Origin of the sequence: Streptomyces venezuelae (assembly GCF_008642375.1) — a bacterium.
GTDB lineage: Bacteria > Actinomycetota > Actinomycetes > Streptomycetales > Streptomycetaceae > Streptomyces > Streptomyces venezuelae_G.
The window spans coordinates 618814-676348 of sequence record NZ_CP029194.1 but is presented as its reverse complement, the minus strand read 5'-3'; the positions used below and the strand labels follow the sequence as shown (position 1 = coordinate 676348).

Genomic DNA, 57535 nt, shown 5'->3' with positions numbered 1-57535 from the left:
CTCAAGTCCGCCACCGGAACCCTCGGCAACCTGAACGGCGGGACGGTACGCCTGGAGGTGTGGAGCGCGATCGGCAACGCCGACTCACGCGTCCAGACCGGCACGGACCGGTCCGTGGTCGTCATCCCGTACGACTGACCCGACACCCCACGCGGAACCCGAGGACAACGGGGGCGGCGGGCCCGGAGCACTCTCCGGTCCCGCCGCCCCTCCTTCGTGTCAGGCCGAGTCGCGGCGTACGAGCGACGTCGGGGTGATCACGGAGCCGGGAGCCGCGCCGTCGGTCCCGTCGAGCAGCCGCATCAGCAGCTTGACCATCAGCCGGCCCATGCCCTCGATGTCCTGGCGGATCGTGGTCAGCGCCGGCGAGGTCCGGTCGATCACCGAGGCCATGTCGTCGAAGCCCACGACCGCCACGTCCTCGGGCACCCGCACCCCGCGCTCCCGCAGGGTGCGCAGCGCGCCCGTCGCCATCAGGTCGTTCGCGACGAAGACGCCGTCGACGTCCGGCCGCCGGTCGAGGAGCTCGGCCATGGCGCGGGCACCGCTCTCCTCGGTGAACGAGCCCTGGCACAGCAGCTCCGGATCGGCGTCCGGCAGGACGTCGTGGTAGCCGCGCAGCCGGTCGACGGCGGACGTCTGGTCGCGGGGCCCGGCGATGTGGGCGACCGTCCGGCGTCCCAGACCCACCAGATGACCCACGGCCTCCCGCGCGCCGCCGCGGTTGTCGCAGTCGACGAAGGGCACGGCCGGGTCGGTGCCCGGAGCGGGGCGCCCGCCGAACACCACGGGGATCCGGGCCCGGTCGATGAGGGCGGGCAGCGCGTCGTCACTGTGCAGGGAGAAGGCGAGCGCCCCGTCGACGTGCCCGCCGCCCAGATAGCGCGCGATCCGCTCGTGGTCGCCCGGACCCTCCACCCACAGCAGCACCAGCTGGGAGTCGTGCGCCGTCAACTCCCGGCTGATGCCGCGCACCTGCTGCTCGAAGAACGGATCGGAGAAGATCCGGAACTCCGGCTCCTCGATGATCACGGCCACCGCGCCGTTGCGCCGGGTGACCAGGGTGCGCGCCGCGTGGTTCGGGACGTAGCCGAGCTCCTCGACCGCCCTGTTCACCTTCTCGACCAGTGGAGCGCGCACGCCCGCACCCCCGTTGACGACGCGGGAGGCCGTGGCGCGGGACACCCCCGCGCGCGCGGCGACGGCTTCCAGCGTGGGGCGGGACCCCGTGGTCTGATCGGGCAAGGCGGTCGCTCCTCGTCTGGCGTCTGCTGAGCTGCGGTCCGGCACCGACCAGGATATCCGCAGCCCCTCCCGCTTGAGAGCGCTCCCAGAGGGGAGGGGGGTGGAGATCAGGCGAGGAACTCGCCGTTGCGGGCCACCACGGCTCCGCCGTGCACGACCATGTCCCGCTGGGGCATGTCGACGACGACCTGCGGCAGGCACTCGGCCCGCACGAGGACGAAGTCGGCCGGGGCGCCGGGCGTGAGGTCGGCGTGGGCGAGGCCCATGACGTCCGCACCGCCGTGGGCCGCCACGCGGTAGCAGTCCTCCAGCTCCTCGTCGAGGCGCACGTCCCGGACCCAGCCGAGCAGCTGCGCGCGGTGCAGCATGTCCGCGTTGCCGAACGGGCTCCACGAGTCGCGCACGCCGTCGGAACCGAGCCCGACCCGCACCCCGTGCTCACGCAGCCGCGCGATCGGCAGGACCAGGGCGTCGGAGGGTGCGACGGTGGTGAGAGCGATGTCCTGGGCGCCCAGGTCGGCGGCGAGGGAGCCGAGTTCGCGGTCCGGCAGGCCCGGCAGGCAGAACACGTGGCTGACGGTGACCTTGCCGGCGAGCGACAGGGCCCGCGTGCGGTCGATGATGCCGCGCATCGCCTTGAGGCCCTTCTCCCCCCGGTCGTGGAGGTGGATGTCGACGCCGACGCCGTGGCGGTCCGCGATGCCGAAGACGGCGTCGAGCTGTTCGTCGAGGGCCTGGTCGAAGCCGATCGGGTCGATGCCGCCGATCATGTCGATCGTGCCCTCGCGCGCCGCCCGCTCCAGGAGCGCCACCGTGCCCGGCGTACGGACGACTCCGTGCTGCGGGAAGGCCACGATCTGGACGTCGAGCGCGTGGCGCAGCTGCTCGCGGGCCTCCGCGAGCCCCTCCACCCCGGCCAGACCGTAGGCCGGGGCGACATCGGCGTGGGCGCGCATCGCCCGCGTGCCCCGGGTGACGGCGTGGGCCATCAGCCCGTACGCGCGTTCCGCGACGGGGCGGCGCTGGGCCCGGAACAGCTCGACGTCCTGGGCGACGTAGTCGGCGATGGTGCTCGCCGGGCGCCGTGACACCCACGAGCCGCCCCAGGTCGTCTTGTCGGGGTGGATGTGCGCGTCCACGAGCGAGGGCAGCGCGATCCGGCCGCCGCCCTCGACGACCTTCGCGCCCCGCGGCGCGGGGCCGCTCGCGACGCGCCCGTCGACGACCACGAGGTCGGTGGGCTTCGCCACGCCGAAGGGGCGGACGTTCCGGAAGACCACGGCCTTGACGCGGCGGCCGGCGGCGCCGGACACGGCGGCCTCGGAGTGCGAGGGGGCCGTGGCCTGGGCGGAGCTCGCGGTGGCGGCCATGGCGGCCGTCGTCCCGGCGAGGGCAGCGGCCCCGGCGAGCATGGTGCGGCGGGAGAGGGCGACGGAGGCGGACGAGGAGGGCTGCACGGGGACTCCTTGGGGTGGGGCCGGTGGCTCCACGTTTTTGTATACCAAGGCGATGAGGTGGGACAAGGGTGCGATCGAGAGCCCACGAAATCCGCACTTCACGACGCTCACGCGCGTCGAGGGGTGATGTGGAGTCTTGTCTTGGTATACAAATACTCTCAGGCGTCGCCGAAGAGGGAGCGCAGCGCGACGGCCCTGCTGTCCCGCACGTGCAGCAGCGTGCTGGCCGCCGCGGCCTCCGCGTCCCCGGCGGCGATGTGCCGGAACATCTCCGCGTGCTGGGCCCGCATGTGCGCCGGCTCCTCGCGCAGACCGAACAGCAGCCGCAGCTGCCAGCTCAGCTGCTCCATGGTGCGGGCGAGCAGCGGATTGCCCGCCAGCTCCACGACGCCCTCGTGGAACGCCGTGTGGGCGGCCACCTCCCGCGCCCCCTCGCCCGCCGCGGCCGCCGACTCGGCCTGCCGCAGGGCCGCCTCAAGACCGGCGAGCCTCTCGGCGCCGTCCGCCGCCAGGGCCCGCGCCGCGAGCCGCGAGGCCTGGACCGCCAGCGGTTCCCACACCTCGTACAGATGCTCCACGTCGGCCCGCTCCAGCCGGCGGACGCGCACCCCGCTGTGCGGGAGCAGTTCGAGCAGCCCCTCGGCGACGAGCGCGCGCAGCGCCTCGCGCACCGGGACACGGGACATGCCGAGCTCCTCGGCGACCTCGCGCTCGACGAGCCGGGCCCCCTGCGCGTACCGCCGGTCGACGATGCGCTGCAGCACGGCCTCACGCGCCCGCGCGCTGAGCGAGGCCGCCCCGGTCCTCCCGGTCTCCGCCACTGGCCGTGTCCCTTTCCGGTCGGCGCCCTTACCGGGCCGCGGGGCCCGTCGACGCGCGGATGACGAGCTCCGGGTCGAAGAGGAGCTCGCCCGTGGGGACCTCGCGGTTGCTGACCAGGGCCAGGACGCTGCGGCCGACCTCCAGGGCGAGCCGGTCCGCGGGCTGGCGGACCGTGGTCAGGGCCGGATCGGTGAACTCCGTGACCGTCGAGCCGTCGTAGCCCACCACCGAGACGTCGTCCGGCACGGACAGGCCCTGGCGGCGGATCCCGCGCACGGCGCCCAGTGCCATGAAGTCGCTGGCCGCGACGATGCCCGTGGCGCCGAGGCCGACCAGCGTGGAGGCCGCGGCCTGCCCGCCCTCCACGCTGTACGACTGGCGGACGACCCACTCCTCGGCGTCGGCGATCCCGCGCCGGCCCATGGCCTCGACGAAGCCCCGCACGCGCCGGTCGGCGGGCCGGTTCCCCGCCGGGCCCGAGGCCATGCCGATGCGCCGGTGGCCGAGGCGGTGCAGATGGTCCACGGCCAGCTCGGCCGCGAGCGCGTCGTCGGTGGAGAAGACCGGGGCCGGCACACCGTCCGCGAACTCGCCGTTGATCCCCACGTACGGCACGCGGCGCTGCCGCAGCAGCTCGTAGCTGTCCGTGTCCGCGCCCTCCACGGTGTTGGACGCGGAGAGGAAGACGACGGCCGCGACGCCCTTGTCGACGAGGGAGGTGAGGAAGTCCAACTCCTGCACGCCGCCGGGGAAGACGGGGCAGAGCACGGTCTTGAGGCCGTGCGGGGCGAGCGCCGACTCGATCCGCTCGGCGACGTCCGCGAAGAACGGGTTGGAGACGAACTCCGTCACCACCGCGACCAGTTGCCCCTGCGTGACCCGCTCGTAGCCGAGCTCGGCCATCGCCTGCTCGACCGCCTCGCGGGTCTTCCTCGACACGCCCTGCCGCCGGTTGATCACCCGGCTGACGGTGGCCTCGCTGACCTGTGCGTGGGCTGCGACGTCGGTGATCCCGACCTTCATCGCGGTCCTTCCGTGAGTACGAGCGACACCAGACCGCCACGCGGGACGGCCAGCGGGCGGGGCCCTTCCGGCAGGAGCGCCAGCGGATCATCCATCATACGGCCGTCCGGCCCGTGGACGCGGGCGGCCACCCGGCCGCCGCCCCCGGTGACGTCCACCATCACCCGGTCCCGGTCCGAGCCGTTGACCAGATGGAAGCGGCGGTACGCGGCGAAGTCCAGCTCCACCACCCGGTCGCCGTGCACGCTCACCAGGCACTCGTCGCCCCGCGCCGCCACCACCAGCGGGTACAGCTCGTCCGGCCGCCCCGGCTCCACGAGACCGTCCAGCAGCAGCTCCCGGTGCCGGCGCCAGCGCCCGAGCCAGAACCGGACGGCGGCCAGGTGCTCCGGCGGCGCCTCGTCCAGCCGCACGGAGAGCTGCGGGACCGCGTGCAGCGAGCCGATCAGCTGGCGGGCCACCGCCTCGACCGACGCGGAGCGGGACCACATCAGCATGTCGGAGTGGACGGCCCCGCCCACGGCGAGCAGCGAGGTGTCGAGGGTCCGCACCCGGTTGGCGGTCGCGTCCGCCGGGCAGTCGAAGGAGCGCAGCATGTTCCCGAACGGTGCCATGCCCGGGCCGACGTACGGCTGGCGCAGTTCGAGCAGCAGCCCGGGCCGTACGGCCTCCAGGGCCCGGCGCACGTCCGTGAGCAGCCCGGTCATCGCGAGGCCGACGTCCCCGGCGCCGTCGCCCGCGTAGACCGCCGCCTCGTCGAGGAAGTCCAGCTTGAGCCCGTCGACGCCGTACTCGCGCACGAGCGAGACGCACAGTTCGACGACGTGCCGGCGGACGTCGGGCAGGCGCGGGTCGAGCACGAAGGCGCCGGGCACGGTGGCCCGCGCGGGCGCCGAGGACGCCCAGCGGTGGTGGCAGTCGGCCTCGGGACCGAGCAGCAGCGGCGCCGTCCAGAGGAGATAGCGCAGCCCCCGCTCGCGCACCCGGGCCACATGCCCGGCCAGGTCGGGGAACTTGGCGGGGTCCGGCTGCCAGTCGCCGCAGCCGGCGTAGCCCCGGCCGTTGCCGAAGAGCTGCCAGCCGTCGTCCAGGATGAGCACCCCGCAGCCCAGCTCGGCGGCCGGCCCCGCCTGCGCCTCGACGGCGTCGGCGGTGACGTCCTGGTTGAAGGCGTACCAGGTGGAGTACACGGGGAGGCGGGCCGCGTCCGGCACCGGCATCGGCGGGAAGGCGGCGGCGAACCACCTGCGCAGCGGCCGCATGGCGGCGGCGACGGACGGCGCGCGGGGGACGAGCAGGAGGCGGTGCGGCCCGTCGGAGGCGGGGAGGCTCAGATGGACGACGTGCGTGTCGTTCTCCTCCGACACGCCGAAGCGGACCGTGGCCTCGGGGACCGGGTCGGCCGCGGCGAACGCGAGGAGGGTGGCCCCCGAGTGCTCGTACAGGCAGCCGACGGCCGGCCCGTCGACCAGGCAGACCCGGCTGAGACCCTCCCAGTCGGCCACCAGCGTCCGCCGCCAGCCGCCCTGCGGATGCCAGAAGCCCGCCGCGTCGCCGAGCGGCACCGAGAGCCGGATCTCCACGGGAACCCCGTCGGCCCGCACGGAGAGCATCCTGGGTCCGCCCGGCAGGGAGGTGAGCTCCCAGTGGGGGCGGACCTCCGGGCGGCCGGGGGCGAGGACGGCGATCGACACGTCGTCGAGCAGCGGCTCGGTGGGGGCGGGGGCCGCGTGCGCGGTGGTCACGGTCTCTTTCACGGGGATGCTCACGGAAGTACTCATTCCTTCACCGCGCCCGCGAGGAGCCCGGAAACGAAGTGGCGCTGGAGCGCGAGGAAGACGATCGCCATCGGTACGGCGGCGATGGCGGTGCCGGCCAGGATGGCGCCGTAGTCGGTCTCGTCCAGTCCCTGGAGGGAGGCGAGCGCCACCGGGATGGTGAACGTGCTGTCGTCGCGCAGCACGATCAGCGGCCAGATGAAGTCGTTCCACTGGTAGAGGAAGAGGAACAGTGCGAGGGCCGCGAGCGCCGGGCGCAGCGGGGGGAGGGCGACCCGCAGGAACAGCCGGAACTCTCCGCAGCCGTCCATCCGGCCCGAGTCGAGCAGCTCCTTGGGCAGGGCCGCCATCGACTGGCGCATCAGGAAGATGCCGAAGGGCAGGGCCAGATTGGGGGCGATGACGGCCTGGTAGGTGTTGAGCCAGTGCAGCTCGGCCATCATCTTGAAGAGGGGGACGAGGGTGATCTGCGCGGGCACCACCAGGCCGAGCATGAGGAGCCCGAACAGCGCCTCGCGGCCGCGGAAGCGGTACGTGGCGAAGCCGTAGCCGGCGAGGGTGCACACGGCGCCCGCGAGGAGTGTGTAGACGCTCGCGATGCCCAGGGAGTTGAGCACGACCCGGCCGAAGTCGGCCGTCTCCTGGAGGGTGGCGAGGTTCTTCCCGAGGTGGCCGCCGGGCAGCAGGGGCGGCGGGCTGTCGAAGATGTCCTGCGAGCTGTGGGTGGCGCCGACGGCGAGCCAGTAGAAGGGGACCGCGACGGCGGCCAGGGCGATGGCGAGCCCGGAGGTGAGCAGGATGCTCCGGCCGGGGTGGCGGGTGCGGGCGGCGGTCACGACTTCTCCCCGAGCAGGCGGAACTGGATCATGCCGAGGACTCCGACGAGGACCGTGAGGGCGTAGGCGACGGCGGAGGCGTAGCCGAAGTCGAAGTACTTGAAGGCGTTCTGGTAGAGGTACACGCCGATGGTCAGGGTCGCGTTGTCGGGCCCGCCTCCGGTGAGGACGTACGGCTCGTCGAAGAGCTGGAGCGTGCCGATCGTGGACAGGACCGTCGTGAGCAGCAGCGCCGGCCGCAGCCCGGGCAGCGTGACGTGCCGGAAGGCGCCGAGTGCCCCGGCGCCGTCGACTGCGGCGGCGTCGTACAGCTCGCGCGGGATCGTCTGCAGCCGGGCGAGCAGGATCACGGCGTTGTAGCCGGTGTAGTGCCAGGTCAGCGCGAGGCCCAGGGAGATCCGGGCCCACAGCCCCTCGGTCAGCCAGGGCACCGGGTCGATGCCGACGAGGCCGAGCAGCCAGTTGACGAGCCCGTACTCCTCGTTGAGGAGGACGGAGAAGACGATGCCGTACGCGACGAGGCCGGTGACCATCGGCAGGAAGAAGCCGAGCCGGAAGACGGGCCGCCCGCGCAGCAGGGTGGAGTCGAGGGCGACCGCGAGCCCGGTGGCGAGCGCCAGCATCAGCGGCACCTGCACGACGAGGATCACGCCGGTGTTGCGCAGCGCGGTCCAGAACAGCGGGTCGTCGGCGAGGCGCAGGTAGTTGTCGGCGCCCACGAAGGTCTCGGTGCCGCCCACCGTGCGGTGCAGGCTGAGAAGGAACGACCAGGCGATGGGGTAGAGCTTGAACCCGGCGAAGAGCAGCACCGCGGGCAGGACGAAGAGGTACGGGGCGGCCGTGCCCCACCGCCCGCGCCGGCGCGCGGAGCGGCGGGGTGCGGCGGGGCGGGACACGGCCGCCGCGGGCGTGCTCGGTGTCATCGCACGTTCTTCCGGCCGGTCTGGCGGGCCAGCTCGCTCGCCGCCTCGCCGAGGACCTTCGCCGGGTCGGCGCCCTTCAGCAGGACCTTCGACTGGGCGTCGGTGACGAGCTTCAGGGCGCGGGCGTAGTCGGCGGTGTAGTTCACGGCGGAGCCGGGCGCCCTGAGCGCGCCGAGGAAGATCTCGCCCTTGCGCTGCCCGCCGAAGAAGGCCGACGGCTCGTGGAAGACCGAGTCGTCGTACGCCTTGAGGAGCGCGGGCGCGATGCCCTTGCCCCGGTAGATCCGCACCTGGGAGGCGGGGCGGGTCAGCGCGAACTCGACGAAGGACCAGGCCGCCGCCTGCTGCTTGCTGCTCCCGGCGACCGCGAGGTGCGTGGAGTTCACCGTGGCCGCGGTGGGGCCGCCGCGGCGCACGGCCGGGGGCAGCCGGACCTTCCACTTGCCGGCCTCCTCGGGCACCTGCTCCTCGATGATCCCGCCGAACCAGGTGGGCCAGGGCAGGACGGCGGCGGTGCCCTTCTTCAGGGAGCTCATCAGGGCGTTCCAGCCGCCGGCCAGATTGCTGACGAGCCCGGCGTCGTTCATGGTCTTGATGAGCGTCATCGCCCGGACGGCCTCCGGCGAGTCCAGGGTGATGCGGCCCTCCAGGTCGAAGTAGAAGGCGCCCTGGAGCTGGAGGAGCATCTGGAAGAAGTTGGCGGCGTCGGGCTGCGAGGCCGGCTTGTCGATGCCGAGGAGGTGGGCGCCCGTGCGGGCCTTGAGCTGCTTGCCTGCCTCGATCGTCTCGTCCCAGGTCTGGAGCGCCCCGACGTCGACCCCGGCGCGTTCGAAGAGGTCGGACCGGTAGTAGAAGCCCGCCGAATTGGCTTCCCACGGAAGGGCGTTCACCCGCTTGCCATCGGGGGAGACGGTCTGCCAGAGACCGGCGGCGAAGGCGTCCTTGTGGGCGGTGGCGCCCAGTGGGGCGAGGTCGGCGAGGCCGCCGGGGAAGCGCTCGACATAGCCGGGCAGGTAGTCGACGCCGATGTGCAGGACGTCGGCGAGGCCTTGGCCGCCGGCGGCGAGGCCGGTCGTGATCTTGTCCCAGATCGCGGGGTTGCCGATGTCCTCGACGGTCACCTGGATGTCCGGGTGGGACTTGTTGAAGTCCGGTATCAGGGCCTTGAGTTCGGCCGCCGGGCCCTGCCAGGACCAGACCGTGATCTTCCCCTTGCGCGGATCGCCGGCGCCGCCCGAGCCGCCCGCGCCGGTGTCGCCGCTGCCCGAGCAGCCGGTGAGCGCCGTCAGGCCGGTGAGGCCGAGTCCGGCCGCCGCCAGGGCGCTGCCCCCGCGCAGTACCTGCCGGCGTCCCGGCTGTCTTCCACTCTGCTGGTCCGTCATGGCGGATCCCCTCGCTCGCTTCGTCGCGGTCGTGACGGAGCCGGACATTACAAGGCGGCCCGTTCAACTTGCAATGCTTCAATGAAAACTTTCAGCTCGACCAACTGTTGATTGATGTCGAGATCATTGCAATCCTTCGCCGACTGTTGCTAGCGTGCCGCGCGCCCCGACCTGACCCGATCCGGGAGAGACCCTCATGACGCGTTCCCGCCTGTCGTTGCTGTCCGCCGTCGCCCTGCTCGCCTCCCTCGCCGCGGGCGGCTCCCCGGCGATGGCCGGCCCGCCCGTCTCCGATGACTCGCCCGCCGCCGCCCCCGCCCCCGCCGTGCTGGCCGTGGCCGATCCCGGCTTCGAACAGGGCGGTACGGGGTGGGAGTTCACCTCCGGAACGGGGGTCGGGAGCAACTACCCGCACGCCGGGAGCCGGCAGGCCTACCTCGACGCCGGCAGCGGCATGAAGGTCTCCCAGACCGTGACGGCCACCGGCCACGGCGGCTACCTCGTCTCCGCGTGGATCGCCACCGGCGGCGCCGGCGGTCGGTACGTCCTGCGGGTCAACGGCGCCACCGTCGCCGAGCGGACCCTGCCCGCCGCCGCCAACTACCGCCGCCACACGCTCGGCAGGATCGCGCTCACCCCCGGGGACCGGCTGGAGATCGCCTTCGAGTCCGGTCAGGGCTGGGTCAACGTCGACGACGTGATGGTCTCCCCGGCCGCTCCCGCCGACCCCCGCGTCTCCTCCAGCGACCCCGAGATCGTCGAGATCTTCGACTGGGCCAAGAGCAAGGCCAACAGCTGGGTCCACCTGCCCGGCACCGAAGGCCCCCTCGACGCCGACGAGCGCCAGACCGGGGGCACCGGGACCGGCGTCTACGCCCCCTCCTACTGGGCGGGCTACGCCAACCGCAGCGGCTACTACTCCCGCGACATGGCCCACCAGCTCTCCGGCGCCGGTGTCCTGGGCCTGCACACCGAGAACAGGGAGATGCTCCGCGCCTTCGCGGCCTCCGCGACCGCCGAGCACGCCTACTACCCCGTGTGGGCCCTCAACTTCGACAACCGCTCCTACCTCTCCATCGACTACCGCGACCCGAACCTCTTCGTCCGGGAGGTGCCCGCCCCCTTCGAACTGGTCCAGAAGGCCGAGGAGGCCTACCGCTGGAGCGGCGACCCCGCCTACCTCGACGACCCCGCCCTGTGGGAGTTCTACCGCCACGCCACCGACGAGTTCGTCACCCTCCACGACGGGCAGAAGGACAACGGCCGGGTGAGCGTGGCCGAGGGCACCGGCAGGGGCATCTTCCGTGGCGTCGCGAGCTACAACGAGCAGAGCGACGAACCGCTCGCCGAGGCCGGCGACGCCATCGGCTCGCAGTACCAGGCCTACCGGGCAATGGCCTCGCTCGCCCGCGCCAAGGGCGACCACCCGCTCGCCGCCCGCTTCGAGCGCAAGGCCCGCGACCTCAAGGCCTACTTCAACTCCACCTGGAGCGGCACGGGTTCGGGCGCCGACATGGTGCGCGGATACACCACCGACGGACGAGCCCTGACCGGCTGGGGCAAGGAGAACAGCTGGTTCATGCCGATGAAGCAGATCCTCGCCCCCGGGGACCGGCGCGAGGCGTACCTCGACTACATCGACCGGCAGGCCGAAGGCGAAGGACGCCCCGGCAACATCGAGGCCCTGACCTACCTCCCCGACACCTTCCTCACCAACAACCGCGCCGACACCGCCTGGAAGTGGATGCGCCACATCTACGCCCAGAAGGATGTCCAGCACGTCAACACCCGCCAGGGCACCAACGGCGACTACCCCGAGGTCTCCTTCACTCTCGTCGGACAGACCGTCCAGGGCCTGATGGGCGTCGCCCCGGACGCCCCCGCCCGCACCCTCGCCACCCGGTCGCGCCTGCCCTCCGGCATGGACTGGCTGAGCATCGAGGACCTGCGCGTCGGCGACTCGGCCTTCACTCTCCGCCACGACACGGACCGCCGCTCGACCCTCACCCACACCTCGGGCAGCGCCCCGTACACCTGGGTGGCCCGCTTCCCCGGCGCCCACGCCGCCGTCTCCGTCGACGGCGTGGTCACGAAGGGGCGCACCGAGGTGATCGACGGGGCGACCTACACCGTCGTCCGTACGCGCGTGGCCCCCGGCCGTACCGTCACCGCCGAGGTCCGATGACCACGTCCGGCGCGGCCGCCCGGGACGTCCAGGACCCCAGGAGAGGCGAATTCCCCGGCGGGGCGGAACTGTTCCGGCTCGACCCGGCGGTGGCCCATCTCAACCACGGCTCCTTCGGCGCCGTGCCCCTGCCGGTCGCCGAGGCCCAACGGCGGCTGGCGGAGGAGGCGATGGCCGACCCCGACGCCTTCTTCGTCGGCGTCCCCGACCGCATCGCCGCGGCCCGGGCGCGCGTCGCGGCCCACCTGGGCGCCGACCCCGACGGGATCGCCTTCGTCGCCAACGCCACCGAGGCCGCCAACCTCGCCCTCGACGCCCTGCGCCTGAACCCCGGCGACGAGATCCTGGTCACCGACCACGGCTACGGCACGGTCGTCGCGGCGGCCGCCCGCCGCGCCAGGACCGCTGTCGTCAGCCTCGACCCCGGGCTGCCGGACGAGGACGCGGTGACCGAGGCGGTGCTCGCCGCGCTCACCCCTCGTACGCGAGTCGCCCTGCTCGACCGGATCAGCTCGCCCACCGCCCGGCCGCTCGCCACCCCCCGGCTGCTCGCCGCGCTCCGCGAGCGCGGGATCACCACCGTCGTCGACGGCGCCCACGCCCCGGGCATGCTCGCCGAACCGCTCGCGGGAGAACCCGACCTCTGGTTCGGCAACCTGCACAAGTGGGCCTACGCCCCGGCGGGCAGCGCCGTCCTCGCGGTGGCCCCCGCCCACCGGGCCCGGGTCGCCCCACCCGTGCCCTCCTGGGAGGACGACCGGGGCTTCCCACGCGCGGTCGAGTTCCGCGCCACCGTCGACTACACCGGCTGGCTCGCCGCACCCGAGGGCCTCGACCTCATCGCGGGCCTCGGTGCGGCCCGCGTCCGCGCGCACAACGCGGAACTGGTGTGCCACGGAGCGGAGTTGCTCGAAGAGATCCCGGGCGTGACAGCGCTTCCGTACGGCGAGGGCCTGGCGATGCGATCGCTGCGCCTGCCCGCCGGCCTGGCCCGCACGAAGCAGGAGGCGACCGCGCTGCGCGAGGAGATCGCCGCCCGGTTCGGCTGCCGGGTGCTCATCTGGAACCGGTCCGGGGGCGGCGGCATCCGGATCTCCGGGCAGATCTACAACAGGCCCGAGGAGTACGCACGCCTCACGGCCGGCCTGCGCGACCTGCTGGCCCGCGGCTGACCCGAGCTGCTCAGCGGGTCAGGGCGGGAAAAGGGGTACGGCGAGCCGGGCGGTCAAGGGGGTACGGCGAGCCGGGCGGCGCGTTTCAGCGCCTGGCTCGCCGTCGCATGGAAAGGAACATTCCGAGCAGGATGCCCACGAGCAGCGTGACCGTGAGCACGACCCACAGGGGCAGGGTGACGGTGGGAATCCACAGCCGGATGCTGACCGATCCCGTGTTGACCGCGATGAACCAGATGGCGAGACCCGCGAGCACGAGGAATCCGAGGGTACGGAGCCGCATGTCCCGGCCTTTGACGGTCAGCGTCGGGGGGCCGTGGCGTGGAGGTGCGTTCTGTGCCATGTCCTCCATTGTCTTCCCAAAGCGCCAGGCCCTCGACCGGAGGAGGCCGCTCGGCCACCGCCGGGGGCCGCGGCCGGGCCACGCAACGTCCGCCGCCGCGCCTCGTTGATCACGCCATGAACCAGACCACCGCCCCGCGGAAGCTCCGCGTCCTGACCACCGCCGTCGCCGCCCTGATGCTGGGGATCGCGGGCACGCAGAGCACGTACGCGAGCCCCGGCGGGCAGGCCTGCCCCACCGCGGCGGAGCTCTTCGCCACCGACAACACCGCGATCATCACGGATCCCGGGGACCCCCGGCTCGACACCCGCCTGACACGCTTCGGCCACGAGGTGCGCGCGATCATCCTGGCCCACGGAGCCAGGCCCGGTGCCTCGGAGCTCCTGGACGGCGTCTTCTGGTCCACCGACCTGCAGCAGGCCACGTACGAGCGGTCCCGCGAGTTCGACGTGAACCGGGTCGGACGCGACGGACTCCACCACATCGCGGGTGTCATCGCCAAGGAGTACGACCAGGAGGCCGTGCTCACCTTCCGCTGCCTGCCGCGGACGTCGCCGGAGACCGACGCCGTGGAGATCGAGGTCCCGGGAGTCACACCGGGGGACCTGCGCGCCGCGCTCCTCGCGGACGCCGAGGCCCGCGAGAAGCTCGGCGGCGGCTCGGTCACCCTCGACGGCCGGCTGATCCTCATCGCCCCGGTCGCCGACCTGCCGCTGGCCAGGAGGTTCACGGCCGCGCTCGGCGCCGACTGGGACGAGGCCCAGGTGCGCTACGGCGACCGGGAGTTCGTGAGCTGAGCCGGCACATGGAGCTGCCCGCCGGGCCCTGGTGGACCGGGGCCCGGCGGGCGTCGGGACGGTGCCGTTATCCGGCGTACGTCTCGAACTCGGCGACCTGAGGCGTCGCCGACGAGCCGGTGATCTCGAAGGTGATCTTGCTCAGGGTGGTCCGGGTGAACGTGACGGCCCCCGCGCCGCTCCCGGAGGAGAGGACGGCGCCGGTGTCGGCATTGAGGAGCCGCCAGGAACCGATCCGGCCCGTGGCGCCGGCCGCCTCCTTGACGACGACCCCGGACACGGCGGTGGGGGCGCCCCACTTGATCGAGACGTAGCCGGTGGTTCCGGCGGGCGACCAGTAGGTGGCCGTGTCACCGTCCCGCACGTTGCCGTAACTCGTCCCGTCGGCCTTCCCGGAGCCGTCGGAACCGGCCCCGATGCTGAGGTTCGTGCCGCTGGGCGCGGAGGTCGACGGGGCCGGGGTGGTCGGGGCGGGAGTGGTCGGGGCCGGGGTGGTAGGAGCCGGAGTGGTAGGAGCCGGAGTGGTCGGGTTCGGTGTCTGGGGCGAGCAGGCGCCGTCCGACACCTGGAGTCCCTTGCCGGCCCCCGCCGTCCGGCTCACGACGCTCGGTACGCAGCTCGCCGCGTCGAGCGTGTACGCGTACGGAACGGTGACCGTGGTGTTGGACTGCGGGTCCGGTCCCGCCGGGTTGTTGTCGGTGCCGGGGCTCGACCACGTGACGTTGTCGAACGTGTTGCCGCTGACCTGCCAGTAGCCGGCCGCGTCCGTGTAGAAGGTGCCGAGGACGTCCTTGGAGTCCTCGAAGTAGTTGCTGTCGACCTTGGCGCGGGCCCCGGCACGGGAGTTGATGCCGGAGTCGTTGATCCGCAGGTAGTGGTTGTTGTAGATGTGGGCGGTGCCGCCGCGCAGCAGGGGGACGCGCGAGTCGAGGTTCTCGTACAGGTTGTGGTGGTACGTGATGAAGCTGTTCGAGAGCTCGGTCTCGCTGGAACCGACGAGCCCGCCTCGGCCTGAGTTGCGCAGGACGCTGTAGGACAGGGTCACGTACTGGGTGTTGTCCTTCATGTCGAAGAGGCCGTCGAAGCCCTCCGACTCGCCGCCCGAGGCCTCCAGGGTGACGTGGTCGACCCAGACGTTCCGGACGTCGCTCTCCATGCCGATGGCGTCACCGCCGTTGGACGTGGGCGAGCCGGACTTCTTGACGTTCCGCACGGTCACGTTCTGGATGACGATGTTGCTCGACTCTCGGATGTGGATGCCCAGTTGGTCGAAGACGGCACCCGCGCCGACTCCGACGATCGTGACGTTGCTGATCTGCTTGAGCTCGATCACCCCGGCGGCGGTGTTGCAACTGCCGCCCGACACCTTGGCGGTGTTGCCGTGGTCGATGGTCCCTTCGACCTCGATCGTGATCGGGGTGCTGCTCGCGGCCCGACCGCACAGGGCCGCGTGGATAGCGGTCCCCGTGGTGGCCCGCACGGTCTGCCCGCCGGCGCCGCCGGTCGTGCCGCCGTTCTGCGTCGCGTAACCGGTGGCGCCACCGGTCGCGGCGGAGGCCGAGGGTGCCGAGAGGACGGCACCTGTCGCGGCCGCGAGGGCCAACGTGGCCAGTGCCGCCTGGATTCGCCGTGCGACTCGTCGTCTCATCTTCGTCGCCTTCCTTGCTCATCGTCGGAGGACGGGAGTCCGGTCCCGCATACCGGGCTCCCGAGAAACATGGAAAGCGCTTTCTGTTCGGCGAGGATAGGGTGGGGCCGCAGGTCTTACAAGGCTCCGCGCACCGAGGAATCATCGCGGGGCCCACGCAGCACGCCGTGGGTGTCGGTGTCGTACGGCACCCTGGCCGTATGCCGTATGCCGTATGCCGTATGCCGTATGCCGTATGCCGTATGCCGTATGCCGTATGCCGTATGCCGTATGCCGTATGCCGTATGCCGTATGCCGTATGCCGTATGCCGTATGCCGTATGCCGTATGCCGATTCCGACTCCGACTCCGCGCTCACTGCGCTCCCAGGACCCCGCGGCCGTGGCCGTCACCGAGGCGATCCGCTCGGGTGACCTCGACGCGCTGCGCCGCCTGCTCGCCGAGGACCCCGGTCTCGCCACGGCCCGGGTCGTCGAGGACCGCGAGGGATGCGGCCCCGGCGGGCGGAGCCTGCTGCACCTGGCCGCCGACTGGCCGGGGCACGTGCCCCGCGGACCCGAGACCGTCGCCGTCCTCGTCGCGGCCGGAGCCGATCCGGACGCCCGCTTCGTCGGGGCCCACCGCGAGACGCCCCTCCACTGGGCGGCGAGCAACGACGACGTCCCGATGATCGACGCCCTCGTCGCGGCGGGCGCCGACATCGAGGCCGACGGAGCCGTCATCGCGGGCGGGACACCGCTGGCCGACGCCCGGGCCTTCGGGCAGTGGCGCGCGGCCCGCCGCCTGCTCGGACTCGGCGCCCGGCCCACCTTCCAGGACGCCGCGACCCTCGGACTCGACGAGGTGGTGGAAGCCGGTCTGCAGGCCTCGCCGTCGCCCACCCCTCAGGAGATCGACGAGGCGTTCTGGGGCGCCTGCCACGGCGGCCGCCTCACCACCGCCGTCCGGCTCCGGGCCGCCGGGGCGGACATGGACCGGATCGGCTGGGACGGCCTCACCCCGCTCGACATCGCCCGTGCCGGGGAGACCGCGCGGAACGAGGAGGTCGTCGCCTGGCTCACGGCGGCCGGAGCCCGCACCCACGCCGAGGCGGACGAGCCCGACCGGTCCTGACCTGCCCTGACGGGCCGGCCCGACCTCGTCCCCCCCGGAGGCGCCGCCCTCAGTACACGTCGCGTACGTAGCGCTTGTCGGCGGCGAGCTGCTTGACGTACGCGGCCGCCGACGCCTCGTCGTGGCCGCCGTGCGTCACGGCGATGTCGCGCAGCGCCCGGTCGACGTCCTTCGCCATCCGGGCCGCGTCGCCGCAGACGTAGAAGTGCGCGCCGGACTGGAGCCACGACCACAGCTGCGGGCCGTGCTCGCGCATCCGGTCCTGGACGTAGACCTTGGCGCGCTGGTCGCGGGAGAAGGCGGTGTCGAGGCGGTCCAGGGTGCCGTCGGCGAGGAGGGCCGTGAGCTCGTCCTCGTAGTAGAAGTCGGTCGCGCGGTGCTGCTCGCCGAAGAAGAGCCAGTTCGGGGCGCGGTGCCCGAGCGCGCGGCGCTCGTCGAGGAAGCCGACGAAGGGGGCCACGCCCGTGCCGGGGCCGACCATCACCATCGGGGTCGTGGGGTCGGCGGGGGGCCGGAAGTGCGGCGCGCGCTGGACGAAGACCGGGACCGGGGCGCCCGGTTCGGCGTCGGCGAGGAACGGCGAGCAGACGCCCTTGCGGGGGCGGCCGCGGAGGTTCTCGTACCGGACGACCGAGACCGTCAGCGAGACCTGGTGGGGGTCGGTGAGCGGGCTGGAGGAGATCGAGTACAGCCGGGGCCTGAGGCGGCCCAGGACGTCGGCCCACTCCTGCGCTCCGGCGCGGACGGGGTGCTCGGCGATGACGTCGACGGCCTGCCGGCCCCACGTCCACTGGGCGAGCCCGTCCTTGTTGTCGGGGCGCAGCAGCCGCTTCAGCTCCCGGTCGCCGGTCCGTTCCGTGACGAAGGCGAGGAACGCGGACGGGGTACGCGTGATGTCCAGGTGGCGGTGCAGGGCCTCGCCGAAGGGGACGTCGCCGAGCCCGGAGAGCTCGACGGGGGCGTCCGCGTCGAGACCGGTGACGGCCAGCCACTCGGCGACGAGATCCGGGCAGTTGACGGGGAGGACACCGAGCGCGTCCCCTGCCTCGTAGCCGAGCGGGCCCCCGCCGTCACGTGTGTCGAAGGTGAACCGCCGCACCTCCTTGCCCGCGCCGGGCAGGGAGAGGAGCCGGTTGCCGACGAGCCGCGCGGACGTGGTGGCGGGCCCCGGCCGGCGCGCGGGCGCCGAGGCCGGCGGGGGCACGGGCGGTGCCGCGGGTGTCCGCAGGCCCTCGGACAGGCCCGCGAGGACCTGGTCAAGCCAGGCGAGGGCGGACGGTTCGAAGTCGGGCTCGCAGTCGGTACGGGGTGCCAGGCGTATGGCCCCGAGCTCGTCCAGCCGGTCGTCCAGGCGCCGGCCGTGCCCGCAGAAGTCTCCGTACGAGGAGTCCCCGAGGGCCAGGACGGCGTAGCGCCGCCCGTCGAGCCGCGGTGTGTCGGGCGCGGTGAGCGCGTCCCAGAAGCCGGAGCCGTTGTCGGGCGCGTCCCCGTCCCCGAAGGTGCTGGTGATCAGCAGCAGGTCGGCGGTGGGCGACAGGGCCTTGAGGTCGGTCGCGTCCATGCCGGTGAGGGCGGGCCGGTGGCCCGCCGCGAGGAGCCGCTCGGCGGTGGCGGCGGCGAACTCCGCGGCGTTGCCGGTCTGCGAGGCCCACAGCACGACGACCTCGCGGCCCGCCGCACCCGCGTCCGCCCCGGAGTCCCGAAGCGTCCCCGGGTCCCCAGGCGTCCCCGGGCCGTCCGGCGTGCGGGAGTACAGCCCGGCGAGCACGCCGTTCACCCAGTGGGCGTGCTCCTGGCGGAAGGGTGCCCCGGGCGGCAGGACGGGCACGCCCGGCGCGCCCGACTCCAGGCCGGCGAGGAAGCCGACGAGATACTGCCGTTCCTCTGAGCTGAGGACGGGCGGCGGGGCCGGCGCGAGACCGAAGGCGGCGGCCGGCCCGGACGGCACGACCCCGCTCGGGATCACCGCACGCGGCGTCACGACGGCCGACGGCGGCGCCTCGGCGACCGAGGTCGCTGCCGCCGTCTTCGTCAGCGCCACCGCGCACACCTTCAGCTCGGGCTGGAAGGAGAGGGGATCGACGGCGTCGCTGGTGACGGCGTTGACGCACAGGTCCTCGCCGAACAGGTCGTTCCAGTGGAACGGCGCGAAGCAGCAGCCCGGTCGGACCCGGTCGGTGACCACCGCGGGGAGCACGACCCTGCCGCGCCGCGAGGCGATCTCCACGGCGTCGCCCTCCGCGAGGCCGAGCCGCAGGGCGTCCTCGGGGTGCACCTCGACGAAGGGCGCCGGGTTGAGCCTGTTGAGCTTGGCGACCTTCCCGGTCTTGGTGAGGGTGTGCCACTGGTGCTGGAGGCGGCCGGTGTTGAGGACGAACGGATACGCGTCGTCCGGCATCTCCGCGGCGTCGATGTGCGGCCGGGCGTGGAAGACCGCCCGGCCGCTCGCCGTCGGGAAGACGGGACCCGGGCCGTCGGCCGGGCCGTCGCCGGCCACGTAGCGGATCGGGTTGCGGTCCGGGCCTCCGGGAGCGGCGGGCCACTGGACAGGGGTCTCGCGCAGCCGCTCGTACGTCACCCCGCTCACGTCGTAGCCGGTGGCCGGGTTCGCGGCGCGCCGGATCTCCTCGAAGACCTCCTCGGCGCTCTCGTACGCGAACGCCTTCTCGTACCCCATGGCCCGGGCGACACGGGCGATGATCCGCCAGTCGGCGAGGGCCTCGCCGGGCGGGTCGGTCGCCGGTCGGGCGAGGGTCAGCGTCCGCTCGCTGTTGATCAGCACGCCCTCGGTCTCGGTCCACAGCGCGGCGGGCAGGACCACGTCGGCGTACGCGTTGGTCTCGGTGTCGGCGAACGCGTCCTGGGTGATGACGAGTTCGGCGGCCCGCAGCCCCGCGACGACGGTGGCGCGGTTGGCGACGGAGGCGACCGGGTTGGTGCAGATGATCCAGCACGCCTTGATCTCGCCGTCCGCCATGCGCCGGAAGAGGTCGATCGTGCCGGTGCCGGAGCCGTCCTCGCGGAGTGTGCCCGGCGGGAGCTCCCACAGCTCCTCGGTGAAGGCCCGGTCCCCGGCGGACAGGACCGAGCGCTGCCCGGGGAGGCCGGGGCCCATGTAGCCCATCTCGCGTCCGCCCATGGCGTTGGGCTGGCCGGTGAGGGAGAAGGGGCCGGAGCCCGGGCGGCAGATCGCGCCGGTGGCCAGGTGGAGGTTGATCAGTGCGTTGGTGTTCCAGGTGCCGTGGGTGGACTGGTTGAGGCCCATGGTCCAGCAGCTGGTCCACTCCTCCGCCGTGCCGATCCACTCGGCGGCGGTGCGGATGTCCTGCTCGGGTATGCCGGTGAGCGCGGCGACGGTCGCGGGCGGGTAGTCGGCGAGGAACGGCTCCATCGCCTCCCAGCCCTCGGTGTGCGCGGCGATGAAGGCGGGGTCGGTGTGGCCGCTGCCGTGCAGCAGGTGCAGCAGGCCGTTGAGGAGCGCGAGGTCCGTCCCGGGCCTGATCTGGAGAAAAAGGTCGGCCTTGTCGGCGGTGGCGGTGCGCCGGGGGTCGACGACGATCAGCTTCGCCCCCGCCTTGACCCGGTCCATCATGCGGAGGAAGAGGACGGGGTGGCAGTCGGCCATGTTGGAGCCGATGACGAGGAAGACGTCGGCCTTCTCGAAGTCGTCGTACGAGCCGGGCGGGCCGTCGGCGCCGAGGGAGAGCTTGTAGCCGGTGCCGGCGCTCGCCATGCAGAGCCGGGAGTTCGACTCGATCCGGTTCGTGCCGATGAAGCCCTTGGCGAGCTTGTTCGCGAGGTACTGCGCCTCCAGGCTCATCTGGCCCGAGACGTAGAGCGCGAAGGCGTCGGGGCCGTGCTCGTCGACGACGGCCCGCAGCCGGCGGGCGGTCTCCGTGATGGCCCGGTCGGTGTCCGTGGGGACGGGCGCGTCGGCGCGGTCCTCCCGGACGAGGGCGGTGGTCAGGCGTCCGGGCGCGGCGAGCATGTCGGCGGTGGTGGCGCCCTTGGTGCAGAGGCGTCCGCGGTTGGCGGGGTGGTCCTTGTCGCCCGTCGCCTTGAGGACCGTACGGCGGCCGTCGGCCCCCAGACCGATGTCGAGGAGCATGCCGCAGCCGACACCGCAGTACGAGCAGACGGTCCGCACCTGGGCGGTGGCGTCGGCCCGCGGGTCCTGCGTGTCGTGTGGGGTCACGGGGGCGCCTCTCTGTGGAACCGTTCGAGCCCCGACCGTACGGAATGCCCGTTACGCCTGTGTCAACCGCGGCGATCATGGTCCGTAACGCCGGTCACACAGCGGCGGGGGGATGGCTGTGAGGCCCGCCCCACCGATCTTCCCTGGCGGGGCGCAGCCGCCCGTGGGACGATTTTCATAGGAAGCGACAACGAGCCCGCGCGGGGCCCGGACTCCGGCGTGCTCTCCCGTCGGACGAAGAAGGCACCATGCCTGCCATCAAGGAAACCATCGACATCTCCCGCACTCCCGCGGACGTCTTCTCGTACGTGACCGACCCGATCCATCTGCCCGAGTGGCAGGAGAGCGCGGTCTCGGTCCGCAGGCTCGACGACGAGCCCCTCGCGGTCGGCTCGAAGATCGCCGTCACGCGGCGGCTCGGGCGGCGGGAGTTCACCCTGACCATGCAGGTCATCGAGTTGCAACCGCCGAGGTACTGGCACCTGCACGGCATCAACGGCCCCGTGCGCGGTGACGTCCAGGGCACCATCGAGCCACTGGACGACGCCGAGCGTTCGCGCCTGACGCTCTCCCTCGACTTCGAGGGGCACGGCATCGGCAAGGCCCTCGTCCCGCTCGTCGTGCGCCCGCACGTGCGGAAGGAGATACCGAGGGACGAACGGATCCTCAAGGGTCTCCTGGAGAGTGGCGTGGCCGGCTGAAGCGGCGGCCGTCCGCTGCCCCCGAGAGCCCGCCGTCCGCCCATGGCGTATGCGGTGAACGCCTGTTGGTCCACCGGGTCGGGTCCCGCCTGTGGTACTGCCTTACGGATACATCGTCACGTTTTTCCGTAATGCAGTGAAAGGTGACCTCTGTGCCGCAGGGAGACAAGAGGCCGGACGGCCGCCGGACGGACGCCGAACGGGGAGGCCGGGAAGGGCTGCCGGTGACGGCCGACCTCCCCGGCCGGCCCGACCACCACCATCAGGCGCGGACCGACCGGATCGTGTTCGGGGTCACCGCCGTCCTCACCCTGGCCTTCGTCGTCTGGGGAGCCACGGCCACCGACAGCCTGGAGAGCGTCTCCAGCAAGCTCCTCGACGGACTGATCCGCGACGGCGGCTGGGCGTTCATGCTCGCCGCGTCCGGCTTCGTCGTCTTCGCGCTGTGGCTCGCCATCAGCCGCTACGGCAGGATCACCCTCGGCCAGGAGAGCGAAAGGCCCGAGTTCCGCACCGTGTCGTGGATCGCCATGATGTTCAGCGCGGGCATGGGCATCGGCCTGATGTTCTACGGCGTGAGCGAACCCCTCGCCCACTACGGCACCCCGCCGCCCGGCACCCAACCCGTCGACTCGGCCGAGCGCATGCAGACGGCCATGGCCACCACGCTCTTCCACTGGACGCTCCACCCGTGGGCGATCTACGCCGTCGTCGGACTCGCCATCGCCTACTCCACCTTCCGGCGCAGGCGCCGCCAGACCATCAGCGCCGTCTTCGTCCCGCTGATCGGCGAACGGCGGGCGTACGGCGGTCCCGGCCGCTTCATCGACATCCTCGCCATCTTCGCCACCCTCTTCGGCTCCGCCGCCTCGCTCGGCCTCGGCGCGCTCCAGATCGGCAGCGGCATCGAGGAGCTGGGCTGGATGGCGAAGGCCGGCACCGGGCTGCTCGTCGGCATCATCGCCGTCCTCACCGTGGCCTTCGTCCTCTCGGCCGTCTCCGGCGTGGAGAAGGGCATCCAGTGGCTCTCCAACACCAACATGGTGCTCGCGGTGGTGCTCGCCGTCTTCGTCTTCGTGGCGGGCCCCACGATCATCGTGCTCGACCTGCTGCCCACCTCCATCGCCGCCTACATCGACGACCTGCCGCAGCTCGCCGGCCGCACCGAGGCGACCAGCGGCGAGAACATCCACGACTGGCTCGGCAGCTGGACCGTCTTCTACTGGGCGTGGTGGATCTCCTGGACGCCCTTCGTCGGCATGTTCATCGCCCGCATCAGCCGGGGCCGGACCATCCGCCAGTTCGTCGGCGGTGTCATCCTGGTGCCCAGCACCGTCAGCCTCGTCTGGTTCGCGATCTTCGGCGGCACGGCGATGAAGCTCAGCGAACAGGGCGAACTGACAGGGGAGACCACCCCCGAGGGGCAACTCTTCGGCCTGCTCAAGGAGTTCCCCATCTCCGGTGCCATGAGCCTGCTCGTGATGATCCTCGTCGGGATCTTCTTCGTGTCGGGTGCGGACGCCGCCTCCCTCGTCATGGGCACGCTCTCCCAGCGCGGCGCCTTCGAACCCACCCGTCCCGTCGTGGTCTTCTGGGGCGTGCTAACCGGAGCGGTCGCGGCCGTCATGCTCCTCGTCGGCGACGGCCAGGGCGACGCGCTCGCGGGACTCCAGAACCTCACCATCCTCGTCGCGGCGCCGTTCGTACTCGTCATGATCGGCATGTGCGTGGCGCTGATGAGAGACCTGCGCAGGGACCCGCTGATCGTCCGCGGCGAGGTCGGTGTGGAGGTCGTCGAACTCGCGGTGATCGCCGGCCACGAGCAGTACGACGGCGACTTCGAACTGCGGATCGGTCCCGGTACGTCGGACACCGACGGGACATGAGGCCGCCCGCCGCCGCGGACGCTCACTCTCCGCTGGTGTAGCGGGTGCGCACCCAGAGGGGGAGGACGAACCAGCAGAGCAGGTACCAGGCGAGGACACCGGCGACGATCCACGGCACGTACGAGTCGTCCCCGGTGGCCACGCGCAGGACCAGGAGAAGAGCCGAGGTCAGGGTCGCGAGCAGGAGCACGATGCCCGTGAAGGTGAGGCGGGCGGCCCAGATGACGGCCCGGGGTTTGATCTGCCTCCCGGCCACGATCCGGTGCAGAGCCACGGGGCCGATGAGCGCGCCGGTCGCCAGGGACCCGAGGACGACCGTGACGATGTAGATCGTCTTGTCGGTCTGTTCGAGACCCTGGAAGTGCGGGGTGAAGACCACGGTGAGGAGAAAACCGAGGAGGATCTGCACACCGGTCTGGACGACACGGATCTCCTGGATGACCTCCTGCCAGCGCCGGTCGGCGCGCTCCATCTCGGTCTCGCTCCGGCCGTCGTGCCGGTCCTTGCTCGCATCGGTGCCCATGGGTGATCCTCCGGCGGATCAGGCCCGCCCCGCGGCCTTCTGGCTCCTGCGGGACAGGGAGTCGACGACCACGGCGGCCAGCAGCACCGAACCCGTGATCATGAACTGGACGGCATTGCTGACGCCCATGATGTTCATGCCCGACTGGATGGAGCCGATCACCAGCGCACCGAGCAGCGCCGACCAGACCGAACCGCGCCCGCCGAACAGGCTCGTACCGCCGATGACCGCCGCCGCGATGACGTTCATCAGGAGGTTGCCGCCGCCGGAGGTCTGGCTCGCGGACTGGATCTGCCCCGCAAGGAAGAGGCCGCCGACCGCCGCCATGGTCCCGGCGATCGAGAAGACGCTCATCCGGACGAAGGGCACGCTGATGCCCGCCCGGCGCGCGCCCTCGATGTTGCCGCCCACCGCGAAGATCCGCCGGCCGTACGTCGTGCGCCGCAGGACGAAGTCCAGCACCACGAGCAGGATCAGGAACACCAGCAGGGCCAGCGGGAGCCCCTGGTACTGGTTGAGGATGTAGGCGGTGACGAACGCGATCGCGGCGATCACGGCCGTACGCAGCACGATCTCGGCGACCGGCCGGGACGGCACCCGGGCCGCCCGGCGTCGTTTCGCGTCCAGGAGCGAGGCCGCCAGGAACAGCCCCACCCCGACGGCCGCCGCCACGTAGGCGGCGGCCGGGCTGTGGTAGATCGTCGAGTAGAGCTCGGAGACGATGCTGTCGCTCGGGATGTTGACCGTGCCGCTGGTGCCGAGCACCTGGAGCATCAGCCCGTTCCACGCGAGGTTGCCGGCCAGCGTGACGACGAAGGCCGGGACGCCGACCTCGGCGAAGAAGAACCCCTGGATGAGTCCGACGGCCGCCCCGCCCGCGATGGCGATCAGCAGCGCCAGCCACTCGTTCATCCCGTTCAGGACGTTGAGCACGGCGAAGATCGCGGCGCACAGTCCGCTGACCGAGCCGACGGAGAGGTCGATCTCGCCCAGCAGCAGGACGAAGACGATACCGACGGCGATCATGCCGGTGCCGACGATCTGCTGACTCAGGTCGGAGAGGTTCTGAGCCGAGAGGAAGGTGCTGTCGAGACTGCCGAACACCGTCCAGATGACGATCACGGCCAGGATCACGGGCAGGGAGCCCAGCTCCCCGCTGCGGAGCTTGCGGCGGAACTCGCCGAGGTACCCCTTGATGCCCTCCTCGCGGACCAGGAGGCGCGTGTCCACGGCCGGTACGGCACCTTGTGCCGGTTCCTGGGAGCCGGCGTCGCCGGAGCCCCCGGAGCCGCCCGCGCGGTCTCGGTCGCGGATCATCGCTCCTCCTCCCGCTTGCGGGCCTGCCGGCGGGTGACGGCGCTGTCGGTGGCTCCGGTGATCGCGGAGATGATCTCCTCGGTGGTCGTGGAGCGCTTGTCGAAGAAGCCGTTGTTCCGGCCGAGCCGCATCACGGCGATCCGGTCGGCGACCGCCATCACGTCCACCATGTTGTGGCTGATCAGGATGGTCCCGAGACCCTGCTCGCGGAGCCGCTCGACCAGGTCGAGCACCTGCGCGGTCTGCTCCACGCCCAGGGCGGCCGTGGGTTCGTCGAGGATGACGACCTTCGGCGCGCCGATCAGCGAGCGGGCGATCGCCACCGTCTGGCGCTGACCGCCGGAGAGGGAGGCCACCGGGATCCGGACGCTCGGGATGCGGATCGACAGGGTGTCGAGCAGCTCCCGCGCGCGCTGGTCCATGCGGACCTCGTCGAGCACGCCGAAACGGCGCAGCTCGCGGCCCAGGAAGAGGTTGGCGACGACGTCGAGGTTGTCGCACAGGGCCAGGTCCTGGTAGACGGTGGCGATGCCGAGGTTCTGGGCGTCGTGGGGCCGGTTGATGGAGACCGGGCGGCCCTCCCACTCGATGACGCCCTCGTCGGGCGGGTTCACCCCGGCGATCGTCTTGACGGCGGTGGACTTGCCGGCGCCGTTGTCGCCGACGAGGGCGACGACCTCGCCGGTGTGGACCTCCAGGTCGAAGCCCTTCAGGGCCTGGACCGCGCCGAACCGTTTGGAGATCCCCCGCAGTGTGAGCACGGCTGACTCGGGCAACCGAACCGCCTCCTCCGCTCGCCCGCTCGCGCGGGCCGCTCCGCCCCACCGGGATGAAACGCCTCGCGGCTGCTGGAGGCGCTACTTCAGACCGGCCTCCTCGCAGGCTGCGGCGTAGGTCGGGGTGCAGATCTCGTCGACCGTGTAGAGGCCGTCCTTGACGACGGTGTCCTTGATGTTGGTCTTGTCGACGACGACCGGCGTCAGCAGGTTGGCCGGGACCTTCTGGCCACTGCCGCTGGTGACGGTGGTGGGCACCAGCGAGGCCGGGAGCTCCTTGCCCTCGGCGAGGTCGACGGCCATCGTGGCGGCGATGTCGGCCTCCGGCTTGTACGGCTTCTCGACCGTGATCGTCTGGGTGCCGGCGAGGATCCGCTGGATCGCGTCGAGTTGGGCGTCCTGGCCGGTCAGCGGCACGTTCATACCGGCCGCCGCGAGGGCGGTGGCGATGCCCGCGGCCAGTCCGTCGTTGGCCGAGTAGACGCCGACGATCTTGTCCTTGCCGAGCGAGCTGATGGCGCCGGACATCTGCTGGTTGGCGTTGTTCGGGTCCCAGTTCGGCGTGTCGTACTCCTTGCCGATCTTGACCTTGCCGTCCAGGACGGAGTGCGCGCCGGCCTTGAACTCGGCCGCGTTCGGGTCCGTCGGCGAGCCGTTGTGCATCACGATCTCGCCGGTCTCGGCCTTGTCGCCGAGCGCGTCGAGGAGCGCCTGGCCCTGGAGCTCGCCCACCTTGCGGTTGTCGTACGAGACGTACGCGTCGACGGGCCCCTGCGCAAGGCGGTCGTACGCCACGACCTTGACGCCCGCGTCACGGGCCTTCTGCACGGAGGACTGGATCGACTTGGCGTCCACGGCGTCCAGGATGAGGACCTTGTCGCCCTTGGCGAGCGCGGTGTTGACCTGCTGCTGCTGGGTCGTGGCGCTCTCGGCGGCGTTGTAGTAGTCGATCTGGGCGTCCGGCGCCAGCTCCTTGATCTTGGCCTCGATGTAGGGCCGGTCGAACTTCTCGTACCGCGTGGTCTTGCTCTCCGGCAGGAGCAGGCCGATCCGTACGTCCTGCCGCGCCTCGGACCCGGCGCCCGGCTGGGCCGCGCCGCTCACGGACACCGCACCCAGGGCGAGTGCGGCGGCTCCGGCCAGGGCTATCGCGCTCCGCAATGTTCGGGACATGGAAGGCTCCTCTCGTACGTCCCCGTCCTCTCGCCCGGTGAGCGTGGAAACAGAGATGCACTTATGGCCTATATATCGACATTAGCGGCAAGCTGAGGACCGGCAAGCGGGTTAACCGGCCGGTAACCTGGCGGCTGAGCGTCCGGCTCCCTGATCAGAAAGAGGTCGTCGATGACCAATCTGGCTCTCAACCTGGCCCGTACCGCAGAGGCACAGCCGGACGGCATCGCGATCCAGTTGGACGACCTGACGCTGGACTACCGTTCCCTGGACGACCGCAGCGCCCGGGTCGCCGGCTGGCTGGAGAGCAAAGGCGTCGGACCGGGGGACCGGGTCGCGATCCTGTTGCCGAACATCCCGCACTTCGCCGTCGCCTACTACGGCGTGCTGCGTGCAGGAGCGGTCGCCGTGCCGATGAACCCGCTGCTCAAGTCCGGCGAGATCGGCTACGCCGCCGGCGACTGCGGGGCCCGGCTGATCCTCGCCTGGGGCGCGGCCATGGGCGAGGCCGGAGCCGCGGCGGCGGAGCTGGGCATCGAGTGCGCCGACGTGACGGACCCGGGCTTCGGTGCCGCGCTGGCCGCCGTCGAGCCGCGCGAAGGGGTCGAGGACCGGGACACCGAAGACCTGGCCGTACTGCTCTACACCTCGGGCACCACCGGCCGCCCCAAGGGCGCACGGCTCACCCACGGGAACCTCGGCTCCAACACCGAGGCCGTGGCCCGTGTGCTCGGCATGTCGGGGGCGGACACGGTCTTCGGCGGCCTGCCGTTCTTCCACGTCTTCGGCCAGACCTGCGGGCTCAACGCGGCGGTCCTCACCGGCGCCCGCGTCACCCTGCTGCCGCGCTTCGACGCCGCGAAGGCGCTGGAGATCCTCTCCCGGGACGGCGTCACGGTGATGGAGGGCGTGCCCACCATGTTCCTGGGTCTGCTCGCCGCCGCCGACGCGGCCGGCTCGACCGGTCTCCCGGACGGCGACGGCGGTCTGCGGCTGTGCGTGACCGGCGGCTCGGCGATGCCGGTGGAGGTGCTGCACCGCTTCGAGGCCGTCTTCGGCTGTGCGGTCGTCGAGGGCTACGGCCTCTCCGAGACCTCCCCGGTGGTCACCTTCGGGGCGCTCGACGGCCCGCGCAAGCCCGGTTCGATCGGCACCCCGATCGACGGCGTGCAGGTCCGGCTCGTCGACGACGAGGGCAAGGACGTCCCGGACGGCGGCGTCGGCGAGATCGCCGTGCAGGGCCCGAACGTCATGGCCGGGTACTGGAACCGGCCCGAGGCCGACGCGGCCGCGTTCATCGACGGCTGGTTCCGCACCGGCGACCTCGCGCGGCGCGACGAGGACGGCTTCTACTTCATCGTGGACCGCAAGAAGGACCTGGTCATCCGCGGCGGGTACAACGTCTACCCGCGCGAGATCGAGGAGGTCCTCTACGAGCACCCGGCCGTGGCCGAGGCCGCCGTGGTGGGCGTTCCGCACGAGGTGCACGGCGAGGAGATCGCGGCCGTCGTCACCCTGCGGCCCGGCGCCGAGGCCACCGCGGACGAACTGCGCGAGTTCGTGAAGGCCCGCGTGGCCCCGTACAAGTACCCCCGGATCGTCCAGCTGGTGCCGGGTCTGCCCAAGGGCCCCACGGGCAAGATCCTCAAGCGGGAGATCACGGTCGAGGACTGACGCGTGCCGTCCGTCCTCAGCGTCCGCCGCCGAGCCAGCCCCGGAGCAGCCGGCTGACCGTCGGCATCGCCACATACGTCATGAGGACGTTGAAGACGCACGCCATCACCGCACTGCTGAGCACCAGCGGCAGTGCGGTGAGGTGGGGCGTCAGGAAGTAGCCGCCCAGCAGGGAGATGGGGTAGATCGCCAGGGTCGCGCTGATCGCCATCTTCCACCGGGGAGGCGCCGGGCGCGTCGAGCCCGGCTTGGCGAACCACGTCTCCATGCCCGTCAGCCGGCGTCGCGCGACCTCGGTGTGGTGGTGACCCTGGCAGTCGGCGAACCACGAGGCCCGCTCCGGGGACTCCTGCCAGGCCTGGCACGCGGCCGCGTCGCGGAAGCGGTGGACCAGGAACCAGGGGGCGTCGCCCCCGGAGGAGCGGAACAGCCCGTAGCCGAGGTGGCCGGGGAAGCGGGCGGCGCTCTCGAGGATGCCCTTCGCCCACTGCTCGAAAGCGGCCTCGTGGCCGGGCTCGACCCTGCGGGCTATCAGCAGGGTCACCTCGCCGGAGTCGGCGGGGACATGAGTGTGCTCAAGGCTCACCGCGGTCATCGTTCTCCTCATGATCACAGCGCGCCCGCGCACACTCTACGCGGGGGCCGCTCACGAGGTCGCGGCCGGGCGCGACGTCACCAGCCGAAACGGCGGTCGACCACGACGGCGAACTCCTCGAAGGTCAGGACCTTGTCGCCGTTCTGGTCGGCGGCGTCGAAGAGGGCCGCCGAGTCCTCGTCGCCCCCCACGCCCCAGACCGGGATGACCCCCTGCGCGGCGAGCGTCGGCCCCTTGGACCGGAGGGCGCCGACGACCTCGGCGAGGGTGAGGGTGCCGTCGTGGTCGAGGTCGAGCGCGTCGAAGAGTATGCGGGCCTTGTCGCTCATCGCGTGTCCTGTTCCCTGTTCCCGGTGGCCGTGGGCGAGAGGCGTCGTACCGGCCGACGCCGTCCGTGCGGAAGGACGCGGAATCCGCGCGTCGGGTTGCCTCCGTGCGCTTGCCTCTGTGCTCATGTGCCGCCATGTGACAGGACCGTGGCTCCGGCCCGCCACACTCCCTACGATACGGTGGCCTTCCATGGCTATGAGTACCGCGCTGTGGTCCTTCGCCCTCGTCGTGGGGCTCCTCACTCTCACCCCCGGCCTCGACACGGCCGTCATCCTGCGCACCGCCGCCCTCGGCCGGCGCACCCGCGCATGGGGAGTCGTCCTCGGCGTCCAGACCGGCACCCTCGTCTGGGGCGCCCTCACCTCCCTCGGCGTGACCGCGCTCCTCACCGCCTCTCAGCTCGCCTACGAGATCCTGCGCTGGGCCGGCGCGGCCTACCTGCTGTGGATGGCGGTCCGCATGGTCCACGACACCTTCCGCGGGCGGGGCGAGGCCCCCGAGGCGACGGACGGCGGCGCGGAGGCCGACACGCTCTCCGGCGGCTGGCGCCAGGGCACTCTGACGAATCTCCTCAACCCCAAGGTGGGTGTCTTCTACGTCGCCGTCCTGCCCCAGTTCATCCCCGCCGAGGCACCCCACTTCACCACCGGCCTGCTCCTGACCGGCGTCCACATCGCCCTCGGCACGATCTGGTCCACCGTCCTGATCGCCTCCGCGACCGCCCTGGGCACCTGGCTGCGCAGGCCCCGCTCCCGGCGGGTCCTCGACCGGGTCACGGGCACCGTCATCGGCGCCTTCGCCGTCCGCCTCGCGGTCAGCGACTGAGCCCCCCCGCGAACCGCCCCCTCAGGAGACGCGCACGGGGGACCAGCGGCTCACCGCGGCGAGGTCGCCGCTGATCGCGGCCGCCGTCGCGAGGAGGTGGGGGAGCAGCTCGGCGAGGCTCTCCTCCGGGGTGCCTCGGCCCGCGTGCAGCGCCACGTTCACGGCGGCGACCACCCGGCCCCGGCCGTCCGTCACCGGCGCGGCGAGTGAGCGCAGCCCCTCCTCCAGCTCCTGCTCCACCCACCCGTAGCCGCGCCGCGCGGTCTCGGCGACCGCCTCGGCCAGCGCCTCGGGCGTCGCCACCGTGCGGGGCGTGAGCGCCTCGGGCCGCACGCCCGCGAGGGCCGCTTCCCGCTCCTTCTCGGGCAGGGCGCCGAGCAGGACCCGGCCCATCGAGGTCGCGTAGGCCGGCAGACGGGTGCCCACCCTGATGTCGATGTGCATGATCCGGGAGCTCGCCACGCGGGCGACGTAGCGGATGTCCTCCCCGTCGAGCACCGCGACGGACGCCGACTCGTGGACCCGGACCACCAGTTCGGCGAGGTGCGGGGTGGCGATCTCGACGAGCGTGAGCCCCGACACGCGCGCGTGGCCGAGCTCCAGGACACGGGGGAGCACGCGGAAACCGTCCTCGTCCTCCCGTACGTATCCGAGGTGGCGCAGGGTGATCAGCGACCGCCGGGCGGTGGCGCGGGGAAGCCCCGTCAGCCGGGCCAGCTCGGTCAGCCTGGCCGGTCCGCGGACCGCGCCGAACGCGCACAGGACGTCCAGGCCGCGCGCGAGCGACTGCAGGAACCCCGAGCCCAACTCCTCCTTGAGCGCCGCCGCACCGGGCCCGGCGGGCGGCTCGGCGCGCTCGGCCGATGAGGCCGAGGCGAGGGCGGCCTCCATCGCCGCGACGGCCGCGCGCAGCGGCGGCAGGGCGACGCCGGCGAGGGAGCCGATGTCGTGCCGGCTCGTGTGGCTGACCACGCTGACCGCGCAGACGACGGCCCCGGTGTCGTCGCGGACGGGCAGGGCCACGGCGATCAGTCCGGCCTCGATGAGCTGGTCGTCGGCGGCCCAGCCGTCCGTACGGCTCCGGCGCGCGCGGGCGCGGAAGCCGGCCTCCACGGCGTCCGTCGCCCCCTCGGCCACGGTGGCCCCGTCGACCCCTCCGCCCCCGTCGGTCCTGTCACCCCCGTCGGTCCCGGAGGGCCTACGGGGCGGAACGGCCGGGAAGGCGGAGTCCAGCGGGTCCTCGCGGTGCCGTGCCCGCCAGGTCTCCCACTCCGCGTCCGACCAGCCGGCGGCGAACAGCGCCCCGGGCGCGCAGCGTTCGGCCGGGAGGACGTCCCCCGCGCGGAACGAGATGGCCATGGCGCGCCGTCGCGCGGCCTGCGCCACGAAGCGCACCCCGTCCCCGTCGGGGACCGCCACGGACACGGACTCGTCGAGCTCGTCGGCGAGGGCGACGGCGTGCGGCCCGACGGCCTCCGGCAGGCCGGTCGAGGACAGGTAGGCGTTGCCCAGCGCCGCCGCGCGCGGCGCGAGCAGCAGGTCGCGCTCCTCGGCGCGGACGTACCCGAGCCGCAGGAGCGTCGTGGCCACGCGGTCGACGGTCGACCTGGCAAGGCCCGTGGCGCGCGCGAGATCGCCGGGGCGGTGGCGGCTCCCCGGCCCGGCGGCCACCGCGCGCAGCACGGCGAGTCCACGCCCCAGCGGCCCGACGAGCTCCTCCGGGGGCCCGTCGGGCTCCGTGCGCTGCGCCATCCTCTGGCCTCCTTCTGTCGGTCGCGAGCCGGTCACGATGTCGGGTCACGACGCGGAAACCGTACCCGGCGCCGTTGACACGGCCCGAAGCGTGGGCCGACACTCACCCCGCGTTCGCTGATGAACATAAGTTCACCAGGCGAACGTGATCACCGTCAATCCTCAGTGAAACGGGTCGTTATATGGACAAAGTGGTGACATCCGCTGCCGATGCGGTGGCGGACATCGGAGACGGAGCCTCGCTCGCCGTCGGAGGCTTCGGGCTGAGCGGGGTGCCGGACGCCCTCATCCGGGCCCTGCACGCCCAGGGCGCCGGCCGGCTGAGCGTCGTGTCGAACAACTGCGGCGTCGACGGCGGCGGCCTCGGCATCCTCCTCGCCGACGGCCGCATCGTCCGCGTGACGGGCTCGTACATCGGCGACAACAAGGAGTTCGCCCGTCGCTACCTCGGCGGCGAACTGGAGCTGGAGCTCACCCCGCAGGGCACCCTCGCCGAGCGGCTGCGCGCCGGCGGCTGTGGCATCCCCGCCTTCTTCACGCCCGCCGGCGTCGGCACCCAGGCCGCCGAGGGCGGACTGCCCTGGCGGTACGCCCCCGACGGCGGCGTGGCGGTCGCCTCCCCGCCCAAGGAGGTCCGCGACTACGACGGCCGCCCCCACGTCCTCGAACACGGCATCACCACCGACTTCGCCCTGGTCCGCGCCGCCCGCGGCGACCGCCACGGCAACCTCGTCTTCCGCCGCTCCGCCCGCAACTTCAACCCGCTCGCCGCCATGGCCGGCCGGATCACGATCGCCGAGGTCGAGGAGCTCGTGGAGCCGGGCGAGCTCGACCCCGACGCGATCCACCTGCCCGGCGTGTTCGTGCAGCGGGTCGTGGCCCTGACCCCCGAAGAGGCCGCCGCCAAGGGCATCGAGCGAAGGACGGTACGCACGCGATGAGCTGGACCAGGGACGAGATGGCGGCCCGCGCCGCCCGCGAGCTGACCGACGGCTCCTACGTCAACCTCGGGATCGGACTGCCGACCCGGGTCCCGGGCTTCCTCCCCGAGGGCGTCGACGTCGTCCTCCAGTCGGAGAACGGCCTCCTCGGCGTCGGCCCGTACCCCTACGACGACGAGGTCGACCCCGACCTGATCAACGCCGGCAAAGAGACCGTCACCGTCCTGCCGGGTTCCTCCTTCTTCGACTCCTCCCTGTCCTTCGGGATGATCCGCGGCGGCCACATCGACACGGCCGTCCTCGGCGCCATGCAGGTCTCCGCCCGCGGCGACCTCGCCAACTGGGCCGTCCCCGGCCGGATGGTCAAGGGCATGGGCGGCGCCATGGACCTCGTCCACGGCGTCCGGCGGGTCCTCGTCCTCACCGAGCACACCGCCAAGGACGGCTCACCGAAGATCGTCGACACCTGCACCCTGCCGCTCACCGGCCGCGCCTGCGTCCACCGGATCATCACCGACCTCGGCGTCCTCGACGTCACCGCGGACGGACTCGTCCTCGTCGAGACCGCGCCAGGCGTGAGCGTGGACGAGATCACGCGCCGCACCGCGGCGCCCGTGCGCGTACCCCTGTCCGTCGCCGCACACGCGGAGGAGACCCCGTGACCAAGGACGTCTACATCGTCGACGCCGTACGGACCCCGGTCGGCCGCTACGGCGGCGCGCTCGCCGGCGTCCGCCCGGACGACCTCGCCGCCCACGTCCTGCGCGCCCTGCTCGACCGTACGCCCGCGATCGACCCCGCCCGGATCGACGATGTGTTCCTCGGCAACGCCAACGGCGCCGGAGAGGAGAACCGGGACGTCGCCCGCATGGCCGGGCTCCTCGCCGGAGTGCCCGTCACCGTCCCCGGTGTCACCGTGAACCGGCTCTGCGGCTCCGGCCTGGAGGCCGTGATCCAGGCCTACCGCGCCGTCGCCGTCGGTGACGCCTCCGTCGTCCTCGCGGGCGGCGTCGAGTCGATGAGCCGAGCCCCCTGGGTGCTGCCCAAGCCCGACCGCGCCTACCCCGCCGGCCACCAGGAGCTCCACTCCACCACCCTCGGCTGGCGGATGGTCAACCCGCGCATGCCCGCCGAGTGGACCGTGTCCCTCGGCGAGGGCGCCGAACTCGTCGCGGAGAAGCACGCCATCGGCCGCGAGGAGCAGGACGCCTACGCCCTCGCCAGTCACGCCAAGGCCGCCGAGGCCTGGGCCACGGGCGCCTTCGACGCCGAGGTCGTCCCCGTCGAAGGCACCGGCACCGGCGGTGTCCTCCTCGACCGCGACGAGTCCGTCCGCGCGGACACCTCCCTCGCCGCCCTCGCCCGCCTCAAGCCCGTCTTCCGCCAGGACGGCACCGTCACCGCGGGCAACGCCTCGCCCCTCAACGACGGCGCCTCCGCCCTCCTGATCACCGACGAGGACGGCCTGCGCGCCACCGGCCGCGAACCCCTCGCCCGGATCACCGCCTCCGGCGTCAGCGGCATCGAACCGCAGTACTTCGGCCTCGGCCCCGTCGAAGCCGCCCGGCGCGCGCTGGCCCGCGCGGGCCGCACCTTCGCCGGCCTCTCCACCCTGGAGCTCAACGAGGCCTTCGCCGCCCAGGCCCTCGGCTGCCTAGCCGAGTGGCCCGAGCTCGACCCCTCCGTCGTCAACCCCCACGGCGGAGCCATCGCGCTCGGACACCCCCTCGGCTCCTCCGGGGCCCGGCTCGCCGGAACCGTCGCCCACCGGCTCGCCGCCCTCGGCTCCGGCACCGGCCTCGCCACGCTCTGCATCGGCGTCGGCCAGGGACTCGCCCTCGTACTGGAAAGGTGACAGGACGTCATGACACTGACGCAGCAGGACATCTCGCGAGAGATCGACGGTGAGCGGAAGGACTACCTCGCCGCCGGGCAGGTGCGCCACCACCCCGCCCGGGACTACGCCCCCTACCGCAGCAGCGCGCTGCGCCACCCCCTCCGGCCGCCGGTGACCGTCCACGACCCCGAGGCCGTCGAACTCTCCGGACCGGTCTTCGGCGTCACCGACGTCACCGAGACCGACGCCGACCTCACCCTGGCCCACGCGGGGGAGCCGCTCGGCGAACGCATCACCGTCACCGGCCGCGTCCTCGACCGCGCCGGACGGCCCGTACGCGGCCAGCTCGTGGAACTGTGGCAGGCCAACGCCGCCGGCCGCTACGCCCACCTCCGTGACCAGCACCCGGCGCCGCTCGACCCGAACTTCACCGGCTTCGGGCGGTGCCTGACGGACGACCAGGGCACGTACGCGTTCACCACGATCAAGCCCGGGGCCTACCCCTGGCGCAACCACGACAACGCCTGGCGCCCCGCGCACATCCACTTCTCGCTCTTCGGTACGGCGTTCACCCAGCGGCTCGTCACCCAGATGTACTTCCCCGGCGACCCGCTCTTCGCGTACGACCCGATCCTCCAGTCCGTCACCGACGACGCGGCGCGCGAGCGGCTCGTCGCCACCTACGACCACGACCTGTCCACCCCCGAGCGGTCGCTCGGCTACCGCTGGGACATCGTCCTCGACGGCCCCGCCGCGACCTGGATCGAGGAAGGCCGATGAGCCCCGACCCCCGGACCCTCCCTCCCACGCCCTCGCAGACGGTCGGTCCCTTCTACGGCTACGCCCTGCCCTTCCCCGGCGGACCCGACATCGCGCCCGCCGGACACCCCGGCACCCTCACCGTCCACGGATACGTGTACGACGGCGGCGGCGCCCCCGTCCCCGACGCGATCGTGGAGATCTGGCAGCCGGGCCCCGACGGCGGCCGCTCCGGCGCCCCCGGCTCCCTCCGGCGCGACCCCGTCACCGGCGGATACGCGGGCCGTGACGGCGTCACCTTCACCGGCTTCGGACGGATCGCCACCGACGCCGACGGACACTGGGCCGTCCGGACCCTCCCGCCGGGCGGCGTCCCGTACCTCTCCGTCTGCGTCTTCGCCCGGGGCCTGCTCCACCACCTGTACACCCGGATCTACCTGCCGGGCCCGGCCACCGACGCCGCCCCGCTGCTCGCCGGCCTCGCGCCCGAGCGGCGCGCGACCCTGCTCGCCACGGAGGACGGGCCGGGCGTCCACCGCTTCGACATCCGCCTCCAGGGCGCCGACGAGACGGTGTTCCTTGACTTCCGCTGAGCCCCTGGGCAACGGCGGGTCCGACACGGGCCCAGGCGCCGACGGGTACGACGTAGGCCTCCTCGCCCCCGTCAGCGCGGGCACCGCCGCCGAGCAAGCCACCGGCGACCACGCCTACCTCCAGGCGATGCTCGACGCCGAGGCCGCGCTCACCCGGGCCCAGGCCGGCCTCGGTCACGCCCCGGGCCCGGCGGCCGAGGCCGTGACCGAGGCGGCCCGCGCCGACCGGTTCGACGCGCGCGACCTCGCACTGCGCGCCCGCGCCGGCGGCAACCCCGTCATCCCGCTCGTCACCGCGCTCACCGCTGCCGTCCCCGCGCACGCCGCGCCGTACGTCCACCGGGGCGCGACCAGCCAGGACGTCCTGGACACCGCCACGATGCTGGTCGCGGCCCGTACCGTCCCGCTCATCACCGCCGAACTGCACCGGGCCGCCGAGACGTTCGGGCGGCTCGCCGCCGCCCACCGCGACACCCCGATGGCCGGCCGCACCCTCGGCCAGCACGCCGTGCCCACCACATTCGGGCTCAAGGCCGCCGGCTGGCGCCACCTCGCCCTCGACGCGGCCGACCGGCTCTCCGCCCTGCGCCTCCCCGCCCAACTGGGCGGCGCGGCAGGCACCCTGGCCGCCTTCGAGTACCTGGCGGGCGCTCCCGGCAGCGGCCCGGAGCTCGCCGAGCGATACGCGGCGGAACTCGGACTCGCCGCGCCCGTCCTGCCCTGGCACACCCTGCGCACCCCGGTCGCCGACCTCGCGACGGCGCTCGCCTTCACCGCCGCCGCACTCGGCAAGCCCGCCGCGGACGTCCTCCGGCTCGCCCGCACGGAGACCGCCGAACTCGCCGAGGGCCGCGGCGGCGGCTCCTCCGCCATGCCGCACAAGAGCAACCCCGTCCGCGCCACCCTCGTCGCCTCGGCCGCCCGTCAGGCCCCCGCGCTCGCCGCCGTACTCCTCGGCTCGCTCGCCGCCGAGGACGAGCGGCCGGCCGGCGCCTGGCACGCCGAGTGGCAGCCCCTGCGGGACCTGCTCAGGCTCGCGGGCTCCGCCGCCCACCACACCGCCGAACTCGCCCGAGGACTCCGCGTCCGTCCCGACCGGATGCTGGAGAACCTGCACCGCACCCGCGGCCTCGTCACGAGCGAACGCCTCGCCGCCGCCCTGGCGGACGTCCTCGGCCGGGCCGAGGCCCGCGCCCTCCTCGACCGGCTCTCCCGGCGGGCGGCCGAGGAGGACCGTGACCTCGCGGAGCTGCTCGTCGCCGCCCCCGAGCTGACCGGCCGGATCGCCTCCGCACGGCTCCGTGCCCTCGCGGATCCGTCCGGCGCGACCGGCGCGGCTCCCCTGCTCGTCGACCACGCCCTGCGGAGGCAGCCCTCCGCCGACCCGGAAGGCCGCCCGTGACCAGCGTTCTCCACCACCGCATCGACGGCCCCGCCCAGGCGCCCGTCCTCATCCTCGGCCCGTCCCTCGGCACCTCGCTCGCCGTCTGGGACGCCCAGGTCCCCGCCCTCGCCCGCCGCCACCGCGTCGTCCGCTACGACCTGCCCGGCCACGGCGGCACCCCCGCCGGGACGCCGGCCGGCACCGCCCCCGGCGCCACCCGCGTGGGCGACCTGGCGGCCCTCGTCCTCGCCCTCGCCGACCACCTCGGCGCCGAACAGTTCGCCTACGCCGGGATCTCCCTCGGCGGCGCCGTCGGCGCCCACCTCGCCGCCCACCACCCGGAGCGGGTCACCCGCCTCGCGCTCGTCTGCTCCTCCGCCCGCTTCGGCGAGCCCGCCGGCTGGCACGAGAGGGCCGCCCTCGTACGCGAGAAGGGCACCGACGCCGTCGCGCCCGGGGCCCTCGGACGCTGGTTCACCCCCGACTTCGCCGGCACACACACCGCCGACCGTCTCCTGGACGACCTGTGCGCCGCCGACGCCGAGGGGTACGCGGCCTGCTGCGACGCCCTCGCCGCGTACGACCTCCGCCCCGAGCTGCCCCGCATCACGGCGCCCACCCTGCTCGTCGCCGGCCGCGCCGACACGGCCACACCCCCCGCGCACTCCCGCGAACTCGCCGACGGCATCCCCGACGCGAGCCTCCTCGAACTCGCCGGCGCCGCCCACCTCGCCCCCGCCGAACGGCCCGAAGCGGTCCTCTCCGCACTCCTCGGCCACTTCGGCACACCCGACTCCGACGACAACCGGTACGCCGAGGGCATGGCGGTCCGCCGGGCCGTCCTCGGTGACGCCCATGTGGACCGGGCCGTCGCCCGCACCACCGACTTCACCGCCGACTTCCAGGACTACATCACCCGGTACGCCTGGGGCGAGATCTGGACCCGCCCCGGCCTCGACCGGCGCACCCGCAGCTGCCTCACCCTCACCGCCCTGATCGCCCACGGGCACCAGGAGGAGCTGGCGATGCACGTCCGCGCCGCCATCCGCAACGGACTCACCCCCGAGGACATCAAGGAGGTGCTGCTGCACTCCGCCGTCTACTGCGGGGTGCCCGCGGCCAACTCCGCCTTCGCCACCGCGCAGCGCGTCCTCACCGAGGACGGCACCCCGCTCACGCTCTGACGCGCCCACCCCCCGCCCGACTCTCCCTCCCTCTCACGCTCACGGAGACCACCCATGCCCCGCACCACCGTCGGCATCATCGGAGCCGGACCGGCCGGCCTCCTCCTCTCGCACCTGCTGCACCGGCAGGGCATCGACAACGTCGTCCTCGAACTCCGCGACCGGGCCTACGTCGAGCGGCGCCAGCGCGCCGGCATCCTCGAACAGGACACCGTCGACGTCCTGCGCGCCTCCGGCGCGGGCACCCGCATGGACCGGCAGGGCCTGGAGCACCACGGCATCGAGCTCCGCTTCGACCGGCGCTCCCACCGCATCGACTTCCCGTCCCTCACGGGCGGCCGGTCGGTCATGGTCTACGCCCAGACCGAGGTGGTGAAGGACCTCATCGCCCTGCGCGAGGAAGCCGGCGGCACGGTCCTCTTCGAGGCCGAGGCCCTCTCCGTCGGCGGCATCGAGACCGACCACCCGAGCGTCCGCTACCGCCACGACGGGGCCGAGCACACCCTCGACTGCGACTTCGTCGTCGCCTGCGACGGCTTCCACGGCATAGGCCGGCGCTCCCTGCCCGAGGACGTCCTCACCGTCACCGAGCGCACCTACCCCTTCTCCTGGCTCGGCATCCTCGCCGACGTCGCGCCCTCCTGCGACGAGCTGATCTACGCCCACCACGAGCGCGGCTTCGCCCTGCACAGCATGCGCTCGCCCGAGGTGAGCCGGCTCTACCTCCAGGTCGACCCGGACGACTCCACCGACAACTGGCCGGACGAGCGGATCTGGGACGAACTGGAAGCGCGCTTCGCCGTCGACGGCGACTGGGAGCTGAAGCGCGGACCCGTCACGGAGAAGAGCATCACCCCGATGCGCAGCTTCGTCGCCGAGCCCCTGCGCCACGGGCGCCTCTTCCTCGCCGGGGACGCGGCCCACATCGTGCCGCCCACCGGGGCCAAGGGCCTCAACCTCGCCGTCGCCGACGTGACCCTGCTCGCCCAGGCCCTCACCCGCCACCACGCCCGGGGCGACGAGTCGCTGCTCGACGCCTACTCGGAGACCGCGCTGCGCCGTGTGTGGCGGGCCGAGCACTTCTCGTACACGATGACGACCCTCCTGCACACCAGCCCGGACGACACCGACTTCGACCGCGGACTGCGCCTCTCGCACCTGCGCTACCTCGCGAACTCGGGCGCGGCCTCGGCCTCGCTCGCGGAGAACTACGTGGGATTCAGCGACAACTGACACTGCGTCATCACCCTCGGGGAGGGCGGCCGCGCGACGCGGCCGCCCTCCCCGTGCTGCCCCGCCGACCCGCGAGAACGCCGAGGGCGCGGGCTTATGTCAACACCATTGACCTTGATCCGTCCGGAGAGGTCTCATGGCGGCACTTCGCAGGCCACAACCCCACCTCCGCGATCCCAAGGAGCCCGCCGCCATGGACCCCCTCGCCTCGCTCCGGGACGCCGAGCCGACCCCGTTCTGGCTCGACAGTCCCGAGAAGCCGCAGCCCGCGCCCGCCCTCGTCGGCGCGACCACCTGCGACCTCCTCGTGGTCGGCGGCGGCTACACCGGCCTCTGGACGGCCCTGGTCGCCAAGGAGCGGGACCCCTCGCTCGACGTGCTCCTCGTCGAGGCCGAGGAGGCGGGCGGCGCCGCCTCCGGGCGCAACGGCGGATTCGTCGAGTCCAGCCTCACCCACGGCCTGCACAACGGCCTCTCCCGCTGGCCCGACGAGATCGGCCTCCTGGAGCGCCTCGGCCGCGAGAACCTCCAGGCCATGGAGGACACGCTCGTCCGCCACGGCATCGACTGCGACTGGGAGCGCACCGGCTCCCTCGCCGTCGCCACCGAGCCCTACCAGGTCGGCCTCCTCCAGGAGGAGGCCGAGACCGTCGCCCGGTACGGCGGCGCCTCCCAGTACCTCGACGCCGAAGCCGTACGCGCCGAGATCGACTCCCCGACCTTCCTCGCCGGCCTGTGGAACAGGAACGACGTGGCCATGGTCGACCCGGCCCGCCTCGCCTGGGGCCTCAAGCGGGCCTGCCTCGACCTGGGGGTCCGCTTCCACGAGCACACCCCCGCCCTCTCGCTCGACGAGCAGGGCCGCACGATGGCCGTCCGCACCCCCTACGGGCGGATCACCGCCCGCAAGGTGGCCCTCGCCACGAACGCGTACCCCTCCCTGCTCCGCCGCCACCGCCCGTACACCGTCCCCGTCTACGACTACGCACTCATGACCGAGCCGCTCACCGAGGACCGGCTCGCCTCCGTGGGCTGGCGGAACCGGCAGGGCTTCGCGGACATGAACAACCACTTCCACTACGTCCGGCTCTCCGCCGACAACCGCATCCTGTGGGGCGGCTACGACGCCATCTACCACTACAACGGGCGCGTGCGCCCCGAGTACGACCAGCGGCACGAGACCTTCGCGACCCTCGCACGCCACTTCTTCACCACCTTCCCCCAGCTGGAAGGCGTGCGCTTCAGCCACACCTGGGGCGGCGCGATCGACATGAGCACCCGCTTCTGCGTCTTCTTCGACACCAGTCACCGGGGCAAGGTCGCCTACGCCGCCGGCTTCACCGGCCTCGGCGTGGGCGCGACCCGCTTCGGCGCGGAGGTCGTGCTCGACCTGCTCGACGGCGCCCGCACCGAACGCACCTCGCTGGAACTGGTCCGCCGCAAGCCGCTGCCGTTCCCGCCCGAGCCGGTCCGCTCGGTGGGCATCGGCATCACCCAGTGGTCCATGACCCGCGCGGACCACTCCGGGGGCCGCCGCAACCTCTGGCTGCGCACCCTGGACCGCCTGGGTCTCGGCTTCGACAGCTGACCTCCCCGGCTACAGCCGGCGCGGCGGCCGGGCGTCCGCGACCGGGTCGGCCACGGACAGCGCCTCGGGCAGCCGGCGCATCCGGGCGACGACGTCGCGCGCGGCGGCGTCGGCCTCGGCCCGGTCGAAGGGGCCGGTGCCGGGCGCGGCCTGGACGACGATCCGCTCCAGGGGCCTCAGCTGGAGCCCGCCCTCGGCGGCGAGGCAGAGGGCCACGAGGAGGATCCAGCCGATCAGTGCGCGCCAGGGGTGCCGGGCGCTGTACCGGGCCGTGCGTACGGTGGGGTTCGTCATGCGTCCCAGCCTCGCCGCGGCGCCATCTCGCCGACAGGTTCGCCCGGTTGAACCTCGTGTCCACCGGTCGGTGGACAAGGAGGCCGGAGGGGGAGGGGGAGCGGGCGCCGGAGGTACGCGGCCGGGCCCCGAGGAGCCCGGTTCCGGCCTCACGGTAGAGTTGCCCGTTCCCTTCTCCCGCCTCCCGCCTCCCGCCACTCCAGCGCACCAGCGCGCCGCGGGGCCGCACGCCCCCGTCCGCCCACGGCGGGTGTGCCCGAGCACGACAGGTTCCCGTTCCCTTGTCCTCCTCCGTTTCCGTCGTGTCCCCGGTCGCGCGCCTGCGCGGCATGAAGCCGGACTGGCTGCGCGACCCCAGGGTCTGGCGCACCGAGGTGCTCGGCGGCCTGGTCGTCGCGCTCGCGCTGATCCCCGAGGCGATCTCGTTCTCGATCATCGCGGGAGTGGACCCGGCGATCGGACTCTTCGCCTCCTTCACCATGGCCGTGGTGATCTCCGTCGTCGGCGGCCGACGGGCCATGATCTCCGCCGCGACCGGCGCCGTCGCCCTCGTCATCGCGCCCCTGAACCGCGAGCACGGCCTCGGCTACCTGATCGCCGCCGTCATCCTCGCCGGTGCCTTCCAGATCGTCCTGGGAGCGCTCGGGGTGGCGAAGCTCCTGCGCTTCGTCCCGCGCTCGGTGATGGTCGGCTTCGTCAACTCCCTCGCGATCCTGGTCTTCATGGCCCAGGTCAAGGAGCTCCGGGACGTGCCCTGGGCCGTCTGGCCGCTGCTCGCCGCCGGGTTCGCGCTGCTGGTGTTCTTCCCCCGGGTGACCACGGCCGTCCCGGCCCCGCTGGTCTCGGTCGCCGTCCTCACCGCCGTCACCGTCGCCGCCGGAATCGCGGTCCCGACGGTCGGCGACAAGGGCGCCCTGCCGTCCGCCCTGCCCGTCCCCGGCCTGCCGGACGTGCCGTACACGCTCGACACCCTCACGCTGATCGCTCCGTACGCGCTCGCGATGGCGCTGGTCGGCCTGATGGAGTCGCTGATGACGGCCAAGCTGGTCGACGAGATCACCGACACCCGCTCCAGCAAGACCCGCGAGTCGATCGGCCAGGGCATCGCCAACATCGTGACCGGCTTCTTCGGCGGCATGGGCGGCTGCGCGATGATCGGCCAGACGATGATCAACGTCAAGGTCTCCGGCGCCCGCACCCGCCTGTCGACCTTCCTGTCCGGCGCGTTCCTGATGGTGCTGTGCATCGTCTTCGGCCCGGTCGTCTCCGACATCCCCATGGCCGCCCTGATCGCCGTCATGGTGATGGTCTGCTTCGCCCAGTTCGACTGGCACTCCCTCGCCCCGAGGACCCTGCGGCGGCTGCCCGCCGGGGAGATCGCCGTCATGGTGATCACCGTCGTCTGCGTGGTGGCCACGCACAACCTCGCCGTCGGCGTCGTCTGCGGCTCGGTCACCGCCATCATGATCTTCGCCCGGCGCGTCGCCCACCTCGCCGACGTCACGGCCGTCACCGACCCCGACGGGACCAGGGTCGTCTACCGCGTCACCGGCGCGCTGTTCTTCGCCTCCTCCAACGACCTCGTCGGCCGCTTCGCGTACGCCACCGACCCCGGCAAGGTCGTCGTCGACCTGTCCGCCGCGCACGTCTGGGACGCCTCGTCGGTCGCCGCGCTCGACGCCGTCGAGACCCGGTACGCCCAGCACGGAAAGACCGTGGAGATCATCGGCCTCAACGGACCCAGTGCCGCACTCCACGAGAAGCTCAGCGGCGAACTCACCCCCGGGTGAGGGTCCACCGGTCACCGGTCCGGTGGACCCGCACCCCGTCCGTCAGCCCGCGTGGACCTTCAAGGACGTACGGACGGCGGACTCCAGGGCCCCCTCGATCCACGCGGGCTTGACCGAGGTGTGGCACCCCGCGAAGTGGAGCGGCCCCTCGGAGGTCGGGACGTCCGGGAACAGCTCGGTGTGCTGCCCCGGGAACAGCACGGAGGCCTCCCCGTACGCGTAGTGGTCACGCATCCACGACTGGGTCCTGCACTTGTTGGTGAAGAAGACCTCGCAGCGGCGGCCGAAGACGGCCTGCACACCCGCGAGCGCCCGCAGGTACCGCTCCTCGTCGGCGAACGCGTCCCACTTGAGGGCGTCGTCGGCCCAGCTGTAGGAGGCGAGCATGATGCCACCGTCGCTCCCCTCCATGGGCTGCGCGTGCTCGAAGTACATGAAGCGGTTGGCGTTGTCGCTGACCGTGCCGCCGCCCCGCACGTGCGAGGCCTCCGGGTCGCGGCCGGCGGCGGGCCGGAAGACGGAGTGGTACTCCTTGAGGACGTCGGGGATCGTCACCCCCAGGTCCTTCACCGACCGGTGCGCGCCGAGGTACTCGCCGTGCGCGACCGTGCCCGCCCGGTACCGCTCGTACAGCCCGTCCTCGACGGAGTCCAGTGTCTCCTTCCACTCCGCCTCGGTGAACTCCCACCAGCGCCGCGAGAACTCCAGGAGCACCTTGGTCGCCGCGTCGTAGTGCAGCTCCGTGATCGCCCGGCGCTTGCCGTAGCTCAGCGGCGGGTCGAACGTCACGTGCCGCAGCCCCGAGAAGGGGACGGTGACGATGGCCTCGTCGCCCTCGAAGACCTCCGTGACTCCCTCCCCGCCGGTCCGGTGGTCCTCGGAGACGGTGTGCACCCTGACCTTGCCGCCGCTCCGCTCGATCCGTACGGCGCGCCGGTCGAGCCGCACCTTTCCCTTCACCGGCGCGTACAGCGCGTCGGCGAACAGCGCGGTGCCGCCCTTGATCTCCCAGAACCTGGTCCTGGGGTCGATCAGCGCGGCGGACAGGAAGCTGTGCATGAAGGAGAGGTGCAGCCGCGAGGTCAGGTTCTGGATGGTGCCGACGAGGTCGACGGTGCGGGTGTCGAGTCCGGCGACCTCGGTCAGGTACCGGTACATGGACCAGTGGCCGTACCGCTGGAGGATCTCGACCCAGCCCTCGACGAGGGCCGTCCCCTCCTTGTCCCGGACGAGCCGGCGCGCGGGTTCGAGGGCGTCCGCGAGGATCGCCGCGGCGGTCTTCGTCCGGTGGTCGCCCGTGACGCCGAAGGTGTCGTTGACCGGGGCGGGGTTCTGCTCGTAGTCCGCCCGGCGCATGTGGACGCCGTTGACATGGATCCAGGTGCGGTTGGCCTGCTTCGCCGGGTTCCCGACCTCCACGTCCACCAGGTAGAACTCCTGGCGCGGGAGCGCGTACTTCTCGATCAGCGCCATGAGCAGCGGGTGGCTCTCGGGCAGGCGCATCGCCCCGGCCTCGGCGTACTGGAGGGGGTCGGCGAAGGGCTGCGCCCCGTTCTCGTGGCCGCCCTTGCGGAACGTCTTGATGCGACCGCCGACGCGGTTGCCGTTGGCCTCGATCACGACGACGTCGTGGCCGGCGCGGTTGAGCAGGTCGGCGGCGAGGAGCCCGGCCGGTCCGGCGCCGACGATCAGGACCCGTTTCGTGGCCTTCGCCCGGCGGGCGGGCAGGCCGTTCTCGACGATCCTCAGATAGGCCGGGACGAGCGGCTCGTCGTGCTCGTCGTAGACGGCGATGGCGCGGGCGACGGTGGCGTACGCCCGGGGGTCGGTGCCGGGCGGTGCGGCGGCGGGGGCGGCGGCGGGCGCCGTGGAGGGCGCGCCGGCCGGGCTCCAGGCGGTCGCGGGCCCGGCGGAGGCGGCGGCGAGCCCGGCGGCGAGCGCCGAGGCGCCGGTCGCCGTGACCACGGAGCGCCGTGAGGGAGTGCCGATGTCCGGAGTGGGGGTGTCGTGAGTACTCATCGCGCACACACTCGACGCACGGGCGTCCCATGGGCCAGCGCCTTCACACGGACGGGAAGGTAAACCACTCGTCCTGCTATATGACGAGCTCTGGAGAGGGAATTGCCTGGTCAACGCCCCGATCGGCCGTCAGCCGTCCGGGTGGGCGGCGCCGCTGCGAGGTGACGGCCGGACCGGTACCGGCCCCGCCGTCACCCACCGACGTCAGGAGCGGGTCAGGAGCTCGTGAGAATGACGAGCTGCCGCGTCGCCCGGGTCATGGCGACGTAGCGGTCGACCGCCCCCTCGATGCCCTCGCCGTACGTCTCCGGGTCGACGAGCACGACCAGGTCGAACTCCAGCCCCTTCGACAGCTGCGGGGTCAGCGACCGTACGCGGGCCGTCGCGGGGAACGTGGGATCGCCGATGACACAGGCGATCCCGTCGGCGTTCTCCGCGAGCCAGGTGTCCAGGACCGAGTCGAGCTCCGCGACGGATCCGTGGACGACGGGAATGCCGCTGCTGCGGATCGAGCTGGGCACGTTCGCGTCGGGGAGCGCGGCGCGGATCACCGGCTCGGCCTCCGTCATGACCTCCTCCGGCGTCCGGTAGTTGACGCCGAGCGAGGCCACCTCGATCCGGTCGAGCCCGACCCGCTCCAGCCGTTCCCGCCACGACTCGGTGAAGCCGTGCCGGGCCTGCGCGCGGTCACCGACGATGGTGAAGCTCCGCGACGGGCAGCGCAGCAGCAGCATCTGCCACTCCGCGTCGGTCAGCTCCTGCGCCTCGTCCACGACGACGTGCGCGAACGGGCCGGCCAGCGGGTCCACGTCGGCGCCGGGCAGCGCCGTCTCGTCGATCAGGCTGTCCTGGAGGTCGCGGCCGCGCAGCATGGTCACCGCACCCTCGCCGTCGGCATCGGCGTCGACGATGTCGCTGATGACGCCCGCCATGCGCTCGCGCTCGGCGGCGACGGTGGCGTCGTGGCGGCGCTTGCGCTGCGAGGCCTTCGGGTCGCCGAGCCGCTGCCGCGCCGCGTCCAGGAGCGGCAGGTCGGACACCGTCCAGGCGTGCGGGTCCTCGCGCTTCAGGGCCCGGACCTCGTCGCGGTCGAGCCAGGGAGCGCACATCCGCAGGTAGGCGGGGACCGTCCACAGGTCACCGACGACGTCGGCGGGTTCGAGGATCGGCCACGCGCCGTGGAGCGCGCTGACCAGTTCCTTGTCGTGGAGCAGCGCCCTGCGGAACTGCTCGGGCGACACGGTGTCCTCGTCGCCGCCCTCGTCCCCGTGTCCCTCCGCGTACCCGGCCGCGTCGAACTTGTCCCACAGGATCGTGGCCAGTTCGTCCCAGATGAGGTCGCGCGCCTCGTTGTGCGGAGTGCTCGGCCCCGGCGCCTCGAACGCCTCGACCCATTCCTCCGTGCTCAGCCGGATGTCGGCCCAGGGCGTGGTGACCGTCATCGCCTCGGTGGGCGGGTCCTCGTAGAACCGGACGGCCTTCTCGATCGCCTTCACCATGCCGGCGGACGACTTGAGCCGGGCGACCTCCGCGTCGGTCTCGGCCGGCGCCGAGGCCCCTTCGGGGACGAGGTCCCGCAGGGTGCACGTCTGCACGCCCTCCTCGCCGAGGCTGGGGAGGACGTCGGCGACGTACGCCAGGTACGGGTCGTGGGGGCCGACGAAGAGCACGCCGCCCCGACGGTGGCCGAGACGGGGGTCGGAGTAGAGGAGATAGGCGGAGCGGTGGAGCGCGACGACGGTCTTTCCCGTACCGGGGCCGCCGTCGACGACGAGGGCGCCGCGCGAGCCCGCGCGGATGATGGCGTCCTGGTCGGCCTGGATGGTGCCGAGGACGTCACGCATCCGGGCCGAGCGGTTGCTGCCGAGGCCGGCGATGAAGGCCGACTGGTCGTCGAGGGCGGCGTGCCCGGCGAAGGCGTCCCGGGTGAACACCTCGTCCCAGTAGTCGCTGATCCGGCCGCCGGTCCAGCGGTACCTGCGGCGGCTCGCGAGACCCATCGGGTTGCCGTGGGTCGCGCCGAAGAACGGCTCGGCCGCGGGGGAGCGCCAGTCGATCAGCAGCCGGCGGCCCGAGCTGTCGGTGAGGCCGAGCCGCCCGACGAACAGCGGCTCGGAGCCGTCCGCGGCGACCATGTGCCCGAGACACAGGTCCAGGCCGAAGCGGCGCAGCGCGCGCAGGCGGGTGGTCAGCCGGTGGACCTCGATGTCCCGCTCCATCGCCTCCCGGCCGACGCCGCCGGGGGCCCTGAGCTCGGCGTCGAGCCGCTCGGACAGTTCGGCGATCACCTGGTCGAGGCTCTGCGCGATGTCCGCGAAGTGCTTCTCGTCGCCGGCGATCAGCGCCGGGTCGGCCTTGGCGGCGAGGCGCTCGGGCAGGTCGAACGCACTGGTGACGCGAGCGGTCATGTCATCAGCTTCGGTGCGAGGGGGCAACGATCTCCCGTTTCTGCAGGTCTGGGCCTTGGAAGAGAGATTCTGCGGTACGACAGGGGCCTTGCCGCAAGCCCCCCTGTGCGCTATAAGTTGTAAGTGGCAAGGAGTGCGTACCCCCTCCGGCCGCCCCACCCACACCCCGCCTGGTCGGCGCGCATCTCCCGGCTGAGACTCACCGACGCCGGACGGGAGTTCGGCACGGTGACCTCCGCGGAGTCCGCCGGGATCTCCGCCCGGCTCTGCGCCGGCATCCCGGCCGAGGACCTCGCGACCGCGGGCCACGTCCTGACGCTGGTCACGGAGCGAGCCAACGCCGAGCTGGCGGGCGCCTGACCTTCCGGCCCGTCGATGAAGGGCCTTGCCTGCGGGCGCGGTTCGAATGCAGGATCGCAACTGTGATCAACAAGGGTGGGGACACGAGGGGAAGGGCCGTCGCGCCGTGGGGTCGATGATCAAGGGGGAGAACGGCTTCGTACCGTCCGTCGCGCTCAGGGTCGCCGTACGGGGCGGCGGGGTGGACGCCATGGCTCTGCTGCTCATGGACGGTGGCACGGTCGGAGGTGACGGAGACGTCGTCTTCCACGGAGCACCGATGCATCCGTCCGGTGCGATCCGGCTGACGGACGCTGGCGGCGGCACGGCCTGGCTGGACGTCGCCCTCCCCACGGTCGAGGACCGGATCACCCGCGTCCTGGTGGTCGGTTCGACGGAGAACGGTGCGACGATGCGGGACGTCGCCGGTCTTTCGGTGGAGGCCTTCGCCCCCGACGGCACGTCGGTCGCTCGGTACGACGTGACGGACGGCGGCCCGGAGACGGCGATGGTGCTGGCGGAGCTGTACCGGCGGGCGGGTGGCTGGAAGTTCCGGGCGGTGGGCCAGGGTTACGCGAACGGCCTCGAGGGCCTCGCCACGGACCACGGGGTGGACGTGGCGCGACCGGTCGCGCCACAGGCACCCCAGGCGATGCCGGCGCCGATGGCCGCGCCGCCTGCCCCGTACGCCCCGCCTGCCCCGTACGCCCCGCCGGCCCCGGCCTTCGCGTTGCCTCCGCAGCCGCCGGTGCCGCCAGCCGCTCCCGCCGCATCCGCCGCATCCGTCGCACCCGTCGCACCCGTCGCTCCCGTCGCTCCCGTCGCGCCGGCCCCGGTGTCGTACGGACCCGCCTGGTCGTACGGACCGGTCTTCGCGCCGTACACCCAGACCGGCCGGGACAACGACGTGATCACCGTGAGCGGGCTCCCGCCGGGTCCGGTCGTCGTCCAGCTCGACGTGCAGGGCGACGGGTACACGGGCCTGACGGTCCTCGACTGGAAGAACAAGGAGAAGGACTGGCTCGTCAACAGCACCGAGGACGACTACCGGGGCCGGGTGCTCGCCACGATTCCCCGGAAGGGGAACCTCCGCCTCAGGGTGGAGGCGGAAGGGCCGTGGCGGATGGAGGTGTCACCCCTGGCAGCGGCTCGTGTGCTGACGGAACAGGAACAGGAGTTCCGGGGCCCCGACGTGCTGCTGCACACAGGGGGAGTGGCCGACCTCGCCATCCAGTACGGAGGCGACGACAACCTGATCGTCAACATCTACGAACTCTCCCGGCACGACGACCACACCGCCCTGCCCATGGACGACAACCTCGTCAACGAGATCGGGGCGCGGCGCGAGACCGTTCCGCTGCCGACGGGGCCGCTCGTGGTGCAGTTCGAGGCGGCCGACGGTCCGTGGCGGGCCCGGTTGAAGCGGGTGTAGCGGGGGAGGGGTCCCCCCGTTCGGAGGGCGGGACCGAGGCGCGGCCGTGTCCGTCGGCGCGTCGCTCCGTTGTGAGGGGTATGACCTCATCACGACGTATCTCCTCGGTCCTCGCCGTCGCCGCCGCCTTCTCGTGCCTCGGCGCGTCGGCGGCGCAGGCCGTCTCGGTCGCCACTCCGCTCGGCCCGCCCGTCAACCCGGTCAGCGAGCTCGACGCGGTCGCGACGACCGGCATCCCCGAGGAGTCCCGCGCGCAGTTCCCCGGCATCGAGAGCCAGCTGGGCGGACTCGGCCGGCTGAACGAACTGCGCCAGATCCACCAGCTCACCGACCAGGCGGCACCGGTCACGGGCCTGCTCCCCGAGATCTCCACCTGACCGACCCCGTCCGACACCCGAGGCGTGGTCGCGACGACGCATCCACCTCCGAACCGGCACCGTGCAGCACGACAGGCACGGTGCCGGCGGCCTGTCCGGACCCGGATGACCTGCGCGCGGCGGGGCGGGGCGACCTTGCCAGCGCCGGATGATCCGAGCGGTGGCCCCTCCGCTTCCGTTCAGGGCGTGGGGACGCCGCCGGGGCGGCGGGGCGGGAGGCCGAACTCCACCGGGACGCCGGGCGAGTACAGGACGCTCACGGGCGCGCCGACCGGACGGGGCAGGCCCGCCGCTGCCACCAGGTTCTCCTCGCACGCCATCAGCTCCGCGCGGTGCAGCGGCCAGCGCGGGTGCGAGTTCGGAAGGTAGAGCGGCCGCCCGAAGAAGGCGGTGTGCATGCCCCAGCGAGCCGTCAGGAAGTGTTCGAGCTCGGTGGGGGCCTCGACGCGCTCCCCGACGCGCACCACGATCCGGCTGTGCGCGCCGCGCGGCCCGGGCAGGCGCCGGCTGCTGGAGTACGTGACGGTGGCGCCGTCATGGCGGACGGCCATCCGCGACCAGACGTACGGCAGCCGGAAGAGGGCCCGCCCGAAGGCGACGGGCACGAGCCGCGAGGCGTCGAGCGAACGGAACACCACACCGCGCCGGCCCCGCGCGTCCACCGAGTAGAGGCGGACGTTGGTCTCGGGAAAGCTGCCCAGATAGGGGACGCCGGGCAGGCGGAACCATCCGACCCGGTGCATCCGGAAGGCGACGAGCCCGACGTACGTCACACCGTTCAAGGTGTCCGGGACGGTCCCGGCCGGCAGCAGCGGGGCGACCACGGCGGGGTCGACGGGCCAGTGGAGGAAGGCCAGGTCGAGCCACGACTGGGTCAGGAGGGGACTCGGCGGGGCATGGGGCGGGTCAGGGGTCACGGCTTCGGGGGCGAGCGGCGCGAGCGTCACGCCGCACAGGATCGCAGAGCCCCCTGCCGTACGAGGCAGGGGGCTCCGTGGCGGTCAGGGCGTGACGGGCACGTTCGTCAGGCCCGAGACGGCGTTCGTGACGGTGTTGCCGGAGTGGACGACATTCGGGGCGGCGGTGCACTTCGACGTCGAGGTGATCTTGATGGCGTACGCGCCGGCGCCGCCGAGGTCCGAGATGTTGCCCCGCCAGACGTTGCCGCAGCCGTTCAGGAAGGACGGGTTCGTCGACGGGTTGTGGGTCTCGTACCCGTTGGCGAACGTGCCGGGCGGGGCGAACCTGCCGGTGTTGTTCTCGATCAGATAGCCGGTGCCCTTGGCGTCGACCCAGGAGTCGGCGGAGTTCTGGCCGCTGATCCCCGTGCCGTCGAAGGTGTTCCCGCGGATGACGCCGTCCGCCGTCCCTTCCTTGATGTCGATGTGCTCGGCCGTGACGTTCGGGCCGATCCTGTTGTCCAGGACCTGGATCCGGTCCGAGCGGTCGACGCCGCCGGTGTTGCCGTGGCAGGACCAGTTGGACCCGGCGGAGCCGATGTAGACGCCCTCGCCGTAGCCCGGCTGGACCAGACCGGTGTGGCTGATCGTGGAGTTCCGGATCACGCCGTCGGAGGACGAGCGCCGGAAGTGCACCGCCTCGTCCTCGACGTGGTGGACGGAGACACCGTCGAGCGTGACGTGGTGCGAGTCGTCGAGGACGACGCCCTTCTTGGAGTCCCGCACCGTGAACCCGGTCAGCTTCCAGTACGGGGCGCCGAACAGCCAGAGTCCGTACCCGGAGTCCCAGCCGGCGACCGGGGCCGGGCACGAGGGCGCCGTGCCGGAGGGCCCGTCGTTGACGAGCACCGCGTTCGCGGGCCCGGTGAGGGTGATCGGGGCCGACGCGGTGCCCGGCGTCCGGGCGACGAAGGCGCCCCTGTACTCGCCGGCGGCCAGCCTGATCGTCTGCCCGGGCTGTGCGCCGGCCAGCGCGGTCCGGAGCTGCGCTGCGGTGGAGACGTCCACCACCGGGCCGCCGCCCGGGGTGCCGCCGTCCGGTGCGAGCGTGCCGTACACCTCGAACTCGTGGAGGGAGTAGCCGTACGCCGTGCCGCGCGCGGTTCCGTACATCCGGACGTAGCGGCCCGTCCCCGAGACCGTCAGCTCGTCGACGGCGCCGTCGCCGGTGCCCGTGGAGTGGATGTCGGTCCAGTTCGTCCCGTCGTCGGAGATCTGGATGCGGTAGGTCTTCCCGTACGCGGCCTCCCAGTCGAGCTTCACGCGGGAGACGGTGTGCCGCGCACCGAGGTCGATACGGATCCACTGCGGGTCCACGCCCTCCGCACTGGCCCACCGCGTGCCCGCGTCGCCGTCCACCGCGCGCCAGGCCTCGAACCCGGCCGACTCGACGGACGAAGCCGTCGCCGGCTTGCCCGCCGAGACCGGTGCCGGGGGCACCTCCGGACCGCCGGGGCCCGGAGCCGTACCGGTCGGCTTCAGGAAGAGCGAGCCCGACGTGTCCGTCCGGGACGCGTGCACACCGGCGTGCGGGGCCTTGCTGTAGTCGAGGTTCTCCCTGCCCGCCCAGTCGGGTATGGCCGAGCCGTTCGCGGTCAGGTGCTGGTACGCGGACGGGTCGGCGGCCGAACTCCCCAGCTGGTAGAGGCGCTGACGGTCGGGGTAGTACGGCCGGTACGTGCCGCCGGCCGTGGTCTGCTTGCTCAGGTCGTTGCCGTAGAAGACGTTCTGCGGGCCGGTCGCGCCCGACCACTTCACCGCCTTGGCGCCCGCACCCCACCAGATCGGCCACCAGGTCGAGTCGTCGGTACCGCCGCCGCCCTCCTCGCCGCAGTTGGCGCGGCAGTTCTTCGAGGAGTTCTCGAAGGGGACCGCGGCCTTGTTGTTCTCGAAGAGGTTGCGGCGCTCCCAACCGCCGTGCAGGTTCAGGTCGCTGTCGAAGTCGTTGCCGACGGCGACGTTGCCGGAGGCCGACCACTGGAAGGTGAAGTGGCGGAGGTTCCGGCTCGTGTTGTAGGCGTACAACGAGTCCCAGACGCGCGAGCCGCGGAAGTAGCCGTTGCCGCCCTTGCCCTTGTTCCAGGAACCGTCGAAGGACGACTCCTGCACCTGGACGTTCTTGGCGTTCTCGGTCACGACGGCGTGGGAGCCGGTCATCCGCGTGGCGACCCGCCGGATCCAGACGTCGGCGGCCCACTTGAGGACGATGCCGTGCTGCGCGTACTCCGGGGCGATGTTCCCGAAGTCGGCCTTGGCGTCGGCCGGGGTGACGTCGTACGTGCCCCCGCCGAGCTTCGGCATGCCGTCGAGTTCCTGGGTGATGCCGAGGTCCTCGATGCCGACGCCCTGGACGACCTTGAGCGGCGTCACGCGGCTCGGGTAGACGGTGCCGCCGATCGCGGCAGAACCGTCGGAGGTCGAGTTGAGCGGCAGGTCGTACTCGAGGGGCTTGTCGAGGGTGAGGTTCCTGCCCGCGGTGTCCACGGCAGCGATCCGGAAGGTCTGCTGCCGCATATGCAGGTTCACGTACGTGGACGGGTCGTTGATCGTCTGCTGCTGGTAGAACTTCGCGGTGTTGGCGGCGCCGACCCAGAGCGGGGCGCCGGCTTTGAAGCGGTTCATGTCGGTGTTGGCGGCGAGCCTGACCTGGGTGGAACCGATGGGCGAGCCCTCCCGCAGGGGCACACCGCTCGCCCAGTGCTGGTTCACGCTTCCTTCGAAGAGGTCCTTCCGGCCGGCGGGCGCGGAGGCGTGGTCGCTCGCGTACTTCGGGGAGACCTCGCGGGTCTGGACGCGCAGCAGCCCGCGGCCCGGCCAGGTCCAGCCGCCCTTCCCGGCACCGTGGGTCATGCCGTCCTCGTCCCAGTCGCTGCCGTCGGCGGTGAGGGTGTCGTAACGGGTGTCGGCGTCGGGGCGGAAGGCGAGCGTCGTCCGGTCCGTGCCGGCGCCGCGTAACACCATGTAGTCGGCGTCCAGGGCGAGCTGGCGGGTCACGAGGATCCGCCCCGCGGGCAGGGTGATGGACGACAGTTTCGTGAAGCCGGCGGAGGGGGTGCACGTCGTACGGATCGCGTCGACGGCCCGCTGGAGCCCGCTCGTCGCGTCGGTGTCGTCGGCCCGCACGCCGTACTGCGCGGCGAGTTCGGAGGCCGTGATGTGGCAGGCCGCGTCCGGGTGCGCCTCGGCGGCGCCGGGGAGCGGGGCGCCGCCCCGGTATCCGGCCCTGCTCCAGTCGGGCAGTCCGGGGATCGGGGCGCGGCGGTTGGCGCTGGTGAGGTCGGGTATCGCGGCCGGTGCGACCGGTGCGGCCTGCGTGACGGGCGCGTCCGCGGCGGCGGCCGGAGCGCCGAGTCCCGTGACCGGGGTCAGGGCGGTGGCGAGGGCGGCGAGGACCGCCAGGGAGCGGAGCGGTCGGTGTCGATGGGGCCGGGGCGTCTGTGGCATAGGGCGTCCTGGGGGGAGTGGTGCGCGAAAGGACAGGAAGTCTTCCTAACCATTGGCCGGGAGGTTAGGGAGAGTTCGGAGGGCGCGCAAGGCTCCTGGCAGGATCCGTATGCCTGACTTGCATTCAGGTATGTGGTCAGAGAGGAGTGTTGTCCGTAGGGCGGGCCACTTCGTCGCCCCCCCGAATGGAAGGGGGGGGTGCGGCCAAGTGACCCGACGCCTTCGGTCCGTGCGGGTGCGACGCTCAGGCGGCGTCGGACGGCGGCTGCATGGACTGCATCGCCTCCTGCGCCCGCTTCGCCATCTCCTCCTCGGGGACGTCCTCCACGTGCGTGGCGAGGTTCCAGCGGTGGCCGAAGGGGTCTTCGAGCTGCCCGGTGCGGTCGCCGTAGAACTCGTCCTTGACCGGCTGGAGCTCTTTCGCGCCCCGCGCGAGGGCCTTGGCGAAGACCGCGTCGACGTCCTCCACGTACAGGTGCAGGGTGACGGGGGTGCCGCCGACCACCTTGGGTGAGCGGAAGTCCAGGCCGGGGAACTCGTCCGCGAGCATGATCACCGAGTTGCCGAAGGCCAGCTCGGCGTGGCCGATGGTCCCTCCGGGGGCGGGCATCCGCATGCGCTCGACCGCGCCCAGCACGGACACGTAGAAGTCGATCGCCGCCGCGGCTCCGTCGACGCAGAGGTACGGCGTGAGGTGCGGGTATCCCTCGGGAATGGGCTGGACGGCCACTGGTCTCCCACCTTTCCGGTCTCCCGGACAGTGACGGTCGCGGGCGACCGTCGGCTGTGGCCATGGATAGCCCGAACTCGGCGGACATCCGCCGGCGCCGCGCGATGCCCCGCGCCGGGTTCCCCCGAAGGGCGGCGGGTTCGCCTCGTCCGACCTCTTGTCGAGCAGGCATCGGCTCTCTAATGTGAACCTTCAAATTCCGGGAAGATCAAGCTGATGTCATCTTGAGGAACAGATTTTGAACGATCAAATTCATCCACGGGCACCCGGGTCGGCCGACTCCACGGCGCCCGCTCAGGCCCCCGCCCGTGGCCCGCGGGCGGGCTACCTCGATCACGCCAGGGTCGGCCCGCTCTCCCGCCGGGCCGCCGCCGCGTTCGCCGCCGCGATCGATCTGGCCACCCGCTCGGACCCCGCCGACCTCGACCGGCTCTTCGCCCTCAGCGACGCCGCACGGAGCTCGGCGGCCCGGCTCCTCGACGCCCGCCCCCACGAGATCGCCCTCGCCCCGTCCACCAGCAACGGCCTGTTCACCGTGGCCGCCGGCCTCCAGGGACCCGGCACCGTCCTCGTACCGCGCGGCGAGTTCCCCGCCAACGTCTACCCCTGGCTCCGGTTCGCCGGCCGCGGCGGCCCGGCCGTGCGGCTCGTCGACCCGGACGGCCGCCGGCACATCACCCCCGACCTGCTGCGCCGGAACCTCACCCCTGACGTCACCGCGCTCACGGTCAGCGCCGTCGACTCCCTCACCGGGCACGTCGCACCGCTCGCCGCCCTCAAGGAGGTCCTCGGACCGGACCGCCTCCTCGTCGTCGACGCCATCCAGGGACTCGGCGCCGTACCCCTCGAAGCGGACGCCGCCGACGTCCTGGTCAGCGGCGGCCAGAAGTGGCTCCGGGCAGGCTGGGGCGCCGCGCTGCTGCTGATCCGCGACCGGTGCGCCGAGCGCCTGGCTCCCGGCCTCGGCGGCTGGGCCGGTGTCACGGAACCCTTCGCGGCCCGTCATCCGGCACCGCCCCTGCCCGGGGCCGCCGCCCACCTCGCCACCAACCCGGACTTCCCGGCCGCCGCGGCCATCGGCGCGGCCGTCGACGAGCTGCTCGCCGAGGGCGGCCCGGCCGCCACGGGCGCGCGCGTCCGGGCCACTCTCGCCGAGCTGCTCGACCGGGCGCGACAGGCGGGCGCCGAGATCCTGCTGGACGGGCTCGGCCCCCGGGAACGCGCCGGCATCGGCACCTTCCGCCTCCCCGGTCACGACCCCGTGACCGTCCACCGCACTCTCGAAGCGGCTGGTGTGATCACCACGCGCCGCGACGAGTGGATCCGCCTCTCTCCCCACGCCTCCACGCCGGCCGCCGCCGTGGAGCTGTTCGCGGAGGCCATGCACACCCTCGCCACCGGCAGCACCCGTACCGGCGACACCCGTACCGGCGACACCCTCACCATCCAGGAGCCGACATGTCCCACCACCTGAGCCGCAGACACCTCCTCCAGCTCGCCACCGCCTCCGCCGCCGGACTCGGCCTGACCGCCTGCGGCGGCAGCGGCAGCGGAGGATCGGGCGGGGGCGGCGGCGCCGACGGCGACAGCGGCAAGATCACCGTGTGGAGCTGGACCACCGCGGCCGAGGCCCTGCGCGGTGTCGTCCCCTCCTTCGAGCGGGACAACCCCGGCATCACGGTCGACGTCCAGGACCTCGGCAACCCCGCCATCTGGGACAAGATCACCGTCGGGCTCGCCTCCGGCGGCAAGGG

Annotated in this window: 47 protein-coding genes and 1 pseudogene (2 of these 48 running past the window's edge); 24 read left to right on the top strand and 24 right to left on the bottom strand. The window is 72.7% G+C overall.

The genetic code is table 11. From position 1 onward, the window contains the following. On the top strand, positions 1-138 hold the end of the coding sequence (locus DEJ46_RS03080) for a glycosyl hydrolase (RefSeq protein WP_150264039.1). It extends 2676 nt beyond the left edge of the window; the window shows 138 of its 2814 coding nt (coding positions 2677-2814); its start codon lies off the left edge, out of view; it ends in the stop codon at positions 136-138. 81 nt (positions 139-219) lie between these two features. Here DEJ46_RS03080 and DEJ46_RS03075 read toward each other — a convergent pair whose 3' ends face one another. The 8 genes from DEJ46_RS03075 to DEJ46_RS03040 form a co-directional block, all read right to left on the bottom strand. After that, positions 220-1245 carry a LacI family DNA-binding transcriptional regulator gene (locus DEJ46_RS03075; protein ID WP_150264038.1) on the bottom strand — a complete coding sequence of 342 codons (1026 nt, stop codon included), beginning with the start codon at positions 1243-1245 and terminating at the stop codon, positions 220-222. A 107-nt stretch (positions 1246-1352) separates the two neighbouring features. Then, positions 1353-2702, bottom strand: a complete 1350-nt coding sequence (locus DEJ46_RS03070; RefSeq protein WP_150264037.1) for an amidohydrolase family protein — start codon at positions 2700-2702, stop codon at positions 1353-1355. Positions 2703-2860: 158 nt separating this feature from the next. Continuing rightward, the gene (locus DEJ46_RS03065) at positions 2861-3523 is read right to left on the bottom strand and encodes a GntR family transcriptional regulator (RefSeq protein ID WP_150264036.1); all 663 of its coding nucleotides are present in this window, start codon (positions 3521-3523) and stop codon (positions 2861-2863) included. A gap of 28 nt (positions 3524-3551) precedes the next feature. Beyond that, positions 3552-4547: a LacI family DNA-binding transcriptional regulator gene (locus tag DEJ46_RS03060; protein ID WP_150264035.1), complete on the bottom strand. Its 996-nt coding sequence runs from the start codon at positions 4545-4547 to the stop codon at positions 3552-3554. Further along, positions 4544-6316 (bottom strand): glycoside hydrolase family 36 protein, encoded by a 1773-nt coding sequence (locus DEJ46_RS03055; protein WP_223834477.1) that lies wholly within the window; start codon positions 6314-6316, stop codon positions 4544-4546. The genes DEJ46_RS03060 and DEJ46_RS03055 overlap by 4 nt, the downstream gene beginning before the upstream one ends. Positions 6317-6324: 8 nt before the next feature. Beyond that, positions 6325-7161, bottom strand: a complete 837-nt coding sequence (locus DEJ46_RS03050) for a carbohydrate ABC transporter permease (protein ID WP_055639783.1) — start codon at positions 7159-7161, stop codon at positions 6325-6327. Further along, on the bottom strand, positions 7158-8084 hold the full coding sequence (locus DEJ46_RS03045) for a carbohydrate ABC transporter permease (RefSeq protein WP_150264033.1): 927 nt from the start codon (positions 8082-8084) through the stop codon (positions 7158-7160). The genes DEJ46_RS03050 and DEJ46_RS03045 overlap by 4 nt, the downstream gene beginning before the upstream one ends. Beyond that, positions 8081-9466, bottom strand: coding sequence for an ABC transporter substrate-binding protein (locus tag DEJ46_RS03040; RefSeq protein ID WP_150264032.1), 1386 nt, complete (start codon positions 9464-9466; stop codon positions 8081-8083). The genes DEJ46_RS03045 and DEJ46_RS03040 overlap by 4 nt, the downstream gene beginning before the upstream one ends. Before the next feature lie 196 nt (positions 9467-9662). Here DEJ46_RS03040 and DEJ46_RS38955 point away from each other — a divergent pair, with 196 nt between their 5' ends. Then, positions 9663-11651 carry a hypothetical protein gene (locus tag DEJ46_RS38955; protein ID WP_223834476.1) on the top strand — a complete coding sequence of 663 codons (1989 nt, stop codon included), beginning with the start codon at positions 9663-9665 and terminating at the stop codon, positions 11649-11651. Then, the gene (locus DEJ46_RS03030; RefSeq protein ID WP_150264031.1) at positions 11648-12823 is read left to right on the top strand and encodes an aminotransferase class V-fold PLP-dependent enzyme; all 1176 of its coding nucleotides are present in this window, start codon (positions 11648-11650) and stop codon (positions 12821-12823) included. Before DEJ46_RS38955 ends, DEJ46_RS03030 begins: the two co-directional genes overlap by 4 nt. 85 nt (positions 12824-12908) lie before the next feature. On the opposite strand, the gene DEJ46_RS03025 is transcribed toward DEJ46_RS03030, so the two are convergent. Beyond that, positions 12909-13166: a LapA family protein gene (locus DEJ46_RS03025; protein ID WP_150264030.1), complete on the bottom strand. Its 258-nt coding sequence runs from the start codon at positions 13164-13166 to the stop codon at positions 12909-12911. A gap of 116 nt (positions 13167-13282) precedes the next feature. On the opposite strand from DEJ46_RS03025, the gene DEJ46_RS03020 reads away from it, so the two are divergent. Beyond that, positions 13283-13963, top strand: a complete 681-nt coding sequence (locus DEJ46_RS03020; protein ID WP_150264029.1) for a hypothetical protein — start codon at positions 13283-13285, stop codon at positions 13961-13963. 67 nt (positions 13964-14030) lie between these two features. On the opposite strand, the gene DEJ46_RS03015 is transcribed toward DEJ46_RS03020, so the two are convergent. Next, a complete protein-coding gene (locus DEJ46_RS03015) occupies positions 14031-15611 on the bottom strand; it encodes a polysaccharide lyase family 1 protein (RefSeq protein ID WP_150264028.1) in 1581 nt (526 codons plus the stop codon). 326 nt (positions 15612-15937) lie between these two features. Here DEJ46_RS03015 and DEJ46_RS03010 point away from each other — a divergent pair, with 326 nt between their 5' ends. Beyond that, positions 15938-16723, top strand: a complete 786-nt coding sequence (locus tag DEJ46_RS03010; RefSeq protein ID WP_150264027.1) for an ankyrin repeat domain-containing protein — start codon at positions 15938-15940, stop codon at positions 16721-16723. Between the two features lie 49 nt (positions 16724-16772). Here the strand turns inward: DEJ46_RS03010 and DEJ46_RS03005 are convergent, their stop codons facing one another. Continuing rightward, complete coding sequence (locus DEJ46_RS03005; RefSeq protein ID WP_411757808.1) at positions 16773-20831, bottom strand: molybdopterin-dependent oxidoreductase; 4059 nt, start codon at positions 20829-20831, stop codon at positions 16773-16775. 335 nt (positions 20832-21166) lie between these two features. Here DEJ46_RS03005 and DEJ46_RS03000 point away from each other — a divergent pair, with 335 nt between their 5' ends. Together DEJ46_RS03000 and DEJ46_RS02995 are read left to right on the top strand one after the other, a co-directional pair. After that, positions 21167-21619 carry an SRPBCC family protein gene (locus DEJ46_RS03000; protein WP_150264026.1) on the top strand — a complete coding sequence of 151 codons (453 nt, stop codon included), beginning with the start codon at positions 21167-21169 and terminating at the stop codon, positions 21617-21619. Between the two features lie 152 nt (positions 21620-21771). Next, positions 21772-23505: a BCCT family transporter gene (locus DEJ46_RS02995; protein ID WP_150264025.1), complete on the top strand. Its 1734-nt coding sequence runs from the start codon at positions 21772-21774 to the stop codon at positions 23503-23505. 22 nt (positions 23506-23527) lie between these two features. On the opposite strand, the gene DEJ46_RS02990 is transcribed toward DEJ46_RS02995, so the two are convergent. The 4 genes from DEJ46_RS02990 to DEJ46_RS02975 all read right to left on the bottom strand — a co-directional run bounded on the left by DEJ46_RS02990 (position 23528) and on the right by DEJ46_RS02975 (position 27294). Next, positions 23528-24028 carry a DUF6328 family protein gene (locus DEJ46_RS02990; RefSeq protein ID WP_150264024.1) on the bottom strand — a complete coding sequence of 167 codons (501 nt, stop codon included), beginning with the start codon at positions 24026-24028 and terminating at the stop codon, positions 23528-23530. An 18-nt stretch (positions 24029-24046) separates the two neighbouring features. Beyond that, on the bottom strand, positions 24047-25345 hold the full coding sequence (locus tag DEJ46_RS02985; protein ID WP_150264023.1) for a sugar ABC transporter permease: 1299 nt from the start codon (positions 25343-25345) through the stop codon (positions 24047-24049). Continuing rightward, the gene (locus DEJ46_RS02980; protein WP_150264022.1) at positions 25342-26121 is read right to left on the bottom strand and encodes an ATP-binding cassette domain-containing protein; all 780 of its coding nucleotides are present in this window, start codon (positions 26119-26121) and stop codon (positions 25342-25344) included. Before DEJ46_RS02980 ends, DEJ46_RS02985 begins: the two co-directional genes overlap by 4 nt. An 81-nt stretch (positions 26122-26202) precedes the next feature. Next, positions 26203-27294, bottom strand: a complete 1092-nt coding sequence (locus DEJ46_RS02975; RefSeq protein ID WP_150264021.1) for a substrate-binding domain-containing protein — start codon at positions 27292-27294, stop codon at positions 26203-26205. 171 nt (positions 27295-27465) lie between these two features. On the opposite strand from DEJ46_RS02975, the gene DEJ46_RS02970 reads away from it, so the two are divergent. Continuing rightward, a complete protein-coding gene (locus DEJ46_RS02970) occupies positions 27466-28968 on the top strand; it encodes a long-chain-fatty-acid--CoA ligase (RefSeq protein ID WP_150264020.1) in 1503 nt (500 codons plus the stop codon). A 16-nt stretch (positions 28969-28984) separates the two neighbouring features. Here the strand turns inward: DEJ46_RS02970 and DEJ46_RS02965 are convergent, their stop codons facing one another. Together DEJ46_RS02965 and DEJ46_RS02960 are read right to left on the bottom strand one after the other, a co-directional pair. Next, positions 28985-29563 (bottom strand): antibiotic biosynthesis monooxygenase, encoded by a 579-nt coding sequence (locus tag DEJ46_RS02965; RefSeq protein ID WP_150264019.1) that lies wholly within the window; start codon positions 29561-29563, stop codon positions 28985-28987. Positions 29564-29640: 77 nt separating this feature from the next. Beyond that, positions 29641-29892 (bottom strand): EF-hand domain-containing protein, encoded by a 252-nt coding sequence (locus DEJ46_RS02960; protein WP_150264018.1) that lies wholly within the window; start codon positions 29890-29892, stop codon positions 29641-29643. A 190-nt stretch (positions 29893-30082) separates the two neighbouring features. Between DEJ46_RS02960 and DEJ46_RS02955 the strand changes: the two genes are divergently transcribed. After that, entirely contained in the window at positions 30083-30718 is a 636-nt protein-coding gene (locus tag DEJ46_RS02955; protein WP_150264017.1) for a LysE family translocator, read from the top strand. Between the two features lie 21 nt (positions 30719-30739). Here DEJ46_RS02955 and DEJ46_RS02950 read toward each other — a convergent pair whose 3' ends face one another. Next, positions 30740-32470 (bottom strand): IclR family transcriptional regulator C-terminal domain-containing protein, encoded by a 1731-nt coding sequence (locus tag DEJ46_RS02950; protein ID WP_150264016.1) that lies wholly within the window; start codon positions 32468-32470, stop codon positions 30740-30742. A 182-nt stretch (positions 32471-32652) separates the two neighbouring features. On the opposite strand from DEJ46_RS02950, the gene DEJ46_RS02945 reads away from it, so the two are divergent. From DEJ46_RS02945 to DEJ46_RS02905, 9 genes are all read left to right on the top strand, one after another. Continuing rightward, a complete protein-coding gene (locus tag DEJ46_RS02945; RefSeq protein ID WP_150264015.1) occupies positions 32653-33411 on the top strand; it encodes a CoA transferase subunit A in 759 nt (252 codons plus the stop codon). Then, positions 33408-34073 (top strand): 3-oxoacid CoA-transferase subunit B, encoded by a 666-nt coding sequence (locus tag DEJ46_RS02940; RefSeq protein ID WP_150264014.1) that lies wholly within the window; start codon positions 33408-33410, stop codon positions 34071-34073. The genes DEJ46_RS02945 and DEJ46_RS02940 overlap by 4 nt, the downstream gene beginning before the upstream one ends. Then, on the top strand, positions 34070-35266 hold the full coding sequence (locus tag DEJ46_RS02935) for a thiolase family protein (RefSeq protein WP_150264013.1): 1197 nt from the start codon (positions 34070-34072) through the stop codon (positions 35264-35266). Before DEJ46_RS02940 ends, DEJ46_RS02935 begins: the two co-directional genes overlap by 4 nt. A gap of 9 nt (positions 35267-35275) precedes the next feature. After that, positions 35276-36028, top strand: a complete 753-nt coding sequence (gene pcaH / locus DEJ46_RS02930; RefSeq protein WP_150264012.1) for a protocatechuate 3,4-dioxygenase subunit beta — start codon at positions 35276-35278, stop codon at positions 36026-36028. Continuing rightward, positions 36025-36600, top strand: coding sequence for a protocatechuate 3,4-dioxygenase subunit alpha (gene pcaG, locus DEJ46_RS02925; RefSeq protein ID WP_150264011.1), 576 nt, complete (start codon positions 36025-36027; stop codon positions 36598-36600). The genes pcaH and pcaG overlap by 4 nt, the downstream gene beginning before the upstream one ends. Then, the gene (gene pcaB, locus DEJ46_RS02920) at positions 36587-38002 is read left to right on the top strand and encodes a 3-carboxy-cis,cis-muconate cycloisomerase (RefSeq protein WP_223834474.1); all 1416 of its coding nucleotides are present in this window, start codon (positions 36587-36589) and stop codon (positions 38000-38002) included. The genes pcaG and pcaB overlap by 14 nt, the downstream gene beginning before the upstream one ends. Next, positions 37999-39168, top strand: coding sequence for a 3-oxoadipate enol-lactonase (pcaD, locus tag DEJ46_RS02915; RefSeq protein ID WP_150264010.1), 1170 nt, complete (start codon positions 37999-38001; stop codon positions 39166-39168). The genes pcaB and pcaD overlap by 4 nt, the downstream gene beginning before the upstream one ends. Positions 39169-39222: 54 nt before the next feature. Next, positions 39223-40401, top strand: coding sequence for a 4-hydroxybenzoate 3-monooxygenase (locus DEJ46_RS02910; RefSeq protein ID WP_150264009.1), 1179 nt, complete (start codon positions 39223-39225; stop codon positions 40399-40401). A 193-nt stretch (positions 40402-40594) separates the two neighbouring features. Further along, positions 40595-41989, top strand: a complete 1395-nt coding sequence (locus tag DEJ46_RS02905; protein ID WP_150264008.1) for an NAD(P)/FAD-dependent oxidoreductase — start codon at positions 40595-40597, stop codon at positions 41987-41989. A gap of 9 nt (positions 41990-41998) precedes the next feature. Here the strand turns inward: DEJ46_RS02905 and DEJ46_RS02900 are convergent, their stop codons facing one another. After that, positions 41999-42283, bottom strand: coding sequence for a hypothetical protein (locus DEJ46_RS02900; RefSeq protein WP_150264007.1), 285 nt, complete (start codon positions 42281-42283; stop codon positions 41999-42001). Positions 42284-42612: 329 nt separating this feature from the next. Between DEJ46_RS02900 and DEJ46_RS02895 the strand changes: the two genes are divergently transcribed. Next, positions 42613-44073: a SulP family inorganic anion transporter gene (locus DEJ46_RS02895; RefSeq protein ID WP_150274040.1), complete on the top strand. Its 1461-nt coding sequence runs from the start codon at positions 42613-42615 to the stop codon at positions 44071-44073. 42 nt (positions 44074-44115) lie between these two features. On the opposite strand, the gene DEJ46_RS02890 is transcribed toward DEJ46_RS02895, so the two are convergent. Together DEJ46_RS02890 and helR are read right to left on the bottom strand one after the other, a co-directional pair. Continuing rightward, positions 44116-46092, bottom strand: a complete 1977-nt coding sequence (locus DEJ46_RS02890; RefSeq protein WP_150264006.1) for a flavin monoamine oxidase family protein — start codon at positions 46090-46092, stop codon at positions 44116-44118. A gap of 215 nt (positions 46093-46307) precedes the next feature. Beyond that, a complete protein-coding gene (gene helR / locus DEJ46_RS02885; RefSeq protein ID WP_150264005.1) occupies positions 46308-48500 on the bottom strand; it encodes an RNA polymerase recycling motor ATPase HelR in 2193 nt (730 codons plus the stop codon). A gap of 186 nt (positions 48501-48686) precedes the next feature. On the opposite strand from helR, the pseudogene DEJ46_RS02880 reads away from it, so the two are divergent. From DEJ46_RS02880 to DEJ46_RS02870, 3 genes and pseudogenes are all read left to right on the top strand, one after another. Continuing rightward, positions 48687-48860: pseudogene (locus DEJ46_RS02880) on the top strand (MarR family transcriptional regulator); the annotation flags it as partial. A gap of 115 nt (positions 48861-48975) precedes the next feature. Next, positions 48976-50271 carry a TerD family protein gene (locus DEJ46_RS02875; protein ID WP_190622396.1) on the top strand — a complete coding sequence of 432 codons (1296 nt, stop codon included), beginning with the start codon at positions 48976-48978 and terminating at the stop codon, positions 50269-50271. An 80-nt stretch (positions 50272-50351) separates the two neighbouring features. Further along, a complete protein-coding gene (locus tag DEJ46_RS02870; RefSeq protein WP_150264003.1) occupies positions 50352-50648 on the top strand; it encodes a hypothetical protein in 297 nt (98 codons plus the stop codon). A 179-nt stretch (positions 50649-50827) separates the two neighbouring features. Here the strand turns inward: DEJ46_RS02870 and DEJ46_RS02865 are convergent, their stop codons facing one another. The 3 genes from DEJ46_RS02865 to DEJ46_RS02855 all read right to left on the bottom strand — a co-directional run bounded on the left by DEJ46_RS02865 (position 50828) and on the right by DEJ46_RS02855 (position 55781). Then, entirely contained in the window at positions 50828-51595 is a 768-nt protein-coding gene (locus DEJ46_RS02865) for a YqjF family protein (RefSeq protein ID WP_150264002.1), read from the bottom strand. Between the two features lie 54 nt (positions 51596-51649). Further along, a complete protein-coding gene (locus DEJ46_RS02860; RefSeq protein ID WP_223834473.1) occupies positions 51650-55051 on the bottom strand; it encodes a discoidin domain-containing protein in 3402 nt (1133 codons plus the stop codon). Between the two features lie 244 nt (positions 55052-55295). Beyond that, positions 55296-55781 (bottom strand): VOC family protein, encoded by a 486-nt coding sequence (locus DEJ46_RS02855; RefSeq protein ID WP_150264001.1) that lies wholly within the window; start codon positions 55779-55781, stop codon positions 55296-55298. A 238-nt stretch (positions 55782-56019) separates the two neighbouring features. Between DEJ46_RS02855 and DEJ46_RS02850 the strand changes: the two genes are divergently transcribed. Together DEJ46_RS02850 and DEJ46_RS02845 are read left to right on the top strand one after the other, a co-directional pair. Beyond that, positions 56020-57255 carry an aminotransferase class V-fold PLP-dependent enzyme gene (locus DEJ46_RS02850; protein ID WP_223834472.1) on the top strand — a complete coding sequence of 412 codons (1236 nt, stop codon included), beginning with the start codon at positions 56020-56022 and terminating at the stop codon, positions 57253-57255. Further along, positions 57240-57535, top strand: partial view of an ABC transporter substrate-binding protein gene (locus DEJ46_RS02845; RefSeq protein WP_150264000.1) — the 5' portion only. It continues 1045 nt past the right edge of the window; only the first 296 of its 1341 coding nucleotides appear in the window; it begins with the start codon at positions 57240-57242; its stop codon lies beyond the right edge, outside the window. The genes DEJ46_RS02850 and DEJ46_RS02845 overlap by 16 nt, the downstream gene beginning before the upstream one ends.

Coding starts and splice junctions, on each gene's coding strand:
- DEJ46_RS02900 (WP_150264007.1), bottom strand. CDS start 42,283: ATGACGAACCCCACCGTACGCACGGCCCGGTACAGCGCCCGGCACCCC.
- DEJ46_RS03030 (WP_150264031.1), top strand. CDS start 11,648: ATGACCACGTCCGGCGCGGCCGCCCGGGACGTCCAGGACCCCAGGAGA.
- DEJ46_RS38955 (WP_223834476.1), top strand. CDS start 9,663: ATGACGCGTTCCCGCCTGTCGTTGCTGTCCGCCGTCGCCCTGCTCGCC.
- DEJ46_RS02965 (WP_150264019.1), bottom strand. CDS start 29,563: ATGACCGCGGTGAGCCTTGAGCACACTCATGTCCCCGCCGACTCCGGC.
- DEJ46_RS02950 (WP_150264016.1), bottom strand. CDS start 32,470: ATGGCGCAGCGCACGGAGCCCGACGGGCCCCCGGAGGAGCTCGTCGGG.
- DEJ46_RS02955 (WP_150264017.1), top strand. CDS start 30,083: ATGGCTATGAGTACCGCGCTGTGGTCCTTCGCCCTCGTCGTGGGGCTC.
- DEJ46_RS02945 (WP_150264015.1), top strand. CDS start 32,653: ATGGACAAAGTGGTGACATCCGCTGCCGATGCGGTGGCGGACATCGGA.
- pcaG (WP_150264011.1), top strand. CDS start 36,025: ATGAGCCCCGACCCCCGGACCCTCCCTCCCACGCCCTCGCAGACGGTC.
- DEJ46_RS03020 (WP_150264029.1), top strand. CDS start 13,283: ATGAACCAGACCACCGCCCCGCGGAAGCTCCGCGTCCTGACCACCGCC.
- pcaH (WP_150264012.1), top strand. CDS start 35,276: ATGACACTGACGCAGCAGGACATCTCGCGAGAGATCGACGGTGAGCGG.
- DEJ46_RS02875 (WP_190622396.1), top strand. CDS start 48,976: ATGATCAAGGGGGAGAACGGCTTCGTACCGTCCGTCGCGCTCAGGGTC.
- DEJ46_RS02970 (WP_150264020.1), top strand. CDS start 27,466: ATGACCAATCTGGCTCTCAACCTGGCCCGTACCGCAGAGGCACAGCCG.
- DEJ46_RS03010 (WP_150264027.1), top strand. CDS start 15,938: ATGCCGATTCCGACTCCGACTCCGCGCTCACTGCGCTCCCAGGACCCC.
- DEJ46_RS02940 (WP_150264014.1), top strand. CDS start 33,408: ATGAGCTGGACCAGGGACGAGATGGCGGCCCGCGCCGCCCGCGAGCTG.
- DEJ46_RS03045 (WP_150264033.1), bottom strand. CDS start 8,084: ATGACACCGAGCACGCCCGCGGCGGCCGTGTCCCGCCCCGCCGCACCC.
- DEJ46_RS03005 (WP_411757808.1), bottom strand. CDS start 20,831: ATGCTCCTCGACATCGGTCTGGGGGCCGACGGCCGCCGTACGGTCCTC.
- DEJ46_RS02905 (WP_150264008.1), top strand. CDS start 40,595: ATGGACCCCCTCGCCTCGCTCCGGGACGCCGAGCCGACCCCGTTCTGG.
- DEJ46_RS02990 (WP_150264024.1), bottom strand. CDS start 24,028: ATGGGCACCGATGCGAGCAAGGACCGGCACGACGGCCGGAGCGAGACC.
- DEJ46_RS02895 (WP_150274040.1), top strand. CDS start 42,613: ATGAAGCCGGACTGGCTGCGCGACCCCAGGGTCTGGCGCACCGAGGTG.
- DEJ46_RS02890 (WP_150264006.1), bottom strand. CDS start 46,092: ATGAGTACTCACGACACCCCCACTCCGGACATCGGCACTCCCTCACGG.
- DEJ46_RS02960 (WP_150264018.1), bottom strand. CDS start 29,892: ATGAGCGACAAGGCCCGCATACTCTTCGACGCGCTCGACCTCGACCAC.
- DEJ46_RS03060 (WP_150264035.1), bottom strand. CDS start 4,547: ATGAAGGTCGGGATCACCGACGTCGCAGCCCACGCACAGGTCAGCGAG.
- DEJ46_RS02975 (WP_150264021.1), bottom strand. CDS start 27,294: ATGTCCCGAACATTGCGGAGCGCGATAGCCCTGGCCGGAGCCGCCGCA.
- DEJ46_RS02860 (WP_223834473.1), bottom strand. CDS start 55,051: ATGCCACAGACGCCCCGGCCCCATCGACACCGACCGCTCCGCTCCCTG.
- helR (WP_150264005.1), bottom strand. CDS start 48,500: ATGACCGCTCGCGTCACCAGTGCGTTCGACCTGCCCGAGCGCCTCGCC.
- DEJ46_RS03025 (WP_150264030.1), bottom strand. CDS start 13,166: ATGGCACAGAACGCACCTCCACGCCACGGCCCCCCGACGCTGACCGTC.
- DEJ46_RS03015 (WP_150264028.1), bottom strand. CDS start 15,611: ATGAGACGACGAGTCGCACGGCGAATCCAGGCGGCACTGGCCACGTTG.
- DEJ46_RS03040 (WP_150264032.1), bottom strand. CDS start 9,466: ATGACGGACCAGCAGAGTGGAAGACAGCCGGGACGCCGGCAGGTACTG.
- DEJ46_RS02985 (WP_150264023.1), bottom strand. CDS start 25,345: ATGATCCGCGACCGAGACCGCGCGGGCGGCTCCGGGGGCTCCGGCGAC.
- DEJ46_RS02910 (WP_150264009.1), top strand. CDS start 39,223: ATGCCCCGCACCACCGTCGGCATCATCGGAGCCGGACCGGCCGGCCTC.
- DEJ46_RS02870 (WP_150264003.1), top strand. CDS start 50,352: ATGACCTCATCACGACGTATCTCCTCGGTCCTCGCCGTCGCCGCCGCC.
- DEJ46_RS03000 (WP_150264026.1), top strand. CDS start 21,167: ATGCCTGCCATCAAGGAAACCATCGACATCTCCCGCACTCCCGCGGAC.